The sequence below is a fragment of the Pseudomonas sp. genome (genome assembly GCF_049653025.1).
Lineage (GTDB): Bacteria > Pseudomonadota > Gammaproteobacteria > Pseudomonadales > Pseudomonadaceae > Aquipseudomonas.
In genome coordinates this window covers 1-54,524 of record NZ_JBASFM010000024.1, presented here as the reverse complement: position 1 = coordinate 54,524, position 54,524 = coordinate 1, and the positions used below count along the sequence as shown (strand labels likewise).

Annotated in this window: 59 protein-coding genes and 1 pseudogene (1 of these 60 running past the window's edge); 22 read left to right on the top strand and 38 right to left on the bottom strand. The window is 60.5% G+C overall.

The features are described 5' to 3' along the window. The 6 genes from WBK23_RS19240 to metG all read right to left on the bottom strand — a co-directional run. Nucleotides 1–389, bottom strand: partial view of an Rnf-Nqr domain containing protein gene (locus WBK23_RS19240; protein WP_424485535.1) — the 5' portion only. It extends 187 nt beyond the left edge of the window; only the first 389 of its 576 coding nucleotides appear in the window; its start codon is at nt 387–389; the stop codon falls past the left edge of the window. Then, nucleotides 386–997 carry an RnfABCDGE type electron transport complex subunit G gene (locus WBK23_RS19235; protein WP_424485534.1) on the bottom strand — a complete coding sequence of 204 codons (612 nt, stop codon included), beginning with the start codon at nt 995–997 and terminating at the stop codon, nt 386–388. The genes WBK23_RS19240 and WBK23_RS19235 overlap by 4 nt, the downstream gene beginning before the upstream one ends. Further along, nucleotides 994–2,016 (bottom strand): RnfABCDGE type electron transport complex subunit D, encoded by a 1,023-nt coding sequence (locus WBK23_RS19230; protein WP_424485533.1) that lies wholly within the window; start codon nt 2,014–2,016, stop codon nt 994–996. Before WBK23_RS19230 ends, WBK23_RS19235 begins: the two co-directional genes overlap by 4 nt. After that, complete coding sequence (locus WBK23_RS19225; RefSeq protein WP_424485532.1) at nt 1,997–3,151, bottom strand: RnfABCDGE type electron transport complex subunit B; 1,155 nt, start codon at nt 3,149–3,151, stop codon at nt 1,997–1,999. The genes WBK23_RS19230 and WBK23_RS19225 overlap by 20 nt, the downstream gene beginning before the upstream one ends. Then, nucleotides 3,148–3,702: an Rnf-Nqr domain containing protein gene (locus WBK23_RS19220; protein ID WP_424485531.1), complete on the bottom strand. Its 555-nt coding sequence runs from the start codon at nt 3,700–3,702 to the stop codon at nt 3,148–3,150. Before WBK23_RS19220 ends, WBK23_RS19225 begins: the two co-directional genes overlap by 4 nt. Nucleotides 3,703–3,824: 122 nt before the next feature. Beyond that, nucleotides 3,825–5,867, bottom strand: coding sequence for a methionine--tRNA ligase (metG, locus tag WBK23_RS19215; protein WP_424485530.1), 2,043 nt, complete (start codon nt 5,865–5,867; stop codon nt 3,825–3,827). A gap of 157 nt (nt 5,868–6,024) precedes the next feature. Between metG and apbC the strand changes: the two genes are divergently transcribed. Continuing rightward, entirely contained in the window at nt 6,025–7,116 is a 1,092-nt protein-coding gene (apbC, locus tag WBK23_RS19210; protein ID WP_424485529.1) for an iron-sulfur cluster carrier protein ApbC, read from the top strand. A gap of 109 nt (nt 7,117–7,225) precedes the next feature. Here the strand turns inward: apbC and WBK23_RS19205 are convergent, their stop codons facing one another. Further along, nucleotides 7,226–7,435: a cold-shock protein gene (locus WBK23_RS19205; RefSeq protein ID WP_004423761.1), complete on the bottom strand. Its 210-nt coding sequence runs from the start codon at nt 7,433–7,435 to the stop codon at nt 7,226–7,228. 326 nt (nt 7,436–7,761) lie between these two features. On the opposite strand from WBK23_RS19205, the gene dcd reads away from it, so the two are divergent. Next, entirely contained in the window at nt 7,762–8,328 is a 567-nt protein-coding gene (gene dcd / locus WBK23_RS19200; protein WP_108488079.1) for a dCTP deaminase, read from the top strand. A gap of 114 nt (nt 8,329–8,442) precedes the next feature. Here dcd and WBK23_RS19195 read toward each other — a convergent pair whose 3' ends face one another. From WBK23_RS19195 to WBK23_RS19155, 9 genes are all read right to left on the bottom strand, one after another. Then, entirely contained in the window at nt 8,443–8,886 is a 444-nt protein-coding gene (locus tag WBK23_RS19195; RefSeq protein ID WP_424485528.1) for a potassium channel family protein, read from the bottom strand. Next, complete coding sequence (locus tag WBK23_RS19190) at nt 8,877–9,914, bottom strand: DUF2955 domain-containing protein (RefSeq protein WP_424485527.1); 1,038 nt, start codon at nt 9,912–9,914, stop codon at nt 8,877–8,879. The genes WBK23_RS19195 and WBK23_RS19190 overlap by 10 nt, the downstream gene beginning before the upstream one ends. Continuing rightward, nucleotides 9,914–11,029 (bottom strand): HlyD family secretion protein, encoded by a 1,116-nt coding sequence (locus WBK23_RS19185; protein ID WP_424485526.1) that lies wholly within the window; start codon nt 11,027–11,029, stop codon nt 9,914–9,916. The genes WBK23_RS19190 and WBK23_RS19185 overlap by 1 nt, the downstream gene beginning before the upstream one ends. Next, entirely contained in the window at nt 11,026–12,594 is a 1,569-nt protein-coding gene (locus WBK23_RS19180; protein ID WP_424485525.1) for an efflux transporter outer membrane subunit, read from the bottom strand. The genes WBK23_RS19185 and WBK23_RS19180 overlap by 4 nt, the downstream gene beginning before the upstream one ends. Further along, the gene (locus WBK23_RS19175) at nt 12,584–13,687 is read right to left on the bottom strand and encodes an AI-2E family transporter (protein ID WP_424485524.1); all 1,104 of its coding nucleotides are present in this window, start codon (nt 13,685–13,687) and stop codon (nt 12,584–12,586) included. Before WBK23_RS19175 ends, WBK23_RS19180 begins: the two co-directional genes overlap by 11 nt. A gap of 109 nt (nt 13,688–13,796) precedes the next feature. After that, nucleotides 13,797–14,624 carry an ammonia-dependent NAD(+) synthetase gene (nadE, locus tag WBK23_RS19170; protein WP_424485523.1) on the bottom strand — a complete coding sequence of 276 codons (828 nt, stop codon included), beginning with the start codon at nt 14,622–14,624 and terminating at the stop codon, nt 13,797–13,799. 358 nt (nt 14,625–14,982) lie between these two features. After that, the gene (locus WBK23_RS19165) at nt 14,983–17,520 is read right to left on the bottom strand and encodes a penicillin acylase family protein (protein WP_424485522.1); all 2,538 of its coding nucleotides are present in this window, start codon (nt 17,518–17,520) and stop codon (nt 14,983–14,985) included. A gap of 294 nt (nt 17,521–17,814) precedes the next feature. Continuing rightward, nucleotides 17,815–18,018, bottom strand: coding sequence for an SEC-C metal-binding domain-containing protein (locus tag WBK23_RS19160; protein WP_424485521.1), 204 nt, complete (start codon nt 18,016–18,018; stop codon nt 17,815–17,817). A 6-nt stretch (nt 18,019–18,024) separates the two neighbouring features. Next, on the bottom strand, nt 18,025–18,522 hold the full coding sequence (locus tag WBK23_RS19155; RefSeq protein ID WP_424485569.1) for an LEA type 2 family protein: 498 nt from the start codon (nt 18,520–18,522) through the stop codon (nt 18,025–18,027). Between the two features lie 112 nt (nt 18,523–18,634). Between WBK23_RS19155 and WBK23_RS19150 the strand changes: the two genes are divergently transcribed. Further along, complete coding sequence (locus tag WBK23_RS19150; RefSeq protein WP_424485520.1) at nt 18,635–19,201, top strand: hypothetical protein; 567 nt, start codon at nt 18,635–18,637, stop codon at nt 19,199–19,201. Nucleotides 19,202–19,248: 47 nt separating this feature from the next. On the opposite strand, the gene WBK23_RS19145 is transcribed toward WBK23_RS19150, so the two are convergent. Both WBK23_RS19145 and WBK23_RS19140 read right to left on the bottom strand, forming a co-directional pair. After that, nucleotides 19,249–19,719: a YchJ family protein gene (locus tag WBK23_RS19145; RefSeq protein ID WP_424485519.1), complete on the bottom strand. Its 471-nt coding sequence runs from the start codon at nt 19,717–19,719 to the stop codon at nt 19,249–19,251. Between the two features lie 4 nt (nt 19,720–19,723). Beyond that, a complete protein-coding gene (locus WBK23_RS19140) occupies nt 19,724–20,221 on the bottom strand; it encodes a DUF6231 family protein (protein ID WP_424485518.1) in 498 nt (165 codons plus the stop codon). A 423-nt stretch (nt 20,222–20,644) separates the two neighbouring features. Between WBK23_RS19140 and WBK23_RS19135 the strand changes: the two are divergent. The 4 genes and pseudogenes from WBK23_RS19135 to WBK23_RS19120 all read left to right on the top strand — a co-directional run. Continuing rightward, a pseudogene (locus WBK23_RS19135) lies at nt 20,645–20,998 on the top strand (OmpA family protein); the annotation flags it as partial. 124 nt (nt 20,999–21,122) lie between these two features. Next, nucleotides 21,123–21,863, top strand: coding sequence for an OmpA family protein (locus WBK23_RS19130; RefSeq protein WP_424485517.1), 741 nt, complete (start codon nt 21,123–21,125; stop codon nt 21,861–21,863). Between the two features lie 249 nt (nt 21,864–22,112). After that, nucleotides 22,113–22,436 carry a DUF1145 domain-containing protein gene (locus WBK23_RS19125; RefSeq protein ID WP_424485516.1) on the top strand — a complete coding sequence of 108 codons (324 nt, stop codon included), beginning with the start codon at nt 22,113–22,115 and terminating at the stop codon, nt 22,434–22,436. After that, on the top strand, nt 22,429–23,190 hold the full coding sequence (locus WBK23_RS19120; protein WP_424485515.1) for a collagen-like protein: 762 nt from the start codon (nt 22,429–22,431) through the stop codon (nt 23,188–23,190). Before WBK23_RS19125 ends, WBK23_RS19120 begins: the two co-directional genes overlap by 8 nt. Nucleotides 23,191–23,240: 50 nt before the next feature. Here the strand turns inward: WBK23_RS19120 and WBK23_RS19115 are convergent, their stop codons facing one another. After that, a complete protein-coding gene (locus tag WBK23_RS19115; protein WP_424485514.1) occupies nt 23,241–23,705 on the bottom strand; it encodes a CopD family protein in 465 nt (154 codons plus the stop codon). Nucleotides 23,706–23,866: 161 nt separating this feature from the next. Here WBK23_RS19115 and dinG point away from each other — a divergent pair, with 161 nt between their 5' ends. The 15 genes from dinG to WBK23_RS19040 all read left to right on the top strand — a co-directional run bounded on the left by dinG (nt 23,867) and on the right by WBK23_RS19040 (nt 41,125). Further along, entirely contained in the window at nt 23,867–26,011 is a 2,145-nt protein-coding gene (dinG, locus tag WBK23_RS19110) for an ATP-dependent DNA helicase DinG (RefSeq protein ID WP_424485513.1), read from the top strand. Nucleotides 26,012–26,223: 212 nt separating this feature from the next. Further along, entirely contained in the window at nt 26,224–28,401 is a 2,178-nt protein-coding gene (locus WBK23_RS19105) for a beta-agarase (protein ID WP_424485568.1), read from the top strand. Between the two features lie 107 nt (nt 28,402–28,508). Beyond that, the gene (locus WBK23_RS19100) at nt 28,509–29,654 is read left to right on the top strand and encodes a serine hydrolase domain-containing protein (protein ID WP_424485512.1); all 1,146 of its coding nucleotides are present in this window, start codon (nt 28,509–28,511) and stop codon (nt 29,652–29,654) included. Between the two features lie 94 nt (nt 29,655–29,748). Then, nucleotides 29,749–30,513, top strand: a complete 765-nt coding sequence (locus WBK23_RS19095; RefSeq protein WP_424485511.1) for an OmpA family protein — start codon at nt 29,749–29,751, stop codon at nt 30,511–30,513. 89 nt (nt 30,514–30,602) lie between these two features. Continuing rightward, nucleotides 30,603–31,250: a pyridoxamine 5'-phosphate oxidase gene (gene pdxH, locus WBK23_RS19090; RefSeq protein ID WP_424485510.1), complete on the top strand. Its 648-nt coding sequence runs from the start codon at nt 30,603–30,605 to the stop codon at nt 31,248–31,250. Between the two features lie 132 nt (nt 31,251–31,382). Then, nucleotides 31,383–31,844 carry a glycine zipper 2TM domain-containing protein gene (locus WBK23_RS19085; protein ID WP_424485509.1) on the top strand — a complete coding sequence of 154 codons (462 nt, stop codon included), beginning with the start codon at nt 31,383–31,385 and terminating at the stop codon, nt 31,842–31,844. A gap of 321 nt (nt 31,845–32,165) precedes the next feature. Beyond that, a complete protein-coding gene (locus WBK23_RS19080; RefSeq protein WP_424485508.1) occupies nt 32,166–34,958 on the top strand; it encodes a monovalent cation/H+ antiporter subunit A in 2,793 nt (930 codons plus the stop codon). Between the two features lies 1 nt (nt 34,959). After that, nucleotides 34,960–35,289 (top strand): Na+/H+ antiporter subunit C, encoded by a 330-nt coding sequence (locus WBK23_RS19075; RefSeq protein WP_424485507.1) that lies wholly within the window; start codon nt 34,960–34,962, stop codon nt 35,287–35,289. After that, nucleotides 35,286–36,791, top strand: coding sequence for a monovalent cation/H+ antiporter subunit D (locus WBK23_RS19070; protein ID WP_424485506.1), 1,506 nt, complete (start codon nt 35,286–35,288; stop codon nt 36,789–36,791). Before WBK23_RS19075 ends, WBK23_RS19070 begins: the two co-directional genes overlap by 4 nt. Then, nucleotides 36,788–37,291: a Na+/H+ antiporter subunit E gene (locus WBK23_RS19065; RefSeq protein WP_424485505.1), complete on the top strand. Its 504-nt coding sequence runs from the start codon at nt 36,788–36,790 to the stop codon at nt 37,289–37,291. The genes WBK23_RS19070 and WBK23_RS19065 overlap by 4 nt, the downstream gene beginning before the upstream one ends. Then, complete coding sequence (locus WBK23_RS19060) at nt 37,276–37,545, top strand: K+/H+ antiporter subunit F (protein WP_424485504.1); 270 nt, start codon at nt 37,276–37,278, stop codon at nt 37,543–37,545. The genes WBK23_RS19065 and WBK23_RS19060 overlap by 16 nt, the downstream gene beginning before the upstream one ends. A gap of 10 nt (nt 37,546–37,555) precedes the next feature. Continuing rightward, nucleotides 37,556–37,888, top strand: a complete 333-nt coding sequence (locus WBK23_RS19055; RefSeq protein WP_424485503.1) for a Na+/H+ antiporter subunit G — start codon at nt 37,556–37,558, stop codon at nt 37,886–37,888. A 284-nt stretch (nt 37,889–38,172) separates the two neighbouring features. Continuing rightward, a complete protein-coding gene (locus WBK23_RS19050) occupies nt 38,173–39,078 on the top strand; it encodes a DMT family transporter (RefSeq protein ID WP_424485502.1) in 906 nt (301 codons plus the stop codon). Between the two features lie 10 nt (nt 39,079–39,088). Then, entirely contained in the window at nt 39,089–40,183 is a 1,095-nt protein-coding gene (locus WBK23_RS19045; protein WP_424485501.1) for a PLP-dependent cysteine synthase family protein, read from the top strand. An 81-nt stretch (nt 40,184–40,264) separates the two neighbouring features. Next, nucleotides 40,265–41,125 (top strand): OmpA family protein, encoded by an 861-nt coding sequence (locus tag WBK23_RS19040; protein ID WP_424485500.1) that lies wholly within the window; start codon nt 40,265–40,267, stop codon nt 41,123–41,125. A 49-nt stretch (nt 41,126–41,174) separates the two neighbouring features. Here the strand turns inward: WBK23_RS19040 and WBK23_RS19035 are convergent, their stop codons facing one another. The 19 genes from WBK23_RS19035 to WBK23_RS18945 form a co-directional block, all read right to left on the bottom strand. Beyond that, nucleotides 41,175–42,794 carry an NAD(P)/FAD-dependent oxidoreductase gene (locus WBK23_RS19035; protein WP_424485499.1) on the bottom strand — a complete coding sequence of 540 codons (1,620 nt, stop codon included), beginning with the start codon at nt 42,792–42,794 and terminating at the stop codon, nt 41,175–41,177. A gap of 117 nt (nt 42,795–42,911) precedes the next feature. After that, nucleotides 42,912–43,919 carry a type I glyceraldehyde-3-phosphate dehydrogenase gene (gene gap, locus WBK23_RS19030; RefSeq protein WP_424485498.1) on the bottom strand — a complete coding sequence of 336 codons (1,008 nt, stop codon included), beginning with the start codon at nt 43,917–43,919 and terminating at the stop codon, nt 42,912–42,914. Between the two features lie 108 nt (nt 43,920–44,027). Then, complete coding sequence (locus WBK23_RS19025) at nt 44,028–44,699, bottom strand: COG3650 family protein (RefSeq protein WP_424485497.1); 672 nt, start codon at nt 44,697–44,699, stop codon at nt 44,028–44,030. 134 nt (nt 44,700–44,833) lie between these two features. Then, nucleotides 44,834–45,166 (bottom strand): YegP family protein, encoded by a 333-nt coding sequence (locus WBK23_RS19020; RefSeq protein WP_424485496.1) that lies wholly within the window; start codon nt 45,164–45,166, stop codon nt 44,834–44,836. Nucleotides 45,167–45,334: 168 nt separating this feature from the next. Next, complete coding sequence (locus WBK23_RS19015) at nt 45,335–45,937, bottom strand: DUF6151 family protein (RefSeq protein ID WP_424485495.1); 603 nt, start codon at nt 45,935–45,937, stop codon at nt 45,335–45,337. Nucleotides 45,938–46,015: 78 nt separating this feature from the next. Beyond that, complete coding sequence (locus WBK23_RS19010; protein WP_424485494.1) at nt 46,016–46,321, bottom strand: NIPSNAP family protein; 306 nt, start codon at nt 46,319–46,321, stop codon at nt 46,016–46,018. Nucleotides 46,322–46,364: 43 nt separating this feature from the next. Further along, nucleotides 46,365–47,132 (bottom strand): alpha/beta fold hydrolase, encoded by a 768-nt coding sequence (locus WBK23_RS19005; protein ID WP_424485493.1) that lies wholly within the window; start codon nt 47,130–47,132, stop codon nt 46,365–46,367. A gap of 86 nt (nt 47,133–47,218) precedes the next feature. After that, nucleotides 47,219–47,746, bottom strand: a complete 528-nt coding sequence (locus WBK23_RS19000) for an RBBP9/YdeN family alpha/beta hydrolase (protein ID WP_424485492.1) — start codon at nt 47,744–47,746, stop codon at nt 47,219–47,221. A gap of 73 nt (nt 47,747–47,819) precedes the next feature. Further along, nucleotides 47,820–48,050: a DUF6500 family protein gene (locus WBK23_RS18995; protein ID WP_424485491.1), complete on the bottom strand. Its 231-nt coding sequence runs from the start codon at nt 48,048–48,050 to the stop codon at nt 47,820–47,822. Between the two features lie 97 nt (nt 48,051–48,147). Next, a complete protein-coding gene (locus tag WBK23_RS18990) occupies nt 48,148–48,522 on the bottom strand; it encodes a DUF6713 family protein (protein ID WP_424485490.1) in 375 nt (124 codons plus the stop codon). A 457-nt stretch (nt 48,523–48,979) separates the two neighbouring features. Continuing rightward, entirely contained in the window at nt 48,980–49,384 is a 405-nt protein-coding gene (locus tag WBK23_RS18985) for an acyl-CoA thioesterase (RefSeq protein ID WP_424485489.1), read from the bottom strand. Between the two features lie 87 nt (nt 49,385–49,471). After that, complete coding sequence (locus tag WBK23_RS18980) at nt 49,472–49,819, bottom strand: hypothetical protein (protein WP_424485488.1); 348 nt, start codon at nt 49,817–49,819, stop codon at nt 49,472–49,474. A 77-nt stretch (nt 49,820–49,896) separates the two neighbouring features. Beyond that, nucleotides 49,897–50,361 (bottom strand): hypothetical protein, encoded by a 465-nt coding sequence (locus WBK23_RS18975; RefSeq protein WP_424485487.1) that lies wholly within the window; start codon nt 50,359–50,361, stop codon nt 49,897–49,899. Between the two features lie 76 nt (nt 50,362–50,437). Next, complete coding sequence (locus WBK23_RS18970) at nt 50,438–50,854, bottom strand: hypothetical protein (RefSeq protein WP_424485486.1); 417 nt, start codon at nt 50,852–50,854, stop codon at nt 50,438–50,440. Nucleotides 50,855–51,329: 475 nt separating this feature from the next. Beyond that, nucleotides 51,330–51,620, bottom strand: coding sequence for a type II toxin-antitoxin system RelE/ParE family toxin (locus tag WBK23_RS18965; protein ID WP_173204299.1), 291 nt, complete (start codon nt 51,618–51,620; stop codon nt 51,330–51,332). After that, on the bottom strand, nt 51,617–51,889 hold the full coding sequence (locus WBK23_RS18960; RefSeq protein WP_424485485.1) for a CopG family ribbon-helix-helix protein: 273 nt from the start codon (nt 51,887–51,889) through the stop codon (nt 51,617–51,619). The genes WBK23_RS18965 and WBK23_RS18960 overlap by 4 nt, the downstream gene beginning before the upstream one ends. Nucleotides 51,890–52,542: 653 nt before the next feature. After that, on the bottom strand, nt 52,543–53,154 hold the full coding sequence (locus tag WBK23_RS18955) for a hypothetical protein (protein WP_424485484.1): 612 nt from the start codon (nt 53,152–53,154) through the stop codon (nt 52,543–52,545). A 94-nt stretch (nt 53,155–53,248) separates the two neighbouring features. Further along, entirely contained in the window at nt 53,249–53,557 is a 309-nt protein-coding gene (locus WBK23_RS18950; protein WP_424485483.1) for a hypothetical protein, read from the bottom strand. 753 nt (nt 53,558–54,310) lie between these two features. Further along, nucleotides 54,311–54,524 (bottom strand): hypothetical protein (locus WBK23_RS18945; protein ID WP_424485482.1); only part of this gene is annotated, 214 nt, incomplete at its 5' end.

Here is a 54,524-nt window from a genome sequence, read left to right as displayed (position 1 = left end):
TCGCGCAGCAGGCCGAGCAGCAACGCCAGAGCGGCGAAGATCAGCCCGGGTTTCAGGCCGCCAAGCGCTGTAGCGCGTGGGTCCAGAGCCAGCACCAGGCATGGTAGGAGCAAGAGCGGGAGGCACAGGGCGAGGCTGGCGTACAGCTCGGCGCTGAGTAGTTGCAGCAGCACTGCGGCGACGCTTACCAGTACACCGCCGATAAGTAGGGCGGCGAGCAGCAAGGCGTTGCTTTGCAGTACGCGCCGCAGCGGGGCGAGTAGCAAACCGCACAGGATGAGAAGGATGAGGCCGAGCAGGCCGACACTGATGGCTTTGATCAGCAGATCGGTGCCACCCAGCAGCGCTACCAGGCCGCTCAGGGCAATCACACTGTGCGACTTGTTCATGGTTGCTGCGCCTTGAGCAGGTAATCACGCTGCTGGTCGAAGAAGCGCAGGGCGCGTTGCAACGCATCTGCCGCCGCCCGGGAGGTCACCGTGGCCCCTGCGATCTGGTCAACCTCGCCAGCCTCGGAGCGCAGCGTCCAGCTGGCGGCATCATCGCTCAGGGATTTGCCATCGAAGCCTTGCAGCCAAGGGCTGCGCTGGCGCTCAAGCTTATCCCCCAGTCCCGGCGTTTCCTGTTGCTGCAACACCTTGCTGCTGAGCAGGCGACCGTCTGCCGAGATGGCCACCAGCAGCTTGATCGGCCCGACATAGCCGCGGGCCGTAACCGGCAGCAGTACCGCGCTGAGCTGTCCATTGAGGCGAGCTTGGTAGGCGTGTTCGGCTGTAGGGTTGCCGAGCAGGCCGCCGACTGGCAAGGCAATCGGCTGATTCAGCGGATGGTTGTCATAGCTGCCAGCGGGCAGCAGGTCGAGCAACCGGCGCTCGGCTGCGGCCTGGTGTTGTTGCTCGATACGTGGTGCGGCCAATTGCTGCACGGCAACCAGCAGGCCGCCGCCGAGCAGGGCGAGCAGGATCAGTGTCGATACCTCGCGCTGGCGCAGGGTCATTGCGTTGCCCCGCGGCCGCGCAGGGCGGCAAGACGCTCGAGGCTGGGTACGCAGAGATTTATCAGCAGCACGGCGAAGGCTACACCGTCCGGATAACCGCCCCAGGTGCGTATCACATAAGTAAGCAGGCCGACGCCGATGCCAAAGTACAGGCGGCTGCGATCACTGCCAGCGCCGCTGACCGGCTCGGTGATGATAAAGAAGGCCGCCAGCATGCTCGCGCCACTGAACAGGTGCAGCAACGGTGAGCCGTTGGAGTCCGAGCCGGAACCGTTCCAGCACAGCAGGCTGATCACAAACAGCGCGCCGAGCATGCCCACGGGCGCGTGCCAGCGAATCACCTTCTGTTGCAGGAGGTACAGGCCGCCGGCGAGAAAGGCCAGATTGACCCATTCCGTACCGCGCCCGCCGACAGCGCCGAAGGCCGCGTGCTGGGCGAACAGCTCGTCAATGGTCAGGCGGTCGTTGTGCTTGAGGCTGTCGAGTGCGGTGGCCTGGCTCCAGCCGTCGGCCAGGCCGCTGCCAGCCCCGAAAATCTGCTGCAACCCAGCCAGCAGTCCGTGGCTGCCGCCCGGTGTGGGCCAATTCACCATCTGTGTGGGAAAGGCGACTAGGGCGAAGGCATAGCCGAGCATCGCCGGGTTGAACGGGTTGCGGCCGAAACCGCCAAACAGCGATTTGCCGAACAGGCTGGCGAAGGCTGCCGCGCTGACGGTTAACCACCAGGGCGCATAGCTGGGTAGCGCCAGGGCCAGCAACACCGCCGTGACCAGGCCACTGCCTTCGGCCAGGGGCGAGAGGGCGAACAGGCTGTTTTCTGTCTGTGGCGCGGGCTGGCGGCGTAGGGCGCGGGTCAGCCACTCACAGGCGCAGCAACTGGCGCTGGCCAGCAGCAGTTGCACCAGTAGGCCGCCGCCGTTGAACCAGAGTAACGCCAGTGCGCCAGGCAGGCAGGCGAGCAACACCCGCTGCAGGCTCGGGCGTGGGTCGAAGGTGGGTTCAGCGGGACTGATAGTCATGCAGGCGCTGCTCGATATCCGCCAGGCGCTGGCGAGCCTGCTGCAGGGCCGCTGCATCGGCCGTCTGTCGGCGTTCCAAGCGCAGCAGGTCGGCGCGGGCGTAGGCCTGTTCGGTTTTCAGCTCGCGTAATTGCAAATCCACCGGCGCTTTATCGGTACGTACCAGGTTTGGCAGCGGTTTGCCGCAGGCTTCCTCAGCGTTGTGCAGCGCCTGTTCGGCGCTCGCCAGGGCTTGGCGCAGTGGCAGTAACTGGTTTTCGTCCAGTTGCAGGCGCTCGGCCTTGCCCAGTTCGGCGCGGCGCATGGCCAGGGCGATCTTGGCCTGTTTAAGCGCGGCTTCACCGGCACTGGGGGTTGCGATCTGGGGCGGCTGCGCGGCATCCAGCGCGCGCTGGGCCTGCTCGGTGGCCTGGCGCAGGCTTTCGACCTGGCGCTGCAGCTCGGCGGTGCCATGGCTGGCCAGCTGCTTTTCGGCCTTGCTCAGCGCCACCTTGGCCATGGCGGCTTCGATCTTCAGGCGCTTGTAGCGTTCCTGGGGTTCTTGATCAGGCACTGGCTGGGCCTTGACCCGCTGCAGTGCCGCTTGCACGGCAGTGCTTGGCGGCGGCGCAAGCTGTGCGCGTGCCGTGCGTTCGGCTAACCGGCGTGCCTCGTCGCTGGCCAGACGTGCCAGATGGGCCTGGTGACGGCCGCGGAACTGATCGGCGCGTTGGCGTTGCGCCTCAGCAGCTTGGCCTGTCAGTGGCAGGATATCGATGCAGTCCACCGGGCAGGGCGCTACGCACAGCTCACAGCCGGTGCATTCGTCGGTAATTACCGAGTGCATCAGCTTGGCCGCGCCGACGATGGCGTCCACCGGGCAAGCCTGGATGCACTTGGTGCAGCCGATGCACTCGGCTTCTCGGATCAGGGCGATCTGCGGCGGTACGGCGGGCAGCTCCAGTGGCAGCTCGGGTAGCTGTAGCAACTTGGAGAGTGCGTGAATGGTGGCGCTGCCGCCAGGCGGACATTTGTTGATCGCCTCGCCTTGGGCAATGCCCTCAGCGTAAGGCTTACAGCCCGGATGGCCGCACTTGCCGCACTGGGTTTGTGGCAGCAGGGCGTCGATGGCCTGGATGCTGATCAGCGCGCTCATATCGGCCCCAGGCCGTTAAGACCAAGGGAGGCCAGGCTCAGCAAGCCGGCGCAGATCAACAGCATTGGTGTGCCCCTGAAAGGCATTGGCACATCGCATTGTCCAACGCGTTCGAGCAGGTCAGCGAACAGCTGCAGCAACAGCCAGAAGCCCAGACCGGCAGCGAGCCCGACGGCCAGGGCGAGGTCAAAGCTCTCTAGCGCCTGGCTGATCAGCATGGCGCTCAGGCTCGCGCCATTGATCAGCAGCAGTGGCCATAGCCCGGCGGGTTGCACCAGGCTCGGGCGCAGCCGCGCGAGCAATAGCAGGCTGAGCCAGGACAGGCCGGCGAGCAGGGGCAACAACAGCATCAGTGACAGATAGCCCAAATCGGCTGGCAGCAGCCTGTGCAGCAACCAGGCCAGTGGTGCTGCGAACAGGATCAGCAATGCGCCGGCCGGGCCTAGCGCCTGCATGCGCGCATGGCGCGGCATGTCGGCCGCGGCGGGCAGGCCGAGGAGCAGGTGGTTGACCAGTACAGCGCCGATCAGGGCGGAAAGAAGTTCGCTCATGCGCGTGGGTTAAGGCCGAGTCGCTGAAAATGTGGCCGCGTACTGCAGCCAAGCCGTTACACCAGACGTCGCCAAGGTTGTCAGGCCTTGGCGGTTCCTTGCTAAGAGGCTAGCCCAGCGCCTTACTTGACGCGCTGGCCTGGCTTGGCACCGCTGTCCGGGCTGAGCAGGTAAATCTCTTCACCGCCAGGGCCGGCGGCCAGGACCATGCCTTCGCTGACACCGAACTTCATCTTGCGCGCCGCCAAGTTGGCCACGTACAGGGTCAAGCGACCTTCCAGTTTGCTTGGGTCTGGGTAGGCGCTCTTGATGCCGCTGAACACGTTGCGCTTGGCATCGCCGATATCCAGGGTCAGGCGCAGCAGCTTGTCGGCACCTTCGACGAACTCGCACTTCTCGATCAGGGCGATACGTAGGTCGACCGCGGCAAAGGCGTCGAAGGCGATTTCGGCGGCCAGTGGGTCTTTAGTCAGCTCGCCGTTGCCTGGAGTAGCAGGTAGGGCTTCGCTGGCGGCCAGGTCTTCTTTGGAGGCTTCGATCATGGCGTCGATTTTCGCAGGCTCGATACGGGTCAGCAGGGCGCTGAACGGGTTCAACTGGTGGTTGGCCAGCAGTGTTTGGTGATCGTTCCAGGTCAGCGGTGCGACGTTGAGGAAGGTTTCGGCGTCGCTGGCCAGTTGCGGCAGCACCGGCTTGAGGAAGATCACCAGTTGGCGGAACAGGTTGACGCCCAGGGCGCAGATGGCCTGCACTTCGTCCTGCTTGCCGTCCTGTTTGGCCAGGGACCAGGGTGCCTTGTCGGCGATCCAGGCGTTGGCGCGGTCGGCCAGAGCCATGATTTCACGCATGGCGCGGGCAAAGTCGCGGGCCTCGTAGGCTTCGGCAATGCTTGGTGCGGCGGCCTGGAAGGCTTCAGTCAGCTCGGGTGCGGCATTGCCAGCTACCAGCAGGCCGTTGTTGCCCTTGTGGATAAAGCCGGCGCAACGGCTGGCGATATTCACCACCTTGCCGACCAGGTCCGAGTTGACCTTTTGTACGAAGTCCTCGAGGTTGAGGTCCAGGTCATCGACGCCACGGCCGAGCTTGGCCGCGTAGTAGTAGCGCAGATATTCCGGGTTCAGATGATCCAGATAGGTGCGCGCCTTGATAAAGGTGCCGCGCGACTTGGACATCTTCTGCCCGTTGACGGTCAGGTAGCCGTGCACGGCCACCGCGGTCGGCTTGCGCAGGCCCGCGCCTTCGAGCATGGCTGGCCAGAACAGGGCGTGGAAGTTGACGATGTCCTTGCCGATAAAGTGGTATAGCTCGGCGGTCGAATCCTTGTTCCAGAACGCGTCGAAGTCCAGCTCAGGGCGCTTGGAACAGAGGTTCTTGAAGCTGGCCATATAGCCGATCGGCGCGTCCAGCCAGACGTAGAAGTACTTGCCCGGCTCATCGGGGATTTCGAAGCCGAAGTAGGGCGCATCGCGGCTGATATCCCATTCCTGCAGGCCGGAATCCAGCCATTCGGCGATCTTGTTGGCCACCGCGTCCTGCAATGCGCCGCCACGGGTCCAGCTTTTCAGCATGGCCTCGAAGTCCGGCAGCTTGAAGAAGAAGTGCTTGGAGTCGCGCAGCTCTGGCACGGCACCGGAGATCGCCGAGCGTGGATTCTTCAGCTCGGTGGGCTCGTAGGTGGCGCCGCACTTTTCGCAGTTGTCGCCGTACTGGTCTTCGGTCGCGCACTTGGGGCAGGTGCCCTTGATAAAGCGGTCGGCGAGGAACATGCCCTTTTCGGGGTCAAAGTACTGGGTCACCGAGCGGGTGGCGATATGCCCGGCGTCGCGCAGCTTCAGGTAGATGGCCGCCGACAGCTCTCGGTTTTCATCCGAGTGAGTCGAGTGGTAATTGTCGAAATTCACCCCGAAGTCGGCGAAGTCGGCGGTGTGTTCGGCCTGCACATTGGCGATCAGTTGTTCCGGGGTGATGCCTTCTTTCTCGGCGCGCAGCATGATCGCCGAGCCATGGGCGTCGTCGGCGCAGACGTAGATGGCCTGGTTACCGCGCAGCTTCTGGAAGCGCACCCACATGTCGGTCTGGATGTACTCGAGCATATGGCCAAGGTGAATCGAACCGTTGGCATAGGGCAGGGCGCTGGTAACGAGAATCTGGCGGGTTTGGCTCATGGGAATCGGCTGCACTGGTAACTCAGGGAAGCCGGCAACTATATAGGGGCGGCGGATATTTTTCATCCTCGCGCGGGCAATGCCTGCCGGTGTGCGCCTGTGAGGTTTGCCTGGGGTAAGATGCCTGCCTGCTTTACTCAGCCTTTCGGAGCCTTCCATGAGTGTCGTTACCCGCGCAGCGGTCGAAGCCGCCTTGTCCCAATACACCGATCCGCACCTGAATCAGGACCCGGTTAGCGCCGGTTGCCTGCGTGAGGTGGATATCCAGGGTGGGCAGGTCAAGGTGCGTCTGCAGTTGGGCTATGCGGCTGGGCTGTTCAAGAGTGGCTGGGCGCAGATGCTGCAGATGGCCCTGGAAGGGCTCGACGGTGTTGAGCGTGCGCAGGTGCAGGTCGACTGCGTGATCGAAGCGCACAAGGCGCAGGATCAGGTGCCGGCGCTGGCCAATGTGAAGAACGTGATCGCCGTGGCGTCCGGCAAAGGCGGGGTGGGCAAATCCACCACGGCGGCCAACCTGGCGCTGGCGCTGGCCCGCGAAGGCGCCAAGGTCGGTATCCTCGATGCGGATATCTATGGGCCGAGCCAGGGCATCATGTTCGGTATCCCTGAGGGCACGCGGCCGCAGGTGAAGGAGCAGAAGTGGTTTGTGCCGCTCAAGGCTCATGGCGTGGAAGTGATGTCCATGGCCTTTCTCACCGACGAGAACACTCCGGTGGTGTGGCGTGGGCCGATGGTTTCTGGCGCGCTGTTACAGCTGATCACCCAGACCGCCTGGGATGACCTGGATTACCTGGTGGTCGATATGCCGCCAGGCACCGGCGATATCCAGCTGACCCTGGCGCAGAAGGTGCCGGTGGCCGGCGCGGTGATCGTCACCACGCCGCAGGATCTGGCCCTGCTGGACGCCAAGAAGGGCGTGGAGATGTTCCGCAAGGTGAATATCCCGGTGCTCGGCGTGGTGGAAAACATGGCCGTACACATCTGTTCGAACTGTGGGCATGCCGAGCATCTGTTCGGTGAGGGTGGCGGCGAGAAGCTCGCGGCGCAGTTTGGTGTCGACCTGCTGGCATCTTTGCCGCTGTCGATGGCCATTCGCATGCAGTCCGATGGTGGCAAGCCGACCACCGTGGCCGATCCGGAAAGCCAGATCGCGATGATCTACCAGGAAACTGCACGTAATGTCGGTGCGCGTATCGCCCAGGGTGGTGCGCAACAGGCGATGCCGACCATCGTGATCAGCGAAGACTAACTTGGCCGTGGCGCACGCAAGTGCGCCACATCCTGTGCGCCGATAAATAAGCGCCCATAAAAAAGCCCCGCACTAGGCGGGGCTTTTTATCAAGCGAGGTCAGTGCAGGTTATACAACCTGAACTTCCTCAGCTTGCATGCCTTTCTGACCACGGGTGGCCACGAAAGTCACTTGCTGGCCTTCTTTCAGGCTCTTGAAGCCATCGCTCTGGATAGCTTTGAAGTGTACGAACAGATCGTCACCGGATTGCGGAGTGATGAAGCCGTAGCCTTTCTCATCGTTGAACCACTTAACGGTGCCAGTTTGACGATTGGACATGTGAATGTCTCCTAACAAAAGTAATAACAGCCCTGGAATAGCCCAGGCCGGGACTGAGTGCAACGAGTACTAGGAGTCGGACGATGTTTGGATCGAAATCTAGGCATCTAGTAGCGATTCGCGGTGACACATGCAGCACAGTGGGCCCACCATACCCGCTTTTAGCGCTAAGCGCGAATGCTCTGTGCATCTTTCTGTTATTTAGCGACAGGCTGACGCTTTCTTGTTTTGCGCGCTGCGCTCGCTCAAGAGCCTTTGAACCCGGCGGTCTGGCCCGGTAAGATGCGTTCACTTTTTCATCATCTAGCCCATTCAGGACGCCCGCCATGAGCATCAAATCGGATAAGTGGATTCGCCGCATGGCCCAAGAGCACGGCATGATCGAGCCTTTCGTCGAGCGCCAGGTGCGCAACGAAGGGGCCGAGCGCCTGATCTCCTATGGTGTTTCCAGCTACGGCTACGACGTGCGCTGTGCCGACGAGTTCAAGGTGTTCACCAATATCAACTCGGCCACCGTCGACCCGAAGAATTTCGATGAGAAAAGCTTTGTCGATGTGAAAAGCGATGTCTGCATCATTCCGCCGAACTCCTTCGCCCTGGCGCGCACCGTGGAGTTCTTCCGCATTCCCCGCGATGTGCTGACCATCTGTCTGGGCAAGAGCACTTATGCGCGCTGCGGCATCATCGTCAATGTCACCCCGCTGGAACCCGAGTGGGAAGGTCACGTGACCCTGGAGTTTTCCAACACCACCACCTTGCCGGCGAAGATCTACGCCAATGAAGGTGTGGCGCAGATGCTGTTCTTGCAGTCCGATGAGGCCTGTGAGGTGTCCTACAAGGATCGCGGTGGCAAGTACCAGGGGCAGCTCGGTGTGACCCTGCCCAGGGCTTGAGTCACTTCAGTCAATGAAAAAGCCGGGCATTGCCCGGCTTTTTCATGTTTCACCTGCGGCAAAGCAGCCGAGGGCAGCCACTGCCGCACTTCCTTTGCGGTGGCTTTGTGCGGTTTATCCCCGGGAGTCTTTCTGTTGCTGGGTGTAGTGCTTGACCACGTCGTTGAGTGCGGTGGTCATCACCGCAGTGGATACGCCGAACATGAGGATGCCATTGGCCGCCTCTATGGGGCTCAGCAGCTGCCGCGGTGGCGAGAGGACGAAGTCGCCGTAGCCCACGGTGGCAAAGGTTACGCCGGAAAAGTACAGAGCCTGGGCAAAGCTCTCGAATTCGCCGAGCACGACGAACAGCACGGCCCAGATGGCCATCTGCAGGAAGTTGCCGACCAGTAGCAGCAACATGACCATGCCCAGTACCAGGATGGTGCTGCCTGGTGATGGCTGGTTGAGGCTGTGCCGGTACTCGACATAGCGGCGCAGGCTGAGGGCGACCATCACGGCCTGCAGCAGCAGGCACAGCATCATCACCGGCAGGCCGATCAATAGATTCAGGAACATGGGCTCTCCTTGGTTGGCGTTTGCGCGCGCTGGTCGATCAGATGGACAGCCGCACAGGCGTAGAGGGTGACCAGGATGAACAGGCCCATGCGAATGGCAAAGGCGGTGTAGACATCCTTGCCGGCCGCGCTGTCCTGCACCGACTGGCCGAGCAGGATGATCAGGGTGGTGCAGGCGTTGAGCCAGAAGCCTGCGCTCAGCCGATTGGCCACCAGTTGGTAGAGCCGTCGCGCCAGCAGCAGGATAAACAGCAGCATCAGCAGAAAAAACATCCACAGCTGCGGCAGGATGCTCAGCAGCGTCCAGAAGAGCATCGCCAGCGCACCGCCGAGCAGGGTCGAGCCGAGCAGTTCGCGGCCGGCGTCGCGGGCGCTGGTGCTGCACACCTGCTGGCCGAGGTTGACCGACTTCATCACCAGCGGCATATAGCTGGCGGGGTCGATCAGGGCCAGCAGCCAGGCCGGCATCACCACCAGCATGGCGCGCAGGGCGATCCAGCTGGAGCGGCCGTTGTCCATGGTCGGGTCTTTGCTCGCGGGCGGCAGGCCGCTGGGTTCGGGGAACAGTAGGTGGCTGAAAGCCACGCACAGGGTGGTTAGCAGCACCGCCTTGACCAGCGCCTCGACCACCGTCTGGCCCAGAGCCAGGGACGCCGTGCCGGCGGCGGAGATCATGGTCAGGCCGACGACCAGCAAGGTCGAGAGCAGGCCGTTGCCGCCACGCAGGGCGAAACGGAAGCTGAAGAACAGGCAGAGCGCCACCAGCAGTACGCCGCTGACCGGTGAATGACGCAACAAGGGGCTGAGCAGCAGGCCGCTGCCGCAGGCCAGGGTGACTACCAGGGCCAGGCCCAGCCCGGCCTTGGCACTCAGTGGCTGATTGCTAGAGGCCAGCAGCACCAGTACCAGCATGGGTGTGAGGAACGGCAGCGGCAGGGCCAGGCCGAAGCCCAGCGCAGTGCCGCAGGCCACACCGCAGGCCAGGCGCAGGGCGCGACGGTGGCGGGGATCGGCGGCCGAGATGTTCATCAGTAGGCGAAAGACAGCCAGCTCATTACGCGCAGGAAGGCGCGGCCGAGCAGGTTCAGCGGGTTGCCATCGCTGGGGAAGGCCATTACTTCGGCCTGGCCGCCAACGCGCAAGCCGCGGTAGTCGCCCAGCTCGTCGGCCTCGAACTCGACGATCACCGGGAAGCGCTGTGCCGCGCGCAGCCAGTCGCGGTTGTTCTCCACGGTCGGCAGGCTGCCGGGTGGCGGTGCCTGGCCGACGCTGATGCCGGAGCCGATGCTGCGCACACGGCCGCGGTAGATATGCCCGGGGCGGGCATCGAGGACGATGGCTACCGGCGTACCAGGCTGCAGGTGGCCAAGGTTGTTCTCGCTCATCTCGGCGCTGATCCACAGGTCGTTGAGGGCGATCAGGGTCATCTGCGGGCTGCCGGCTCCGGCGTACTGGCCCACTTCGATGCGCAGGTCGGTGATCAGTCCGGCGGAGGCGGCTTTTACCTGGGTCTTGCTCAGGTCCAGTTCGGCCTGCTCCACTGCGGCGGTGGCGCTGCGCAGGCGGGCGTTGTCTTCGCCGCTGCCACCTTCGGTTTCGCGGGCCTTCTGCACCTCAGCCTGGGCCGCGGCCACCTGGCTGCTGGACTGTTGCAGGTTGGCCCGGGAGATTTCCAGGCGGCGTAGGGAAATGGTGCCGGGATCCTCGCGGTACAAACGTTCCAGGCGCTCGCGGTCCTGTCGGGCCTCAAGTTCGCCGGCTTCGGCGGCGCGCAGCGACGCCTGGGCGGAGTCGATGGCGGCGGTGCTGGCACCGACCTGGCCGCGCATATTCTGCAGCTCTGCGCGGGCCTTGGCCGCAGCGATCTCGTAGGGTTCAGGGTTGATTTCGAACAGCACCTGGCCGGCCTTGATCATTTGGTTGTTGCCGACCAGCACCCGGCTCACGCGGCCGGCCACTTCCGGGGCCACCGCGACCACATAGGCCTGCACTCGCGCCTGTTGGGTGTAGGGGGTGAAACGGTCGGCCAGCAGGTACCAGACCAGGGTCAGGCCAATCACGGCCAGAACGACCTGTACGCCACGGCGGCTTGGATCCTTGCTCTTGGCGGGTGCGGCTGGGGCATTCTCGGGTTTGTCGGTCATGGTGCATCTGCCTGGGCGGCTGGTGCCGGAGTGTTCGCGGGTTGGTCGGTCATGGTGTGTTTGCCTGGCGGGGCGGGTTGCTCGTCGAGCAGGTCGCCCCAGTCGGTACGTTGGCGCATCTGTTCGCGGGTGTCTGGGTCGAGCAACGGTTGGTTGCTGTACCAGCCGCCACCGAGGGCGCGATAGAGGTCGATCAGGTTGCTCAGCGCGGCGCTGCGTGCCAGCAGGTAGCCATCCTGTTGGGCGAACAGGGCGCGCTGGGCGTCCAGCACCCGCTGGAAGTCGGAATAGCCCTCGCGGTACTGGGCGTTGGCCAGGGTCAGCGAGCGTTTGGCCGAGAATGAGGCCTCGCGCAGGATGCGTTCGCGCTCCAGGGCCTTGGTCAGGCCGGTGGCCGCGTCATCGGCCTCGCGCGCGGCCTGGCGTACGCGGTCGCGGTAGGCCTCGATCAGTTGCTGCAGACGGGCGTCCTGCACGCGCACGTTGTTGCGCAGGCGGCCGTGGTCGAACAGGTTCCAGGTCAGGTTTGGGCCGGCACCGAGGTTGAGCGTCTGCGGGCTGCCATTCAGGCTGCTGGCCGACCAGCCAATGGTGCCGAGTAGGCTGATCGAGGGGTAGAGGTCGGTTTCGGCTACGCCAATCAGGGCGGACTGGGCGGCCACCTGCAGTTCGGCGGCGCGTACATCCGGGCGGCGCAGCAGCAGGCTGGCCGGCACGTCGGCGAGCAGGGCCTGGTCGACCAATGGCACCAGGCCGGTTTCTGCATTCAGCTCGGGCAGGCCGCCGGGCGGCTGGCCGATTAGCATCGCCAGAGCGTTGCGGGTCTGCGCCACCTGGGTTTCCAGTTCGGGCACGCTGCTCAGGGTACCCAGGTACTGGGTCTTGGCTTGTTGCAGGTCGAGTTCGTCGCTGTTGCCGCTGTTGAACAGACGTTCGGTGATGTCCAGGCTGCGCTTCTGCAGCTTGGCGTTGTTGCGCGCGATGCCCAGGCGCGCCTCGGCGGTGCGCAGGGCGAAGTAGCTCTGCGCCACCTGGGTGCGCAGCAGCACCAGGGCATCCTCGTAGTTGGCCTGGGCGGCGAAGTAGCTGGCATCGGCGGACTCGATGGCGCGGCTGTAGCGGCCCCAGAAGTCCAGCTCCCAGCCGATATCGAAACCGCTGCCGTACTGCCAGGCGCTGCTGTCCAGTTCGGGGGCACCGTCGTACTGGTTGCGATCCAGGTAGAAGGCGTCGGCGCTGGCCTGCTGCACCTGCGGGTAGCGCCCGCTGCGGGCGATGCCGAGCTGGGCGCGAGCTTCCAGGATGCGCAGGGCAGCGATGCGCAGGTTAGGGTTCTGTACGTCCGCCTCGGCAATCAGGCGATCAAGCAGTGGGTCGTCGAACTGCGCCCACCATTGTCGCTGCTCCGGTTGGGTCTGTTGCGTGCTGGCCGCTGCCAGGGCGTTGCTGTCCCAGTGGTCGACCCAGTCCTGCCGGGGCGATTGGAAGTCAGGACCCAGGCGTACGCAGCCGCCGAGGGCGGCCGCAGTCAATAGCGCCCAACAGCGCAGGGGCTTATTCACCATCCTGTGGGCTGGCCTGGCCGGTGGCCATAGGGTTGTCGACCCATTGCCAGAACAGCTTGTAGCCCACCGCCAGCAGCACCGGGCCGATAAACAGACCGATGATGCCGCCGGTGACCATGCCGCCCAGGGCACCGATCAGCACCACCGGCATCGGTACATCCACGCCACGCCCCAACAGCAGGGGCTTGAGCACATTATCGGCGAGCCCGGCGACGAGGACGTAGATCGCGAAAACGATGGTGCTGAGCGTGGCACCTTCGGCAAAAAACACATAGCCGATCACCGGCAGGATGATCAGCATGGCGGGTAGCTGCATGATGCCAATGACCAATACCCCTATGGCCAGCAGGCCGGCACCGGGCACGCCCTTGACGATGAAGCCGGAACCGATCAGCAGCATCTGGATAAAGGCAATGCCGATCACCCCTTGAGCCACGGCCCGAATGGTGGCGGTGCACAGGTCGACCAGCATATCGCTGCGGCTAGGGTCGACGATGCGCGCGGAGATGCGCTGGGCGCTGCGGTGGCCAGTCTCGCCATAAGCCATGATGATGCCGGCGATGATCAGCGAGCCGATAAACGCCAGCAGGCCGAGGCCGGCCCCGGCCAGTTTACCCAGCAGCCCGAGCGCGGTGTCTTTGACGTGCGGGGCAACCTGCTGCAACACGCTGCTGATGTCGGAGGCTGCCTGGGACCAGAACGCATGCAGGGGTTTGCCGATCAGGGGCCACTGGGCCACGGTGTCGGGTGGCGCTGGCAGGTGCAGATTGCCTTCCTTGACGACGGCGATGGCGCTCTGCACGGACTCGGTCAGTGAGGCACCGAGCAGGTAGGCGGGTACCAGCAGGATGGCGATGGCAATCACTACCAGCAGCGTCGCGGTACGGCCCTCACCGCCACTGATACGGCGTTTGAGCATGCCATGCAGCGGGTAGAGGGTGACGGCGAGGATCAGCGCCCAGAACATCAGACTGAGGAATGGGCTGAAGACTTCGTAGCAGGCGACCACCAGAGCGGCAATCAGGCCCGCACGTATGAGAGTGTCGAGCAGGGTGCGGGAGAAAACCCGCTCTGGTGTGGCGTTCGGCAACATATGGTCTTCCTTTCCTAGAGTGGCTTAGGCCTGCCCGGGCGGGTGGCCCGGTTGATACTTTGAAAAAAGCGTAGCCTGCTGCGAGCATTTCAGCCTGCTGTCCCTGCATTCAAGGCACTAGGGGAAGCTCGCGCTTGTGCCGGGTGGCATCAAAAGTGCGCACGATGATTGCGTAAGCCTCGTCGCGTACGGGCTGGCCGTGCAGGAAGGCGTCGATTTCGGCGTAGCTGACGCCGTGAGCTTCCTCGTCCGGCTTACCGGGACGCAGCTCTTCCAAATCGGCGGTCGGCACCTTGAACACCAGATTGTCCGGCGCGCCGAGGTGCTTGGCGATGGCCCGCACCTGGCCTTTGACCAGGCCAGACAGCGGAGCCAGGTCGCAGGCACCGTCACCGAACTTGGTGAAGAAACCCATCACCGCTTCCGCCGCGTGGTCGGTGCCGATCACCAGGCCATTGTTGGCATTGGCGATGGCGAACTGGGCGACCATGCGGATGCGTGCCTTGATATTGCCGGTGACGAAGTCGCGACGGGCATCAGTCAGTTGCTGCAGGTGAGTCACCTGCTCGCCGAGGCCCAGCACGCTGCCTTCGATATTCACCGTGTCTTCTTCGTCGGCGCGGATAAATTGCAGCGAGGCCTGGGCGTCATGTTCATCGTGCTGGGTGCCGTGGGGCAGGCGCACGGCAATAAAGCGATAGGCCGAGTCAGCGGTTTCCGCACGCAGCTCTTCCACCGATAACTGTGCCAGGCGGCCGGCGGTCAGCGAGTCGACGCCACCGCTGATGCCCAGTACCAGCACCTTCAGGCCGGAGTTCTGCAGGCACTGTTTGATAAAGGTTTTGCGCTGGTTGATTTGCGCGACCAGCGCCGCTTCGTCGGCGAAGGGCGGCACCACGTCGAGGGCAGCGGCGATTTCGGCTTGGCGGTTGCTCATTTCAAAGTCCTCACTGGGAGCAGAACAGGTGGCTTATGCGCTCGCGCGGCAGCAGTGCCCGGCGGTATGGCATCAAGCGTTATGACAAAGCGCAAAGCTTACGTTGAACAGGCTGCAAAGTGCACGCTAGAGCTGCATGCCTTTGTGAGACGGAAAGCGTTGCCGGCAAAAAATTGCCCGGAGCAATTTTTAACATCGCGAAGCGATGGCCCGGAGGGTGGCTGCCATGGATGGCAGACATAAAAGAAAGGGCGCTAAAAAGCGCCCTAAATGATGATCTATGGAGTAAGTCCACTTTGTCAGAGCGGCCGCCACTGGATTGGTTCAGTGGCGGCCGACGAACGGTCATCGAACGGCCTTACTTGCCGGGCATCAGCAACAGGCGCTTGCTGCCATAGGCCTTGTCGAGATTGCGCGACTGGAAGGGGAAGCTCATGTACTGGCCCTTGAGCCAGGCATCGATGCCGTCGGCGTAGTGCGGGCTTGCCGGGTTGCCGGACTGGCCCGAGCTGTTGAGGCCGATCAGCGGCTCCTCGCGGCCGAAGTCGACGACGATGCGCATGGCCGGGATCAGCCAGGTGTTGAAGTCCTGACCCCAGTGGTAGGCCGCTACGTTGAGGGTGCCGTGGTCGCCGCCGGCCGGGTAGGGGCCGCGGTCCAGATAGCCCTTGATGGCGTTGATGCTGGTGTGCTGGCTGGGGCTCATGTATTGCGCCAGCTGGCTGGTCTCGGTGGTCCAGTTGTAGGTGTGCAGCTTGCCCCACTGCCAGGCGCTGCGATCGGTGCCCAGTGCGGCTTCGCTGAAGGTCACGGCCGCGGCCAGGCTGCGGGCGAGGATCGCTGGCTTGGCTTCTTGCTGCGGGGTACGCCGATCATTCCAGAACGGGCTGTCTTCACGGCCCAGCAAGTGGTCGGCTTGTGCTGAATAGGAGCTGTCGGCGGTGTCCACTAGGGCTTTCCAGGCCGGGTTGGTTTCCGGGCCCAGTTCGTCGAGGAAGGTCTGCCGTGCACTTTCATAGAGGAAGGCGCTGTACAGCGCGGCGTCGCCGGAGGTGGCGGCCATCTTGCCGTTGAATTTCATCAGCCGCTCGTACGCTTCACGGGCTTTGCCACGCTCGGCGGTTGGCAGCGCATCGATGGCCGCCTTCAGCGGGGCGGCCATGCCCGGTGCGCTGAACATGTTCTGCAGCTTGGCGACGAAGGGCGAGGTCTGGTCGTACTGCATGGCAATCATGCTTTGGCTGTCATGCCGGCCGGTAGCGGCCAACTCGGCAATGCGCTCGGCGCGCTCGGGGTAGAACCACGAGTTGGACAGTTGCATGCCATAACCGCGCGGCACGGTGCGGTGGTTGGCGGTGCCCAGCCAGCCTTGCGGCGGGTCCTGGTCGTAGGGGTGCAGCATCGGGTCGGCGAAACCGTCCCACTCATACTGGCTGTCCCAGCCGGGCGATGGCATCAGGCCCAGCCCGGCGCGGCGATTGGGGAAGCGCCCGGTGACTTGCCAGCCAATATGCTGGGCATCGGCGAAGACGATATTCAGCGGCATGGCGCGTACTTCACGAGTGGCCTCGAAGGCCTGTTCGACCGATTGCGCGCGGGACAGGTTGAAGAATGCGTCGAGGGTGGCGTCCGCCTCAAATTGCGTGGTTTTCAGGGCCAGGCCGTAGCCGCTGTTCACTTGCAGCGGTTGCAGCATGTGTTTGCGCTCGCCCAGCACCGAGTTCAGCAGCGGGCCGTGGCGGGTTTCATAGATGGTTTCGCGGATCGGCCGCTGGCCCTTAATAAAGAAGGTTTCCTGGCGCTCTTGCGCCGTCAGCCATTTGCCGTCGGCCAGGTATTGCAGGCGGCCGCCTTGGCGTTTGGTCTTCTCCAGAAACAGGTCCTGGTTATCGCCCATGACCATGGTCATGCCCCAGCCGAGCTTGCCGTTGAAACCGGCGACAATGGCTGGCACACCGGCAATCGACACGCCTGCAGCCTGGTATTTCGGCGAACGGATCTGCACGAAGTTCCACACCGAGGGCATCGACAGCGGCAGATGGGTGTCGTTGGCCAGCAGGCTCTTGCCGCTGCGGCTGCGCTGTGGCGAGAAGGCCCAGTTATTCGATGCCGCGACGCCGAGCATATGCGCATCGGCAAACTGGCTGACGGCGGCGCTCACCGAACTCAAGCCGGCCAGCTGGCCATTAAGGTCGAGCCCCTTGAGTTTGGCAGCCTCCTCAAGCGGCAGTGGCTCGTCAGGGTAGGTTGGCAACAGCCAGGCCAGCTGCTCGCTGCCGACCTTCTGCGCCAACACCAGCGAGGCAATTTCTTCTTGCAGGTTGACCGCCAGGCCGAAGTTCAGCAGGCAGAACACCAGCACCGAGTCTTCGGCCTTCCAGTAGGCCGGGCGATAGCCGGACTCGGCCAGGTCCATCGGCAGCTTGTCTTTGTAGCGGAACAGGTAGGCATTGACCCCGCGCGCATACACCTCGAAGAAGCGTTTCAGGCGCGGTGAGGCATTGCTGTAGAGCACATCGGCGCTTTTTTTCAGGTTGACCGCGCGCATGAAACGGTCCATTTCCAGCACGCCGGGGCCGGCCATTTCGGCCAGGCGGCCTTCGGCCATCAGGCGCAGGCCCACCATCTGGCTCAGGCGGTCACTGGCATGTACATAGCCGAGGGCAAACAGGGCGTCGTGGAAGGTGGTGGTTTCAATCAGCGGCATGCCCATGGGGTTGCGCCGGATCACCACGCTCTGTGCCAGCCCCTGCACGCGGACGATGCCCTGGTCCGGCGGCACGCTGTCGCTGTAGCGGCTGTTGAGGAACGATTGGCAGCCACTCAGCGCGATAAGCGCAGTCAGTACGGCGGCGAGGCTTAGGTAGGCCGTGGGACGAAACGCGCGCGATAGCATGCAGCAGGCTCCTTGCTGGGTGGGAGGTCAGTCGGACGGTGCACGCGCCTTCCTGATGGTGCGTGCAGGGTACAGGTGCGAACGTACTAAGTTAGCCAGCGGCCATGGCCCTGACAAGGCGCGTGAACCGAGCATCAGGTGCCTTTCCGGTAGTCGTGCGAGCGATCGTCTGGTATTGCCGCGCCAGTGGATTGGGTCGCGCTATTGGTGCAGCCCTTTAATGCCTGAGCAGTACCTGGAATCGAGCGCTTCGGCCGCGTCGGGGTGACTGCTCAGCAGGGCCGTGTTAAGCGCTTATGCGCCGTGGCACTTTTTGAATTTTTTCTGGCTGCCGCACGGGCAGGGGTCGTTGCGGCCAACGTCTTTCAGGCTGTTGCGCACCGGCTCCTGGTGCGCGTGGCCGCAATGCGGGCCATGCACATGACCCTGCTCATGGGCGTGGTCGTGATCATGCTCGTGGTTGCAGTCGGGGCCGTGGACGTGTTCTTGCTGGGTCATGTGCAGTTACTCCGGGATAAAATCGCCGGGAATTATCTCGCCATTACGCGACATGTGCACGCTTCGTCCGAACATCAAGCCGGTTTTTACCGAGCCTTGCAGGCGATAGGGGATAGGTTTGTCCGGTTTTTCCAGGGCTTTGACGATTTGCCGCAGGTGCCGCCAGAGGTTGGTGCGCACTGGTACATCGAAGCTGTGGTGGCCGCGGGCGGGCACGGTAAACCAGACGTCTGACTCACCCTCGGCCAGTTTTACCTGGTTAAGGTGAACCACGTACTCCAGCCCGCGCACTGGCAGGCTGATGTTGTTGGGGTTGTCGATACGAAAACGCAGCGTGAAGTGCTGCTCCAGCAGCTTGGCTTTGACCACATCGACTTTGACCAAGCGGACTTCAGGGTCTTTGAAATCACCTGATGACCAAGAGGAGCAACCGCCAAGGCCACAAAGTAGGCCAAAAAACATCAATAGGCTGAGAATTCTTATCGTTTGCGCCTGATAAAACATTGCATACTCCGAATGACGCATCAGTGTAACAAGCAAGTGCTTGGCTGCAACCTGTTGTGACGGTAAAAAAACCTGCGCCATACTGAGCAACGATTAGGACAGGAGTATGACGATGGCTCGCTATGAAATCGCCTTTAGCGCGCAGCTGGTGCCGGGCGCGCAGTTGGAGTTGGTGAAAGCCAATCTGGCCAAGCTGTTCCAGGCCGATGAGCAGCGCCTGGCCTTGCTGTTTTCCGGGCGGCGGATCGTGATCAAGGGCAATCTGGATGCCGCGGGCGCAGAGAAATACCGCTCGACTCTGGAGCGAGCAGGGGCCCTGGTCGAAGTCGCCTGTGTGGAGGAGGAAATCGAGGAAATCGAACTGGCTGCGCCGCCTGTCCCTGTTTCTGCGCCGGTAGCAGCCGCTGCGTCCGTCGCGCCGACCCAGGCGGCACCAACCGGGCGCTTGCAGGTGACTCCGCGTGACGAATATATGGCGGCGTTTGCCGAGGTGGATGCGCCGGATTTCGGCATGGCCCCCTTGGGCGATGACTTGCAGGATGACAAGCCTGATGTACAGGCTCCGCCACTCGACCTGTCACAGTTCAGCCTGGCCCCGGCAGGCAGTGATATGGGCGAGATAAAGAAGGCCCCGGCTGGCCCGCCGCCGGATATTTCGCATTTGAAGTTGCAGGAATAGCCGTCACTCCGCCATGGAGCAATGCTTGAGCAGTGCTCCATGCGCGCTCAAAGATAGCTCGAACAACACTTCTTGAATTTCTGCCCGCTGGCACAGGGGCATGGGTCGTTGCGACCACTCTTCAGGTCGACCGTGGGGTCGATAAAGTACCAGCGACCGGCGTGTGCGACGAACGCCGAGCGTTCCTGATGGCTGTGTTCGCCATCCGCATCACGCCAGCGAGCGGTGAACGTGACGTAGGCGTGCTCGGGTTCACCGCTGATGGCTTGCGCGTTTTCTACTGCAAGGCCCAGCCAGGTGCTGCCCAGGCTCCAGGCGCTGATGGCTTGGCGATCCAGCCCAGCTTGCTGGGCCGGTAGGGTGGTGGTTACTAAATAGTCGATCAGGCCAAGCGCATAGGCGCTATAGCGGGAGCGCATCAGTGCGTCGGCGCTGGGGGCCGGAACACCCGCGTGATAGCGCCCGCAGCATTGGTCCAGCGCCTGGCCACTGGCGCATGGGCAGCTTGCGGTGTTCATCGACTTACCACCAATACTTGCCGAAGTTTTCCGGGTTGGCCCAGAACTTGGCATTCAGCCAGTCCGGCACCTGCTTGTAGTCGAGCAAGTCGTAGGTGAACAGGTTGAGTACCTGCTCGTCCCGCTGAAAACGTTCGCTGGCTTGCAAGGCCAGGGCAAAGAAGTCGGTTTCCTCCCAGGAACAGGCCTGTAAATCCACCAGCACCGCCAGACGGCTGGCATTCAGGTTACGGATGCCGCCCAGCAATTCCAGCCCCACGCGCTTGGGCAAGTGCTCCAGGCAGTCGACAATCAGTGCCAGATCAAAGCGTTGTGCGGCCAGTTCGACTGGCAGTGGGCCGGGGACGGCGTGGGCAACCTGGCATTCGGGGTGGGCTTGCAGGAATGCATCGATCGCTGGCAGCTCACACGCGCCGACCAATAACAGGCGGTTTGGGGTATAGCGCGCCAAGAGCGCAGCAACGGCTTGTTGCGGGGTACGTGGCGGCAGTGCTTCAGGCATGGACAATCCTCACTCAAGTGGCGAAAGACTAACGTGCGGCTGCGCTGTGGCCTAGTACTGATCGTGCTGTCAGAGTCATTGCATATTCTGGGACTGGCGTCTTTACTTCCTCAGTATCGGTTTTAGGCCGATTTACCAATAGGAGACGTATATATGAGCATCACCAGGAACGCATTGCCCCTGATTATCGCGAGTACCTTTTTGACCGGTTGTGCCGGGCTGCAGAAAACGGATTGGCCAACCTGTGCCGCAGTCGGCGGTGTAGGCGGTGCTGCTCTGGGTGCGATTGAGAGCTCCAGCTGGGCCGGCGGCGGTGCCGTGGTCGGTGCAGGTATGGCGGCGGCTTATTGCTGGGTGCATGGGGCCAGTGAAGAGCAGGTCGTGGTCGTTGAAGAAGTTGTTGAAGAAGTTGTAGTCGAAACTGCCGAGCCTGTACGCGTTGAGTTGGATGTGAAGTTCGACTTCGACAAAGCCAAGGTCAAGCCGGAAAGCTATGGCGATATCAAGAATCTGGCTGACTTCCTGACTCAATATCCACAAACCACCACCGTGGTTGAAGGGCACACTGACGCCGTGGGTAGCGATGCCTACAACCAGGGCCTGTCCGAACGCCGTGCCAATGCCGTGCGTGACGTGCTGGTCAATGAGTACGGTGTGGGTGGCGATCGCGTCAATGCCGTGGGTTATGGCGAGGCACGTCCGGTTGCGGATAACGCCAGTGCTGACGGTCGCGCGGTTAACCGTCGCGTAGAAGCCGAAGTAGAAGCTCGTCCTTAACAGCCTGTATCCAGGCTGCTGAAGAAACAAGCCAGACCCAAGCGGGTCTGGCTTGTACAGCCTGAAGGCTAGGTCTTTACTCCTAAGTTACCGGCACTAGCCGGCATTACAGGAGATTTCTACCATGAGAGTTAGATCCGTAATGGGGTTAGCCCCCATTCTCTTGGTCAGCAGTGTTCTTTCAGGTTGCGTCACAACTTCCAGTACGGGAGATGCGCCGCTCAACCAAGGGAACTGGCCCCTGTGTACTGCGCTTGGTGGTCTGGCTGGTGGTGGCCTAGGCGCAATCGAAAGTTCTTCGTGGGCAGCAGGTGGTGCAGTGGCCGGTGCGATTGTCGGCACACTGATTTGCTATGCCCAGGACGGTGATGAAGACGATGACGGCGTTTTTGACCGCCGTGACCGTTGCCCTGGGACTCCCGCCAATATGCCTGTGCACCACAATGGTTGCCCGCTCAAAGTCTACGAGAGCGCACCGGCGGCGGAAGAGCCTGCGGCCGTCGAGGTGGTTGATTCGGTTCGAGTCGAGTTGGATGTGAAGTTTGATTTCAACAAGTCGGACGTCAAAGAAGGCAGCCAGGCAGATATTAAGAGCCTTGCCGACTTCATGAAGCAGTACCCGCAAACCACTACAACGGTTGAAGGGCATACCGACGCGGTTGGCAGTGATGCCTATAACCAGGGGCTGTCCGAGCGGCGTGCGAATGCCGTGCGTGATGTACTGGTCAATCAGCATGGCATCGACAGTGGCAGGGTTTCCTCCGTTGGGCACGGCGAGTCGCAGCCAGTGGCCGATAACGAAAGTGAGGAAGGTCGTGCCATCAACCGCCGGGTTGAGGCGGAAGTCGAGGCACAACCGCAATAAATAATGAAGTTAAGCACTACCAGGCCGTTGAGAATCCAGCGCGCCGAAGCAGGGGCATATGCGTCTCTGTTTGATGCCTGAGGGCGCGCCAAGCCTGTAATTGGTTCTCAACGGCCTGTTAGTGGTTGGACAGTGGCAAACCAGTAAAAGCTGCGAAGGCATCCGGCCTTCCTGGTTTTTACTGGTCTTCTGGTCGCAATCTCCCAAAGCAGTTAAGGTGCTACAAAATAAAATCTGCTGGGGACAGGTATGAAGACATTTCTGAATGTAGGTAAAGTCCTGACGGCCCTGTTCTGGGGCGTAGTACTGGCCAATCTGCTGCAACCCTTCGCTCAACCCTTTGCGCTCTTGCTGTACGTCGCCGGTGCTTCGATTCTGCTGATCCACGGCCTGGAGCTGTGGGTGTTTGGCTCGCGCATTGGTGCTTGCGCAAAACCTGTTCAGGAACGTTTGCAGGTTATGTGCTTCGGTATTTTCCATCTGCTCGGCTTGCCCGCTGAGTTGGTGCATCCGCAACCGCAAGTTGCTGAGTTACCTCAGGACGAGCTGCAGTTGGAGGCCGAGAATGCGTAGTCTGCTGGCACTCGCCGCGCTCTTCAGTCCTCTGGTTTTGGCCGAGGCCATCATTCATGTTGAATCCCATTCCTTTATACGGTTACCCGCCAATACCAGCGTATTGCTGCTGGATCGGCTAGAGATTGCCGATCACGGCACCTTGTTGATTCCAGCCGGTTTGACCGAAATCCGTGTGGCCGAGTTGCGACTGGGGCGTGAGGCGCGTCTCGCGATTGCGCCGGGTGATCAGGCGTTCCGTCTTGAAGTTGCCGGGGGTGAAATTGCCCGTGGCGCGCAGATCAGTGCGCGAGGTTCCCAGGGGAGTGCCGAGCAGCCAGCCTTACCGGGCCGCACCCTGAGCGTAAGGCTGCAGGCGGTGGTGGCGGAAAACCTGCTGCTGGATGCGCGTGGCGGTAAGGGTGCGCCTGGTTACGCAGGCCTGTCGGGTGCCGATGGCGAAGCCGCTGGTTGTGCATGGGGTAAGGCCGGCCGTGGGCATGACGGGCTGGATGGCGGAGATGGCCAACCGGGTACGGCCGGGGCGCGGGTGCGCCTGGAGGTGCCAGCGGACTTTCCGGTACAGCAGTTGCAGGTGCGGCTGGACGGCGGTGCAGGCGGCCAACCAGGCGCGGGCGGCAGCGGTGGTCAGGGCGGTTTGAGCAAGGGCTGCTGGCTCTATAGCACCGCCGGCGCGCGCGATGGCAAGCCAGGGCAGGCAGGTCGTGCAGGCGAAGCGGGGCAGGCGGGCGAACTCAATCTGGTGCAGTTCTAGATGACGACTGGCGCGGTACTTGGTGTTTCAAGCATCGCGCCAGTATGAAATCAGAGTGCCGGTCGAGTGCCGGCAATCACCACCACTAGCAGACCCAGCAGCAGGTTGATCCCCACCAATCGGCGAATGCGTCCCAGCACGGCACCACCGCTCGGCCAGTCTTCTGCCATCACGGCGCGACGCAGCTCCGGCAATTGCAGCGCCTGAATGCGCAGAAACAGCGCCAGCATGGCGATATACAGCCCCATCATGATGTGCACGTAGCGCGGCGCGCTGTCGAACCCGGCGAAGCGCAGATGCAGCATGCCCACCCCGGTAATCGGCAGCACGATGACCGCCGCCCACACCCAGAAGAAGAACCGCGGAAAGACTTCCAGCCATAGCTTCAGGCGTGCCGGGGCTTCCAGTGCGCTGACCGCCGCCGGGCGCAGCACCATCCAGGCGAAGAACATGCCACCGACCCAGACGAGTGCGGCGAGCAGATGCAGGCTGTAGGTCAACGCGTAAGGGGTCATGCAGGTACTCCAGGGTAGTAAGGGGTAGATCGCGGATCTGCTGTGCGGTGCCAAGACTCGCATCGAGTTCTAAGCGGTTCTGCGCCGGATCATTTAGCGCGCTATGATAGCGGCCGTTTGCAAACACTGAAAATTTATCCAGTTTCTTCGCGCCAGATCCCATGCTCAGTACCGAACTCAAGTCCCAGATCCAGGGCGCTTATACCCGCTTTCTCGAAGCCAAGTCGCTCAAGCCGCGCTATGGCCAGCGCTTGATGATTGCCGAAATCGCCAAGGTGCTCGGTGCCATCAAGACTGACGAGGAAGGTCGGCGCGATGGTGACCCGGCCGTGGTGGCGGTCGAGGCGGGTACCGGTACCGGTAAAACGGTGGCCTACAGCCTCGCGGCGATTCCCACCGCCAAGGCTGCGGGCAAGCGTCTGGTAATCGCCACCGCCACCGTGGCTTTGCAGGAGCAGATCGTGCATAAGGATCTGCCGGACTTGATGCGCAACAGCGGGCTGAACTTCAGCTTCGCCCTGGCCAAGGGTCGCGGGCGCTACCTGTGTTTGTCCAAACTCGATCTGTTGCTGCAGGAAGGCCATGCGCAGAGCGCCACCGCGCAGCTGTTCGAGGAAGAAGGCTTCAAGATTGATGTAGATGAGCAGAGCCAGAAGCTGTTTACCGTGATGATCGAGAAGCTGGCCGGCAATAAGTGGGATGGCGACCGCGACAGCTGGCCCGAGGAGCTCGAAGACACGCGCTGGTCGCAACTGACCACCGACCACAGTCAGTGCACCAGTCGGCATTGCCCCAACTTCCAGCAGTGCGCCTTCTACAAGGCCCGCGAAGGCATGGGCAAGGTCGATGTGATCGTCACCAACCACGATATGGTGCTGGCCGACTTGGCCCTGGGCGGCGGCGCGGTACTGCCTGACCCATGCGACACCCTCTATGTATTCGATGAAGGTCATCATTTGCCTGACAAGGCCATCGGCCACTTTGCCCATTTCACCCGTTTGCGTTCGACCGCCGACTGGTTGGAGCAAACCGCCAAGAACCTCACCAAACTGCTGGCCCAGCATCCGCTGCCCGGCGATCTGGGCCGTCTGATCGAGCAGGTGCCGGAGCTGGCCCGCGAGATCAAGACCCAGCAGCAGTTCATGTTCGCCGCTTGCGAGCAGGTTGCCGAGTTCAAGCCCGGTGAGGATATGGAAGGCCGTGAGCGGCCGCGCCATCGTTTTGTCGGCGGTCTGGTGCCGGAGCACTTGATTGAGTTGGGTATTGAGCTGAAGAAAGGTTTCTCCAAACTGACCGAGCTGTTTACCGGGGTCACCGAGCAGCTCAAGGAGGCCATGGATGGCGAGGCCACTGTCGGCATCGCCAGTCATCAGGCGGAAGAGTGGTACCCGCTGTTCGGCAGCCTGCTGGCACGCGCGCAGGGCAGCTGGGAGTTGTGGCTGGCCTTTACCGCTGAAGACCCGCAGGAAAGCCCGCCGATGGCGCGTTGGCTGACCCTGGCCGACAGCGGTGCGCTGTTTGATATCGAGGTCAATGCCAGCCCGATTCTCGCCGCCGAAACCCTGCGCCGCAATCTGTGGAATGTTGCCTATGGCGCGCTGGTGACCTCCGCGACCTTGACGGCGCTGGGCAGCTTCGACCGCTACCGCATGCGCGCAGGCTTGCCGAAAGCGGCGGTGACCACTGTGGTGCCAAGTCCCTTCCACCACGGCGATGCCGGCGTGTTGCGTGTGCCCAATCTCAACGCCGACCCGCGTGATGCGGTGGCGCATACGGCGGCGATCATTCGCGATCTGCCAGGTCTGGTTGAAGGTTCGCGCGGCACTCTGGTGCTGTTCTCGTCGCGCAAGCAGATGCAGGACGTGTTCGAGGGGCTGGAGCGTGACTGGCGCAAGCGGGTGTTTATCCAAGGCAACCTGTCCAAGCAGGAAACCCTCAACAAGCACAAGGCGCGGGTCGATAGCGGCGAAGAGAGCGTGCTGTTCGGTCTGGCCAGCTTTGCCGAGGGCGTCGACCTGCCGGGAGCCTATTGCGAACACGTGGTGATCGCCAAGATTCCCTTCGCGGTGCCGGATGACCCGGTCGAGGCGGCCCTGGCCGAGTGGATCGAGGCGCGCGGTGGTAATCCATTTATGGAAATCGCCGTGCCGGATGCCTCGCTGAAGTTGGTGCAGGCCTGCGGTCGCTTGCTGCGTACCGAAGAAGATCGCGGCATCATCACGCTGCTGGATCGCCGCGTGGTGACCCAGCGTTACGGCAAGGCGATTCTCAATGCACTGCCGCCGTTTCGTCGTGAAATCAGCTAAATGCTCGCATTGCACGATTGTTTTCACGCAGCAGCCCGGCAGGCTGGATAACATCGAACAAGCATGCGCAGAATGGCTGCGGCACGCGCTGCCGAGGCCGCGCAGGCCGGTCATTTCTACTCCGGGCGAGCTGCCTGTGAGTACCGAATCAACGTGGTAATGGGGGAGAGTGGTTCGTGAAGGTTAACGTCAGGCTGCAAGCGCAGGCTCTATTGGTAGCGCTGCTGGGGAATTGTGCGACGGTCCTCGCTGAGGACAAGCAGGAGTTGTTCAACTTCGTGCGCCCCATGGATGCCGTGCAAGTGGCGACCAAGGATGCCAATTTCCCGAGCCTGATTGCCGAGCCCACCCCGCAAGGTGAAGTGCTGCGGCGGGTGACCTTCAATCCTGCCGAGCAGCCCAGCCTGCGCCTGACCCCGCAAAGCGGAAGTTGGGACTGGTCCAAGCAGGGGCTGCTCAGCTTGCGTCTGCAAAGCGCGATGGATTGGGCACTGACCCTGGATGTACAGATTGAAAGCGCCGACGGCCAGCGCCTGAACAGCCGTATCGCGCTGCCAGCCGGGCCGGCGCAAACCCTGCTGATTCCGCTACAGGCCCGTTCGCCGCGCGACCAGGGCATGCGGGCTGGCGTGCCGATGCCGTGGACGCACAATGGCCAGCGCATCCTGCTGGCTGAAACTGTGACGGGCGCCCTGGATCTGAGCCGGGTGACCGCCGTGACCCTGTCGCTGCCGCAGCCTAAGGCGGCGCAGAGCATTCTGATCAGCCAGTTTGGCGTGCGCAGCGACACCACCACGGATGCGGCTTACCAGGGTGTCGTCGATGCCTACGGCCAGTTCACCCGCACAGATTGGCCCGGCAAGGTGAAAACGGCCGAGCAGTTGGTGCAGGCCGCCGCGCAGGAGCAGAAGCAGCTGCAAGGCTGGCTGGCCGAGCGTGGCCAGCAGGACAAGTTTGGCGGTTGGTTGGGCGCGCAGAGTTTCGACGCCAGTGGCTTCTTCCGCACGGAAAAACGCGACGGTCGCTGGTTCCTGGTCACCCCCGAGGGCAACCCGTTCTATTCGCTGGGCGTCAACGCGGTGACCGCAGGGCAGAGCGCGACCTACGTCGAGGGCCGCGAGTCGATGTTCACCGGCCTGCCCAAGGACGGTGAGGCGCTCGCCGCCTACTTCGGCAAGGCGGACAGCCGCAGCGACACCGGGGCTAACCAGGGGCGGGCCTTTGCCAGTGGCCGCTGGTTCGATTTCTACGCTGCCAACCTTGAGCGCAGCTACGGCAAGGCCGACCCGGCGCGCTGGCGCAACCACAGCCAGGACCGTCTGCAAGCCTGGGGCTTCAATACCCTGGGTAACTGGAGCAGCCAGGCGTTCGGCAAGGATGCGCGCATGCCGTTCAGCATTCCGCTGTCGATTCGCGGCGACTACGCCACCATCAGCACCGGCGTCGACTGGTGGGGCGCGATGCCTGATCCTTTCGATCCACGCTTTGCCATGGCCACCGAACGTGCGGTGGCGATTGCCTCGCGCGATCACCATGACAACCCCTGGCTGCTGGGTTATTTCGCCGATAACGAGCTGGCTTGGGCGGGCCCGGCCGATGACCCGAATGGGCGCTACGCGCTGGCCTACGCCACCTTGAGCCTGACCACTGACGTGCCGGCCAAGCGGGCGTTCCTCAAGCAACTGCGCGACAAGTACCGCAACCACAATGGCCTGTCCAAGGCCTGGGGTATTCAGCTGCAAGCCTGGGAACTGATGGAAGACCCTGGCTTCAAGGCACCGCTGCCGAGCGCCGAGTTCCCGGCGATCGAGCAGGACATGCAGCGTTTTCTGCGCCTGTATGCCGACACCTATTTCAAGACCATCGCCGATTCGCTGGCATGGCACGCGCCCAACCACCTGCTGCTGGGCGGCCGTTTTGCCAGCAGTATCCCGGAGGCGGTGAGCGCCTGCGCCGAGTTCTGCGATGTGCTGAGTTTCAATTTCTACACCCGCGAGCCGCAGCACGGTTATGACTTCGCCGCGCTGCGCCAGCTGGATAAACCGCTGATGGTCACCGAATTCCACTTCGGTTCGCGTGATCGCGGGCCATTCTGGGGCGGCGTCGCCGAGGTTTATAAGGAAGAAGAGCGTGGCCCGGCCTACGCACACTTCCTCAGCAAAGCCTTGGAAGAACCGCAGATTGTCGGCGTGCACTGGTTCCAATACCTCGATCAGCCGGTAACCGGGCGCTTACTCGATGGCGAGAACGGCCACCTGGGCCTGGTGGCCATCACCGACCGCCCTTGGGATGGCTTCGTCAAGGCCGTGCGCAAGGCCAACCTGGAGGTGCCTAAAGTGCTGCTCAAACCACAGGCAGCGGCTGCTGTGACTGCGCCGGCCAAGCCGTGATGGAACATTCGCCGGGTTGATAGTGCGGTTGCCAACCTTGTGCCGGGTTCACTGCGGGCGGCAGAGCTGAAACAATCCGTGCAGCCATTGAACAGAGGAGCGCTGCGGTGCAGATACAGGGTTATTTCGATCTTAAATTCGAAGCGCTGAAGGACGGCTTCGCCGCCTTGTTTGATGATCCACAGGAGCGCGGCATGGCGCTCTGTGTGGAGGTCGGCGGCGAGACCGTGGTCGACCTGTGGGCTGGCGTGGCGGACAAAGACGGCCAGCAGGCCTGGCACAGCGATACCATCCTCAATCTGTTTTCCTGCACCAAGACCTTTACCGCGGTGACTGCCTTGCAGCTGGTGGGCGAGGGCAAGCTCGAACTCGACGCCCCGGTCGCGCGTTATTGGCCGGAGTTCGCCGCCGCCGGCAAAGAGAAAATCACCCTGCGCCATCTGCTCAGCCATCAGGCCGGGCTGCCTGCCTTGCGCCAGATGCTGCCGGCCGAAGCGCTGTATGACTGGCAGGCGATGACCACTGCGTTGGCCGCCGAAGCGCCCTGGTGGGAGTTGGGCAGCGGTCATGGTTATGCGCCAATCACCTACGGCTGGCTGGTGGGTGAAGTGTTGCGCCGCGTCGAAGGGCGTGGACCGGGTGAGTCGATTGTGGCGCGTACTGCCGCGCCGCTGGGCCTGGATTTTCATGTAGGCCTGGCCTATCAAGAGTTCGAGCGCGTGTCGATCATCTCCCGCGGCAAGGGCAATTTTGGTGATGCCGCCGCGCAGCGCCTGCTCAAGACCATGATGAGTGAGCCGGCGGCCATGAGCACGCGGGCCTTTACCAACCCACCGTCGATCATGACCAGCACCAACAAGCCCGAATGGCGGCGCATGCAGCAGCCGGCGGCGAATGGCCACGGCAATGCGCGCAGCCTGGCGGGTTTCTACAGCGGCCTGCTGGATGGCCGTCTGCTGGAAAGCGAGCTGCTGGCCGAGCTGACCCGTGAATACGCGGTGGGCGAAGACAAGACTCTGCTGACCCGCACCCGTTTCGGCCTAGGCTGCATGCTCGACCAGCCGGATGTGGCCAACGCCACCTACGGCATGGGGCCGCGGGCCTTCGGTCACCCTGGGGCCGGCGGTTCCATTGGCTTTGCCGATCCGGAGCGGGATGTGGCATTTGGCTTCGTCACCAACAATTTAGGGCCGTTCGTCTTAATGGACCCCCGCGCGCAGAAACTTGCGCGTCTATTGGCTGATTGTTTGTAGTCAGCTCGGCTAAACTGCTGCGCAACGTGACCTGGCCGGCCGTGAATGCGGGCCAGCGTCCGCTTCTTTTTGCTCATCAGAATGTGGATAGCCGATGCTCGCTAACAAAACCCTCGCCATCGCCCTGTGTGTACTGATCAGCGGTTGCAGTGCCTTCGAAAAAGCCGAAAAGCCCGCACCAAAAGCAGTGGCCATGCCGCCAGTCGCAGTCACCCAGGCCTGGTTGGATGTGTACGAGCCGAAGGTGCGTGAAGCCATCAAGGGCACCCATTTCGAATTTGAGCGTCGCGAGAACCTGTTGGTGGTCACTGCGCCGGTGCAGGGTTCGTTCAACCCCGATCGTCCGCACATGATGCTGCCGACCACCCTTGGCCCGTTGAGCCGCATGGCCAAGCTGCTGGAAAGCGATGAAAGCATCGGTGTGCTGATCCTTGGTCACGCAGACAGCACCGGTGCTGCTGCCGCCAACCGTGAGCTGAGCCACCAGCGCGCCCGCGCCTTTACCTCGATCTTCCGTCTCAGCGGCCTCAAGCAGAGCCGCCTGATGGTCAAAGGGTTGGGTTCGGACATGCCGCGTGCGGCCAACGACAGCCAGCAAGGCCGTGCATTGAACCGTCGGGTGGAAATCCTCCTGACCTCGAAAGACACCCTCAATGCCCTGATCGCCAAGTACAGCCAGCCCGCCGCTGCGCCTGCCACGGCTGTGGCTGTCGCCAAGGCCGCACCGGTTGCCGAGAAAACCAGCAAGGCTGCGGCTAAGACCACGGCTAAAACCAGCACCAAGGCCACCGCTAAAGCGACCACTAAAGCCACCGCCAAAACCGTGGCCAAGGCCGACAAACCGGCCACCAGTCAGTAACCCGCTAGTCGAGCGGTGGTTGCGGCAGATCAAGCCAAATAGAGCGCTCGCAGTTAAGCTAGGCAATATCTGTTCTAGAGGATTTGCCGATGACTCAAACCCTGGCTGACATGCGCCGCGATTACACCCGTGACGGGTTAAGCGAGGCGCAAGCCCCGCTTGAGCCCTTCAGCCTGTTCGAGCAGTGGTTTGCCGATGCGGTGAAGACCGAGCAGTTGCCGGTCGAACCCAATGCCATGACCCTGGCGACCGTCGACGCCGAGGGTCGCCCGCACTGCCGGGTGCTGTTGCTCAAGGGCCTGGATGAGCGCGGTTTTACCTTCTTCAGTAACTACGACAGTGCCAAGGGCCAGCAACTGGCGGCCAAGCCCCATGCGGCGATGACCTTCTTCTGGCCCAGCCTGGAGCGTCAGGTGCGCATCGAAGGGCGAGTCGAGCGAGTGACGGCCGCCGAATGCGATGCCTATTTCCAGGTGCGCCCGCTGGGCAGCCGTTTGGGGGCCTGGGCTTCACCGCAAAGCCGGGTGATTGCCGACCGCGCCGAGCTGGAAGGCCTGCTGGCGCAAACCGAACAACGCTTCCTCGATCGCACGCCGCATTGCCCGCCACATTGGGGCGGCTACCGCCTGCTGCCTGAGCGCATCGAATTCTGGCAGGGGCGGGCCAGCCGCCTGCATGACCGCCTGAATTACCGCCTACAGGCCGGCAACTGGTTGCGCGAGCGCCTGGCACCCTGAGTCACCGAATGGCAGTGCGTACGCTAGACACGCTGGCTGCGTGGCTCGAGTAAAACTTTGCCGTATATCGGCGGGTGACAGTTGCGCCGTACACGCGGTCTAATGTCCACCTGTCAAATTGGAGAATGCATCATGACTAAACCCTTTCTGTTGGCTGCTTCGCTGGCCTCGCTGGTTCTGCTCGGCGGTTGCGCCTCCAGTTTGACCGGTGACACCTACTCGCGTGATGAAGCACGTACCGTGCAGACCGTGCGCATGGGCATCATCGAATCGCTGCGTCCGGTGAAGATCGAAGGCACCAAGACGCCGATTGGCGCCGGTGCCGGTGCGGTTGTCGGTGGTGTAGCAGGGAGCACGGTTGGCGGTGGTCGCGGTTCGGTAGTCGCGGCGGTGATTGGCGCGGTAGCCGGTGGCTTGCTGGGCGCGATGACCGAGGAAGGCCTGACCCGTACCCAAGGCGTGGAAATTACCGTGCGCGAAGATGACGGCAGCATGCGCGCCTATGTGCAGGAAGTTGAAGAGAACCAGATTTTCCGCCTGGGTGATCGCGTGCGCATCTTGAGCGTCAACGGCACCAGCCGCGTTACCCACTAAGGGTTAATGGAGCCGGATCAGTGTTCGCTGGTCCGGCTTTTTATTGCCTGTTTTTCAGCACTGGGCGGGTTTCGCTAGCCGAGCAAACCGGCTTGAGAGTGTTTAGTAATATTTCTATCCATGACGAGTTGGCGATAGATATGGATAATCGTTGGTCTGTAATGTGCCGACCAGGGCTAAGCGGGCCTGTCGCTTGTCTGGCACAGTGGGTTTTCCAGGGTTTGTGCTGCGGGCACAAACCTGTGACCGGGTGGCTAATGCCGCTCGGCCAGCCGTGTGCGCCAAGGGTGTGCGGCTGAGTTCGGATAAAAGGATGTGTGTATGACACTTGCGCTGATTATCGCCTTGCCGTTTCTCGGGGTCTTGCTGCCATTGCTGGCGCAGCGCTTCGGCCGTTCGGCCTGCACCCTGGCCACGGCGGTTGCGCCTTTGCTCGCGCTGGCGTTGTTGCTTGCGCAGCGCACCGAGGTGTTCGCCGGCGAGGTGCTGAAGCTCAAGTTGGCCTGGTTACCGGCGCTGGGGCTGAACCTCAGCCTGCGCCTGGATGGCCTGGGGTTCCTGTTCGCCTTGCTGATCCTCGGCATTGGCTTGCTGGTGATTCTCTACGCCCGTTACTACCTGTCCGACAAGGAGCCGATGGGGCGCTTCTTTGCCTTCCTGCTGCTGTTTATGGGGGCCATGCTGGGCGTGGTCCTCGCGGATAACCTGCTGCTGATGCTGATGTTCTGGGAGCTGACCAGCCTGGCGTCATTCCTGCTGATCGGCTTCTGGGGCGCTCGCTCGGATGCCCGCAAAGGTGCGCGCATGGCGTTGGCGGTGACCGGTGGTGGTGGCTTGGCCTTGTTTGCCGGGATTCTGCTGATCGGGCATATCGTTGGCAGCTTCGAGTTGTCCGTCGTGCTGGCATCTGGCGATCTGATTCGCGCCCACGCCTTGTACCCGCTGACCCTGATTCTGGTGCTGCTGGGAGTGTTTACCAAGTCGGCGCAGTTCCCGTTTCACTTCTGGTTGCCCCATGCCATGGCCGCCCCGACCCCGGTGTCCGCTTATCTGCACTCGGCGACCATGGTCAAGGCCGGGGTGTTTCTGCTGGCGCGGCTGTACCCGGCGCTCGCCGATTCCGACTGGTGGTTCTATTTGGTCAGCCTGACCGGCTTGCTGACGCTGCTGTTCGGGGCCGGGATGGCCTTGTTTCAGCACGACCTCAAGGGTTTGCTGGCCTATTCGACCATCAGCCACCTGGGCCTGATCACCTTGCTGTTCGGCCTGGACACGCGCCTGGCGGCGGTGGCGGCGGTGTTCCACATCATTAACCACGCCACCTTCAAGGCTTCGCTGTTTATGGCGGCGGGGATCATCGACCACGAAACCGGCAGCCGCGATATGCGCCGCATCAACGGCATGTGGAAGTACATGCCGCACACCGCGTTACTGGCGATGGTGGCGGCTTCGGCCATGGCCGGGGTGCCGTTGCTCAACGGCTTCCTGAGCAAGGAGATGTTCTTCGGCGAAACGCTCAACCAGGGGCTGCTCGGCAGCTTCAACTGGGTGATTCCCGCGCTCGCGACCCTGGCCGGGGTGTTCTCCGTGGCCTATTCGCTGCGCTTTATCCATGACGTGTTCTTTAACGGCGAGCCTATCGACCTGCCGAAGTTTCCGCCCCATGAGCCACCGCGCTATATGAAAGTGCCGGTGGAGATCCTGGTGTTTCTCTGTCTGCTGGTCGGCGTTGTCCCGGCGTATACCGTGGCCCCGTTGCTCGCGGTCAGCGCCTCGGCGGCCCTGGGCGGCGACCTGCCGAGCTACAGCCTGGCGATCTGGCATGGCTTCAACCTGCCACTGCTGATGAGCTTTATCGCCTCGGTCGGCGGGATTCTGGTGTACGTGTTCCGTCAGCCGCTGTTTCGCTGGTATGCCGGGCTGCCGAGCGTGGATGCCAAGCTGCTGTTCGAGCAGGGCGTGCAGAGACTGGTCAAGGTGTGTAGTGCACTGACCCACTGGCTGGAGAATGCTTCGCTGCAGCGTTACCTGGCGCTGCTGCTGGCGTCGGCATTGCTGGTGGTGACCCAGGGTCTGAGTGGGTTGCCGCAGATCGGCGGGCCGTTGGCCATGACCCCGATCGACGGCATCACCGCCCTGGGCCTCGGCATCATGGCCCTGGCGGCATTGGTGACGGTGGTCTTCCATCGCCAGCGTCTGGTGTCGCTGCTGATGCTCAGCGTGGTCGGGCTGATGGTAGCCCTGGCTTTCGCCCGTTATTCCGCGCCGGACCTGGCCCTGACCCAGCTGTCGGTGGAGGTGGTGACCATCATCCTGCTGATGCTTGCGCTGTTCTTTTTGCCGGCGCATACCCGTGTCGAGTCGAGCAGCCTGCGCGGCCTGCGCGACTTCAGCCTGGCGGTGGGCAGCGGGGTAATGGTGGCGCTGCTGGTGTTCGCCGTGTTGACGCGGCCGTATGACAGCATTTCCGCGTTCTTCCTGGAGAATAGCGTGCCGGGCGGTGGCGGCACCAACGTGGTCAACGTGATTCTGGTGGACTTCCGCGGCTTCGACACCCTGGGTGAGGTCAGCGTGCTGGCGATTGCCGCCGTGGGTATCTTCGCGCTGCTCGACGGCCTGCGCCTGTTCCAGCCGAAGGTCGATGCCCTGGGGCGCAGCTGGGCGCGTGACCGCCATCCACTGATCCTCGCCACCCTGTCGCGGGTGCTGTTGCCGATGGCGCTGCTGGTCTCGGTGTTTATCTTCCTGCGCGGGCACAACCTGCCGGGTGGTGGCTTTATCGCCGGCCTGGTGACGGCCGTGGCGTTGATCCTGCAATACGTCGCCAGCGGCGTGCAGTGGACGCAGTCGCGTCTGCCGCTGAATTACCAGGGCATGGCCGGTCTCGGCGTGTTGGTTGCCGGGCTGACCGGCCTGGGCAGCTGGCTGTTTGATCGGCCGTTCCTGACCTCGGCCTTCGGGCATTTCCATATCCCGCTGATCGGCGAAATCGAGTTGGCCACCGCCATGCTGTTCGACCTGGGCGTGTACCTGACAGTAGTCGGTGCAACCCTGCTGATTCTCGCCAACCTGGGCAAGCTGACCCAGGACAAAACCGGCCAGGAGGTGCTTTGAGATGGAAGCCATATTCGCCATAACACTCGGCATCCTCACCGCCAGCGGTGTGTACCTGCTGCTGCGCGCGCGGACCTTCCCGGTAGTGCTGGGACTGACGCTGATTTCCTATGCGGTCAACCTGTTCCTGTTTGCCATGGGCCGCCTGCAGAGTGGTGTGGTTACAGTGATCGGCCAGGGCAGCCAATACGCTGACCCGCTGCCGCAGGCGCTGGTGCTGACCGCCATCGTGATCGGTTTTGCCATGACCGCCTTCGTCGTGGTGCTGGCGTTGCGCAGTGTCGGCGAAACCCAGACCGACCATGTTGACGGCCAGGAGCCAGCGCAATGAATCACGGCTTGATCCTGCCAATCCTGCTGCCGATGTTTGCCGGCAGCCTGTTGCTGCTGGGCGCTGGCCTGAGCCTGCGGGTCAAACGCAGCCTGTCGCTGCTGACCACCTTGTTGCTGCTGCCGTTGAGCGGCTACCTGCTCTGGCTGGCCGATCAGGGCGTGCTGCAGGTGTATGCCGCTGGTAACTGGGCGGCCCCGTTCGGCATCATCCTGCTGCTCGATCGCCTGAGCGCCTTGCTGTTGGTGGTCACGGCGGTGCTCGGCAGTTTTGCCTTGCTGTATGCGGTGCGTGGCGACGATCAGCGCGGGCAGAGTTTTCATGCGTTGTTCCAGTTCCAGTTGATGGGCATCAACGGTGCTTTCCTCACTGGCGATTTGTTTAACCTGTTCGTGTTCTTCGAAATCCTGCTGATCGCCTCCTATGCGCTGCTGGTGCATGGCGGCGGGGTAGAGCGGGTGCGTGCGGGGCTGCATTACGTGGTGTTGAACCTGGTGGGTTCGGCGTTCTTCCTGCTCGCCGTGGGCGTGCTGTATGGCATCACCGGCACCCTGAACATGGCCGATATGGCCATTCGGGTAGCGGCCGCCGGGCCAGATGACGCGGCGCTGCTCGGCGCTGCCGGCTTGTTGCTGTTGGTGGTATTCGGCCTCAAGGCGGCGTTTCTGCCGCTGTATTTCTGGCTGCCCAAGGCCTATGCCTCGGCCACTGCACCGGTGGCCGCGCTGTTTGCGATCATGACCAAGGTCGGCCTGTATTCGATCATCCGCGTGTACACGCTGATCTTTGGTGACGAGGCCGGCAGCCTGGCCAATATGGCCAACGACTGGCTCTGGCCGATTGCCCTGCTGACCCTGGCGCTGGGCGTGATCGGCGCGCTGGCGGCGGTCAGCCTGCAAGGGTTGCTGGCGTATCTGGTGGTGGTATCGGTCGGTACCTTGCTCGCCGGTATTGCCATCGGCACCGAACAAGCCCTGGCCGCGGCCCTGTATTACCTGGTGCACAGCACCTGGGTGGCTGGCGGGCTGTTCCTGCTGGCCGATCTGATTGCCCGTCAGCGCGGCGACAAGCAGGCGCTGCTGGTGCAGGGCCCGGCGCTGCAGAACCCGCATCTGCTCGGCGGCCTGTTCTTCTTCGGCGCGATTGCCGTGGCCGGTCTGCCGCCGCTCTCCGGGTTTATCGGCAAGCTGCTGTTGCTGCGCTCGCTGGAGCCTGGCCTGCAGGCGCTAATGCTGTGGCCGATTGTGCTGGGCGGCGGTCTGCTGACCTTGATTGCCCTGAGCCGCGCCGGCAGCATGCTGTTCTGGCGCGTCGGCCTGAGCCAACTGGACAGCGCCGAGCTGGATTACGGCCGGCTGCTGGCCTGCGCCGGTTTGCTGCTGCTCAGCCTGCTGCTGATGGTCGGTGCCGCGCCGCTGCTGGGTTATGTCGAGGCCACGGCCAGCCAGTTGCATGACCTGGCGCTGTACCGGCAAATCATCGAATCGGAAGCTGCACGATGAAAGCACGTCGCTGGTTACCCCATCCGCTGCTGAGCCTATGCCTGCTATTGGTCTGGCTGCTGCTGGTAAATGACCTGAGCCTGGGTCACTGGTTGCTCGGTGCGCTGCTCGGCTGGGCCATCCCGCTGCTGACCCAGGTGTTCTGGATCAACCCGCCTCGGGTCTACAAACCGCTCAAGCTGTGCCTGTTTCTGCTGCGTATCCTCGGCGATATCGTCATGGCCAACCTGCAGGTGGCCAAGCTGATTCTCGGCTCGCCCGCCAAACTGCGCCCGGCCTTCGTGGAAATTCCCATGCTGCTGGAAGATGAACTGGCCCTGACCATGCTCACCAGCATCATCTCCCTGACCCCAGGCACGGTGTCCGCCGACCTTAGCGATGACCGCAAGCTGTTGCTGGTGCACGGCCTGGATGTACCGGATGCCGAAGCCTTGGTGGCAGAAATCAAACAGCGCTACGAAGCACCTTTGCTGGAGGTATTCACATGCTCGCCTACGTGATTCCGCTGTGCCTGCTGATCATCGGCCTGGCCCTGATGCTGACCATGGCGCGCCTGATCATCGGCCCGGATCTGCCCGACCGCATCCTGGCCCTGGATACCCTGTATATCAACGCGATTGCCATGCTGGTGTTGTTCGGCATCTGGCTGGGATCGGACCTGTATTTTGAAGCAGCCCTGCTGATTGCGGTGATGGGCTTTATCGGTACGGTGGCCGTGGCCAAGTATCTGCTGCGCGGCGATATCATCGAGTGAGGAGCATCTGATGGCTTTCTGGATCGAAGCGCTGGTGGCGCTGTTTCTACTGCTCGGCAGCTTGTTTGCCTTGGTCGGCGCGATTGGTTTGTACCGCCTGCCGGACTTTTTTATGCGCCTGCACGGCCCGACCAAGGCCAGCACCCTGGGTGTGGGCGGCATGGTGATTGCCTCGCTGATCTACTTCAGCTTTCGCGGCGAGGGCGTCAGCCTGCATGAGCTGCTGATCGCCCTGTTTCTGTTTATCACCGCACCGGTCAGCGCCCATATGCTGGCCAAAGCTGCGCTGCAGCAGAAGCTGCGGATCAGCGAGCAGACCAGTGGTAAGCCCTGGGAACAATGAGCCTGGCTCGGGTCGGCTGCGCGTCGGCGATACGGCGTTAGAACCGGCCTCGGCAAGCCGCTTGCGGCTAACGCGCTTTAGCGCGGCCCGAAGGGCGAGCAACGAGTACTGCTCATTTACAACACGTAAACTCCGCGTCCTCGGCCGCTTCTGCCTTGTCTCGCTCTAGCTCGCGAGACCCGAAATAGGCTCAGAAATCAGCCCACACAGTTCGCGGCGCTGACTGTATCTGTCAGCGCCGCCTATGCCTCTCTACACTGCAGCCTTTAGTCAGGGGCTTGGGTATGCGTGAGCAGGGAAGGGGCATCGCGGTGATCTGCCTGGTTATTGCCATGGCGCTGTGGGGCAGCTCGTTTATTGCGCTGAAGTTGGCCTTTGCCGAGTTGCCGCCTTTGTGGGTGATCTTCGGCCGTATGGCCCTGGGCAGCCTGGTGTTTCTGCTGGTCTGGCGCTGGCGCGGACAGATGCACTACCGCGCCGGTGACTGGAAGTACCTGCTGGGCCTGGCGGCCTGTGAACCCTGTCTGTATTTCCTCTTCGAAGCCTTGGCGCTGCAGCACACCAGCGCCGCACAGGCTGGCATGGTCACGGCCTTGCTGCCGCTGCTGGTGACGGTCGGCGCGTTCATCTTCCTGCGCGAGCGGATCAGTCGCATCACCCTGGCGGGGTTTCTGATCGCCCTGATCGGTGCTGTATGGCTAAGCCTGGCTGGCAGCGCCGATGAGCATGCCAGCAACCCGATTCTCGGCAACTTCTACGAGCTGCTCGCGATGCTCTGCGCCATGGGTTACACCCTGCTGCTCAAGCATCTGTCATCGCGTTATTCGGCTTTTCTGCTGACGGCCATGGTGGCCTTTGTCGGCACTCTCTTCTTTCTGCCCCTGGCGCTGTTCAGTGCGCCGTTGCCCACCCGCGTCAGCCCCATGGGTCTGGGCGCGGTGGCGTATCTGGGCATTCTGGTCACCGTGGGCGCGTACGGGCTGTACAACTTCGGCGTCAGCCGTTTACCGGCCAGCCAGGCGTCGGGCTTTACCAACCTGATCCCGGTGTTCACCTTGTTGTTCGCCATACTGCTATTGGGCGAAAGCCTGAATGGCATGCAGATATGGGCCGCCGCCTTGGTGTTCGCCGGCGTGTTGTTGAGTCAGTGGCGCGGTACCCGCGTGGTGCCCGCTGGTGTGCTGGATTAAGGAGCAAGGCATGAGCGATACACGAACCTGGGCGCGCGAGTCCATCCGCATTATCGAGGCGGATTTCCAGCGCAGCGCCGACACCCACCTGATTCCCCTGACGCTGCCTGGCCTGCCGGGCGTTGAGCTGTATTTCAAGGACGAATCCAGCCACCCCACCGGCAGCCTCAAGCACCGCCTGGCGCGCTCGCTGTTTCTCTATGCGCTGTGCAACGGTTGGCTCAAGCCCGGCGCGCCGGTGATCGAGGCCTCCAGCGGTTCCACGGCGATTTCCGAGGCTTATTTCGCCCGCCTGCTGGGGCTGCCGTTTATCGCGGTGATGCCGGCCAGTACCTCGAAGGAGAAGATCGCGCAGATCGCCTTCTACGGCGGCCAGAGCCATCTGGTGACGGATCCGACGCAGATCTACGCCGAGTCCGAGCGCCTGGCGCGCGAGACCGGCGGGCATTTTATGGATCAGTTCACCTACGCCGAACGCGCCACCGACTGGCGCGCCAACAACAATATCGCCGAGTCGATCTTCCAGCAGCTGCGCAGCGAACGTTTCCCCGAGCCGAGTTGGCTAGTCTCCAGTCCTGGCACCGGCGGCACATTGGCGACCCTGGGGCGCTATGTGCGCTATCGCCGCCACAGTACCCAGGTGCTGTGCGCCGATGCCGAGCGTTCGGTGTTCTTCGATTACTACCGTACGGGCGATGCCAGCCTGTGCCTGAACCATGGTTCGCGTATCGAAGGGGTCGGCCGGCCACGGGTCGAGGCGTCCTTTCTGCCGTCGGTGATCGATGCCATGTGCAAGGTGCCGGATGCGCTGTCCCTGGCGGCCATGCATTACCTGGCACAGCGTTTGGGGCGGAAAGTCGGTGGCTCCAGCGGGACCAATCTGGTCGGCGCGCTGCTGGTGGCGCAACGTATGGTTGCGGCGGGCGAATCCGGCTCGGTGGTGGCGATTCTCTGCGATGGCGGCGAGCGCTATGCCGACAGCTATTACGATCAAACCTGGCTTAGCGCCCAGGGCTTTGACCTGACTGGGTTAATCGCAGCTGTGGCCGATTGTGCAGAACGCGGCGTCGCCTTGCCGGGTGACTTGCCCACAGCAGGGCTGTAGACGGCTGCTCGGTAGTGGCTGGTCTAGAGTCACTGCTGTGGGTGGCGCACGCCGCGCCCCGAATGCAGCAGGAGAAATGCCATGGGAATTGTGCGCAGCTGCTTGCACATGCTGCTGTGGTCGGTTGTTGGGCTGGGCGGGCTGGCGCTGGCTGCCGATGATACGGCGGGGTCGAAGGACCATCCGCTGCTGTCCCGCTACCCGAACTCACATATCGTCGATTACGAGCAGAACTACAACGCCGCGCAGTTCGCCACCGGTACTCAGGAGGGCGTGCCGCTGCGCCAGACCGTGGAGGGCGATGCCACGCAGATTCGCTATTTCCACAACGCGGTAGACAACCAGCCGAGCCCGCTGCAGCTGCTGCGCAACTACCAGAACGCGATCAAGTCGATCGGCGGTGAAGTGGTTTACGAACGCCTGCCCCAGGACGGCGATGGCGGCGAAACCACCCTGAGGGTTACGACTGGCGGTAAGGAAGTGTGGGTGCGCCTGGAACCGGAAATTTTCAGCGCGCCGACCCAGAGCTACAAGTTGGTGATCGTCGAAGTGGCGGCCATGCAGCAGGTGGTCAGCGCCAATCAGTTGCTGGATGAACTTAACCGCAACGGCTTTATCGCCCTGTATATCAACTTCGACACCGGCAAAGCCGAGCTCAAGGCCGATGCTCAGGCCACGGTCGCGGAGATTGTCAGCATGCTGAAAGTCGCGCCGGATTTGCGTCTGGCCATCGAAGGTCATACCGATAGCCAGGGCCAGGCCGAGGCCAACAAGCTGTTATCCGAACAGCGCGCGCAGAGCGTGATGAATGCCCTGGTCGCCGCCGGTATCGAGGCGCAGCGGTTGAGCTCTGCAGGCTTCGGCCAGGAACGGCCGGTGGCGGACAACCGCAGCGAAGAAGGGCGGGCGAAGAATCGCCGGGTCGAACTGGTCAAGCAGTAACCCACACGCTGCCTGTCAGGATCACAGGCAGCGTGTGGCTCATTACCGCTTAGGCAGGTTCGGCAATCCCCAGCATGTCGCGAATCAGCGCTTCGGCCACGCGAATGCCATCCACCCCGGCGGAGAGGATGCCGCCGGCGTAACCCGCACCTTCACCGGCCGGGTACAGCCCGCGAACGTTCAGGCTCTGCATATCCGCGCCACGGGTGATGCGCAGTGGCGAGGAGGTGCGGGTTTCGATGCCAGTCAGCACTGCGTCATGCAGGTCGAAGCCTTTGATCTGCTTGCCGAAGGCCGGCAGCGCTTCGCGGATGGCTTCGATGGCAAAATCCGGTAGCGCCAGGGCCAGGTCGCCCAGCTTGATCCCTGGTTTGTATGAGGGCTCGACACTGCCTAGCGCAGTGGACGGCTTGCCGGCGATAAAGTCGCCGACCAGTTGCCCTGGGGCTTCGTAGGTGCTGCCGCCGAGCAGATAGGCCTGGGACTCCAGGCGCTCCTGCAATTCCACGCCGGCCAGTGGGCCGCCAGGGTAATCCTGCTCCGGGGTGATGCCGACGACGATGCCGGCGTTGGCGTTGCGCTCGTTGCGCGAGTACTGGCTCATGCCGTTGGTCACCACGCGGTTCGGCTCCGAGGTGGCGGCGACCACGGTGCCGCCAGGGCACATGCAGAAGCTGTAGACCGAGCGGCCGTTCTTGGCGTGGTGCACCAGTTTGTAATCCGCCGCCCCCAGCTTGGGATGGCCGGCGTATTTGCCCAGACGCGCGCGGTCAATCAGGCCTTGCGGGTGTTCGATACGAAAGCCCACCGAGAACGGCTTGGCTTCCATAAACACCTCGCGCTTGTGCAGCATGCGGAAGGTGTCACGCGAGCTATGGCCCAGAGCCAGGATTACCTGGCGGCTGAGAATCTGCTCGCCGCTGTCGAGTACCACGCCCGTGAGCTGGCCGTCTTCGATCAGCACATCACTGACGCGCTGCTGAAAGCGCACTTCGCCGCCCAGGGCTTTGATCTCCTCGCGCATGGTGGCGACCACGCCGGTGAGGCGGAAGGTGCCGATATGCGGCTTGCTGACGTAGAGGATCTCGTCCGGCGCGCCAGCCTTGACGAACTCATGCAGCACCTTGCGGCCAAGATGCTTGGGGTCTTTGATCTGGCTGTACAGCTTGCCATCGGAAAAGGTACCGGCACCGCCCTCGCCAAACTGCACGTTGGACTCGGGGTTGAGCACGTTCTTGCGCCACAGGCCCCAGGTGTCCTTGGTGCGCTGACGCACTTCGGTGCCGCGTTCCAGCACGATCGGGCGTAAACCGGCCTGGGCCAGGATCAGTGCCGCGAAGATCCCGCAAGGGCCGAAGCCGACCACCAGTGGACGCTCTGCGAGGTTCTCGCTGGTGTGGCCGGCAGGTTTGTAGGCGGTATCCGGGGTGACGCTGATATGCCGGTCATCGCTGAACGTGGCCAGCAGCGCCGCTTCATCGCGCAGCTCGCAGTCGATGGTGTAGATGAAGTGCATTTCAGTGGATTTTTTGCGCGCATCGTAGCTGCGCTTGAACAGGCTGAAGTCGAGCAGCTCGCTGTCGGCAATCCCCAGGCGCTGGACGATGGCCGGGCGCAGGGCCTCGTCGGGATGATCGAGGGCCAGCTTGAGTTCGGTGATACGAAGCATGAGGACGATCCACTTTCAGGGCCGGAGGCAACCCGGCAGCTTTTAACAGGCGGCGATTATACCTGTGATCGCTGGGTAAAGGCCGCAGCCGATAGGCGGCTGCGACCGCGGTGTGTACTAGCGCGTCTCAGGTTTAACCCAGGCCAGCATCACATCGAGCATGCGATTGGCAAACGCCCACTCGTTGTCATACCAGGCCAGCACCTTGACCAGATCGCCCTGCACGCGGGTGTGGTTGAGGTCCGCCACGCAGGACACCGGGTAGCCATTGAAGTCGCGCGACACCAGTGGCAGTTCGTTGCACTCCATCACCCCAGGCGGCAGTTGCGCCGCGCCCTGTTGTAGCGCGGCGTTGATTGCCTCACGGGTGGTCGGGCGCTCGCAGGTAAAGGTCAGGTCAACCAGTGACACATTGGGCGTCGGCACGCGCACCGACAGGCCGTCCAGGCGGCCGGCCAGCTCCGGCAAGACCAGGCCGATGGTCTTGGCTGCACCGGTGCTGCTGGGGATCATCGACAGGGCGGCGGCGCGGGCGCGAAAGAGGTCGCTGTGGGTCTTGTCCAGCAGGTTCTGGTCATTGGTGTAGGCGTGGATGGTGTTGACCAGGCCCTGGCGAATGCCCACGGCCTCATGCAGCACTTTGGCCAATGGGGCCAGGCAGTTGGTGGTGCAGGACGCGTTGGAGACGATCTGCTGGTCGCCTAATAGCTGATGGTTGACGCCGTAGACCACGGTCAGGTCGACGCTGTCCAGTGGGTGCGAGAGCAGCACCCTAGGGCTGCCGGCGCTGATGTGCTGTTCGACCTGGACGCGTTTTTTCAGCTTGCCGGTGCATTCGAGCACCAGATCGACCGCGTGCTGACGCCAGGGCAGATTGGCCACTTCGCGCTCGCGCAGCAGCTGGATCGGGTGGCCATTCACCAGCAGTACGTCACCGTCCAGGCTGATCTGCCCAGGGAAGCGGCCGAAGGTGGAGTCGAAGTGGGTCAGGTGGGCGAGGGTGCTTTGCTCGCCCAGGTCATTGATCGCGGTGAGGTGAATCTGCTGCTCCAGTTTGCGCTCGAACAGCGCGCGCACCAGGCAGCGACCGATACGTCCATAGCCATTGATAGCAATACGCAGCATAACGATATCCCTTTGGCTGACTTCCCTTTCAGCTTAGGTCAACCGGCTGATCTATCTCAGCTCTCTGCGCATTGCTAGCTTACTCGCAGGTAGTTTTTCAACGGCCTGCTAGTCGTTACGCGCGCCACCGAGGTAAGCACAGCCGCGCAGCACTTTGCCATTGAGGCGCAGTTCGGCGCTCAGGTGTTGTACCGCGCCGCTCATGCTGTCGACGCAGCGCTGCCTGGCCACCCACAGTTCAAGGTGCTCGCCGTTGGCCTCGCTGCTGAGGTTCAGGCGGCCTTCGGGCAGTTGTTCTTCCAGGTAAGGCAGGGCCAGTGGTTCCTGGCCCGGACGGTTGAGAATCAGGCCCTGGCTGCTGACCGCGATACTCCAATCCGGCTCATGGCCACTGGCGCGCAGCAGCGTGCGAGCAAAGTTGATGTCGCCACAGCCCTGGCCCTCGGCCTGCACGCGGTATACCTGACTGGGGACGAACTGACCGTCGACGCCACTCGCCGAGTTGGCCGACAACTGGCCGCGCATGTCCACGTACAAGCTGCTGTGGCCGGCGCTGAACAGGCTGCTGGCGTCACGGCTCAAACCGCTGGCCTGGTCGTCCTTGAGGACAAATTTGCGCTGCTCCTGGCACGGCCGAAACAGCAACTGGCCGGCATTCAGGCTGAGTTCACCCTGCAGGCGCGTTTGCGCGATAACGGGGTCGGTGGGTTTGTCGTTGAACACCTGGCAACTGGCAAGCAAGGGCAGCAAGGCCAGGGAGAAAGGACGGCTGAAACGCATCGTGGCACTCCTGATAAGTGCCGCACACGTTACCGAGGCCGCCAGGCGACCACAAGGGAGCTGTAGATACGCTGAGGTTACGCCCGGCGAGCAGGCCGCGAGCTATGCTGATCGGCCTGCCCGCAAGGCGTGGGTTACATCTCGGTCTTGATGGTGGTGGTCGGTCCGTTGTTCTTGACCGATTCGATGCCACCGTCGCGGCTGGCTGCAGCCTTGTACATCTGGCTGGTGCCAATCACCTGGTGGTTGGCCGCCTTGAGGTTGAAGTAGAAGCGTCCGTCGGACGCATCCTTACGCTCGTAACGTTCATCTGCCGTGGCGTTCTTTTGCACTGAGGCGATGCCGTTCTGCGCCGCCGCCAGGCTTTCGTACTGTTCGCTTTGCAAAATGGTTTCCGCATTGGCCGCTTTCAGCACGAAATGGAACTGACCTTTGCCATTTTTAGTGAGCTCATACCAACCAGCCATAAGACCTCCATGGAGTAATAGGGTAGGGGTAGCACATCGATCACTGGCCGCTTGAGCGGTTGCTCAACAGCCCTTCGCCAGATCGACCGACACAAGCATAGCAACAGCTGGTGAACGCACTGTGGCAAGACCGTTGCGCTGCCCGGGGCGAACAGCCGAAGCGGGCCGCTATAGATTTTTGAGCGGCGCGAGTTCGCTGGCCAACAGGATTCTAGGCAGCACAATGGGCGCGCCACGTTCGGAGAAAAAGGGTGTGTGCTTGTACCCGCCAGAGAGACGCTTGGGCAGGACGATCGCGACTATCCGCGCGATGGTGGCGATCATCCCGTGTGCGCGTGGTTTGGGCTCACCCACGGCTTCCGCACAGTTCAGGTGGGCCTTGAGCGCGCCGAAAGAGGGCTCCAACGCCTGGTCATCCAGGCAGTTGCGAATCAAGCCGACAAAGCAGAATTTGTAGCTGGGCAGGGTGTTGCCGAGCGGCGTGTTACAGCAGCTCGCATACCAGCGCAGCATGCCCTGGTCGGTCAGGCGGATCGCGGCGATATGCTCCGCGCCGTTGTTCAGGCTGACCCGAGACGCTGCAAGCTGGATGATTTCGGTGCCGCCATGCGGGTCAAGCACCTCATGTGGCGTACCCAGAAACTTGGCGAACGCCTGGCAACTGGTGCAATAGCAGATAATCCGATTGGCGGTGCCTTTAACCTCGACCTGGCCCTGCACCAGGCCGCATTTGCAGCGCAGTTTGTGGGTGGTGTGCATATCCGTCTGCATGGCGTGGTGTTCCTGAGTGAGGTGAGTGGCCCGGGACAGTAAAGCGCAGTGTCGAAGTGGGCGGCTTGTTATCGTTGGTCAGCCGAATACCGGGCGAAAGAAGTTGCGCTCATAGCTGATGATGCAGCGCGTCTCTTCGGCATAGCCGAATGCGGCTTGGCACTCAGGGTCCTGCTGCGACTTGATTCGGTATTCCTCGTACTGCGCCAGGCTGGCAAAGCTGAACATGGCCAGTGCGACATTGTTCGAACCTTCCGATGGCAGGAAATAACCGTGATGTTGGCCGCCGAATTTCTCCACAAGCGGAATCCATAACCGGCCGTAATGCTCAAATTCTTTCAGCTTGTATGGGTCGATGATGTAGCGCAGGTAGCAGGTGACCATGCTGGTTTCTCTCTAGGCTGGTGATGGTGATTGGGCCCGTTGCTTAGGTGTCCATCATACGGGCCGATTCAGTGGCAGCTTCTTTGATTGCTGCGACCACCAACTCAGGCTCAGAAAACTGCGGGAAGTGCCCGCTGCGGGTCGCCATGATCTGCTTGGCCATGGGCGACAAATCCAGCAGCGCGCGTTGATGGGCGGAGCGGGCTGCAAGTGCCGGCGCGGCAGTGGCCCACTGCATGGCGGGTTTGCCACCGGTGACAATGCTCAGCGGGATGGCGGGAAAGGACGGCGCTGCTTGCACCTGCGAGACGGTTGCCGCCATGTGCTGGCTCTCGGCGTTGGGGTTTGCAGGCACAAGCCATTCCAGGCCCTTCTTGAGCAAGGTTTGCAGCGCGCTCTCATGCGTGGCCAGAACGGCGACATCGTCTGGCGCTGTCGCCTCGAGCATGACAACCGCCTCCACCTCGGCAGGGTGGAGACGGGCAAACAGATTCACGATAAGCCCGCCCAGGGAGTGGCCGACTAGAATGTACGGCGGAGGTAAACCGGCCGCCAGCAGAGTGGCGCGCAAGGACGCGACCATGTGCGAGCCAAGTTGTGGCGCGGATGGCTTCGAGCTATTGCCAATGCCAGGCCGGTTGTACGCGAACACCCGGGCAAAGGTGGCAAGTGGGCCAAACACCTTGTGCCAACCCTCGATAGGCCCGCCCGAGCCATTGACCAGAACGACAACCGCAGGCCCGCGGCCCGCGCAGACGTACTCGATGGCTTCGCCGGTAACGGCAATTTGCTTGGAGGGAAAGCGGAACACGTGCGCGGACTCCAGAGACAGGTAGGGGGTGGCTTAACGAGAGGGTTCTAGCCCGGTCCAGCTGCGTGGTTGCAATGGCCTGTTAGTCATTTAGTTTGAATGCTCTGCAGCAACTCATGGCCTGCATGCCACGCACCTAAACCGCTGGCGCTATTGATATGGCCCGCCTCACCGATGTTAACCAGCGTACTACCCCAATATGACGCGCATTCTTCCGCGTACGCGATGCCGCCATAAGGATCATTGGTGCTTGCGATCAAGGTGCTTCTGAATGGCAGTGGCTGCGTTGGTACGGGGCTAAATCCAACGGCCTGCACTGGAAATATGGCGCTTGCAGGGTTGGGCACCGCCACGAGTAATGCCGCTTTGATCTGAAGCGTTGTTCTAGCCGCCCACTGTGCAACAAGCAGACATGCCAAGCTGTGAGCGACGAGAACAGTGTTTGGGCCAGCGCTGTTTACCCCTTCTTCAAGGGCAATGAGCCAGTCAGAACAGTTCGGGTTATCCCAATCTAATTGATTAACCCGAACATAGTGTGTGTTCAGTTGTTGCCAGTGTGATTGCCAGTGATCTGGCCCGGAGTTTCCGATGCCTGGCAAAATAAGTACGTTCATGTCGACGAATCTCCTTTTCGTTGAAAAATGATTAACCAGTCGGCCCCGTATAAGCGATTTACTGTATGTTGGTTTATATATCAGATAATCGTGTGGTCTCAATCATTTTTTTGATCTTCACGGCCTTCTCAAAATGATCAAGTTTATGGGTTTTGATCCACCACTGCGCGGCTTCCATGAGTAGCTCTGGATTATCGTTTTTATTGGCGAAGAAAGCATAAAAGGAAAGGCCTACGTCCTGTCCTTTGGCGGTTATCTTTTTATCGCATACTTCGATAGTTTTCCTTCTTAAGCTTTCTCTCATGTTATTGAATTGTCATCGCTGGTGGTTTTTTTCGATTTAATTAAGATGCGCGCTGCACGCGGCTCCAGTGAGCGAGGCGAACGGTTTGAACCACTTGCTAGACTGTACTATGGCGCAGGGGAAACTTTCTTATCTCGGTAAGTTGCCAGGTAGAGGTTAACAGGCAGAGTAAAATTATGGCCATTGATAGTGGTAGATGGAACTGCTCAAAACCAGCCAAAGCAAATCCTGAGTGAATTAGAAACGTAAGTACACCAAGGGTCGCGCAGGCTGTAGCGAAAATAATAGCCTTATCGCTAGATTGGACCACGTGTTTATAACCCAATAGCACGAGCGGGATGACTAGGCTGTTAAAAACCAGATAGCCTTGAACACCGCCTGGTAAATAGAACATCTCCCACTCTCGCCAAAACGCAGCGTCAATCTGGTGCAGAATTAGTAGGCACATTGTTATAAAATAACTTCTTTCCATTTTGGCTATTCCTTGTTTGTGCAGTCTAACGATTAAGCTAAGGGGTCGGCTTTAGCCGGTCCCAGTGAGCGAAGCGAACGATTTGAGCCAATTGTTAGGCCTTGCCACGGTGTGCCGCCGGATACAGGACGTGATTGTTCGGTGCTGCTGAAACTGTGGCTTGGAGCATACGCGTGCAGACCTTCAGACAGAAGAGCTTGAAGATGGAGGCAGGCGCGTGCCGTTTGGCCTGCAGCTGATGTGAGTATTTGGGTTCGCGAATGCGAGTGTTTTGGGCCGGATTTGTATGGCCGCTGCGAGCTTGCAGATGGAATCCGTAAATTGTTATTTGAATGCATAACTTCCTTGTTTCCCGATCTTTGCTTTGCCGCCTAACGTTTGGTTAAGGGGCGGGCTTTAGCCCGTCCAAGTGAGCGCAGCGAACGATTTGAACCAGTTGTTAGGCCGCAGCGCAAGCTCAAGTCGAGCATAGTGCCTCCTTGAGGCGCTGAGGAATTGGGACAGGTTTTTTGCTTTCGGAAGATACGGAAACCTGGGTTAATGTTGATCGAAATACTAGTTCGTTAGAGCTGTTTCGAGCCTCAACCAAAAATGTAAAGGATGTAGTTGTGATTTCCTTACTACAGACTTCAATTTTTATTATCTCATCCCAGGCCATTGGAGCTAGGAATTCAATAGAAAGTGCTCGTGCCGGCGGAAGAATACCCATGCCGAATATTTCACGAATTCCTGGGGCTCCTAGTTTATAGGTAAGGAAATCGTGGATCGCTTCTATGACGAAATACGTTATACGAGGTGTATAGACAATTCCTGCAGGATCGCAGTCCCCAAATAAAATTGTTCGACTTATTACAAAGCTCATGGGGTTAACTCTCTGAGGCTGCCTAACGTTTGGTTAAGGGGCGGGCTTTAGTCCGTTCCGAGTGAGCGCAGCGAACGGTTTGAACCACTAGTTAGGGGCCCGTTCACCATTTTTTGTTTTTAATGCTCTGGCTAGGAAGTAAACGCCGCCAGCAAGACTTAGTTTTGAAATGCCACCAGTTATTCCAAGTACAACTGCGCCCGTTGCTGGCCATGGCTTGCCTAATTCAAAGTTTGTCTCTAAAAATATTTGCGCTAAAAACCCAAGCCCTAAAGCGCCATTAAATGCAAATTGCATTATTAGTGAGTAAGTGGCGTAGATGCCTATTAAAATTCCTGCTGTTTTATTTATTGATACAAGAATTAGCAGCGCCAACCCAACCAAAAGCAACCCTGCAGAGTAGTGGATTGCTATTTCGATATTTTGAAGAAGCAATGTAGGGCTCCTAACGTTTGGTTAAGGGGCCGGCTTCGCCGGTCCCAGTGAGCGAAGCGAACGATTTGAACCAGTTGTTAGGGGGGAAACTCCTCGAAACCATTATCTGCAACCCTAAATGCTTTGGTTTGCGGGACGGTTGGGCAGCACAGTCCATCTTCACTGCCAACAGTGACACCGGATATTTTAATTTCGTTTCCAGTAGACATGATTTCATGATCGGTAAAATTTCCCTTTCCGCCTATTAAAACTGGGGCGATAAGCCTGCCGCTGTACTCGCCGATCATGTACCTGGCCCAGTTGTTCGAGCAACTGCCTGGTGGCTGTTCTGTGTTTTCGTTGCACTCGCCTTCAGCGGTATATATTACGATTGTTCTGTTGTGGCTAGACTCAATTAATCGAGCATCGCAATATTCATAAGCACGGATTTTATTAATGTGTTTAAAGATGGCCGTTTCAATGCTCTGGGGAAGCTCTGGGCAATTCTCTCCAGCTGCTTGCAGGCTAATGAAAAAGATTGAGGCGACCAAAAGTCTTAGCATTTTTACCCTAACGATTGGTTAAGGGGCCGGCTTTAGCCGGTCCCGAGTGAGCGGAGCGAGCGACTTGAACCAATTGTTATGTGTGAAGCTTTGAGGTGGGACGCTCTACCAGCGCTGGATTGCCTGCCGGTAAATTCTTTCTTTTGAAGAGACCTTTTTTCTCATACCGTTGCGACAAGATAACGCCTTGTTCTGTACCAAGCTCGCCAGCCTCTACAAAAATGGAGTCCCATTTCTTGCCTTCAATAGTGACAAAGCCATCCCAAGCTATTGCGTAGGTCTTAAGGTTTTCTTTCTCATTCTGGATATGTGCTTGCGCGGCTTCTAGACCTTGCTCAAGCATCTCTAATACGAAGCGCGTTAGTTTATTATCTCCTGCCTTGCTAATAGTCATTGTAAATGGGACTAGAGGCCCAGCATTTTCAATGCTTGCAATCGCATGATCTAGCGCTGCAAACATAAGATCATTCATTTCTACTGAGGTTTCAGACACTGCAGAGTCCTTCACACATAACGATTAAGCTAAGGGGCCGGCTTCGCCGGTCCCAGCGAACGAAGTGAGCGCTTTGAGCGCATTGTTAGGCATTTGCCTGACTTAACCATTAACCCTCTCACTTTCGAAGGACTGCGACCGAAGCTGCTCATATGTATACGTGTTGGCTAGGTAAAGATCCCACTGGGTCTCGACGTCCGTAAGAATTGGGAGGAGCTTCTCGATTTCTGGAGGCGCATCTATATCGAGGTACTGACACCAGAAACGATCACACCACTCCGCGATTTGCTTGTGTGAGTATGGTGAGGCGTCGGGATTTGCTCCCCACTCCAGCATTTGGATTGCAGATTCTGGAGTGAACGGCAAATCTGCTTCTTGAGATTGGCGCAAATTTTTCTCCAAATGCCTAACGTTTGGTTAAGGGGCCGGCTTTAGCCGGTCCCGAGTGAGCGCAGCGAACGGCTTGAACCAGTAGTTAGGTGCTTTGCATGCGGTCTTCATAGTGGTGCCATATACGAAGAATCACGACAGTTTCGGTATGAGTTGCATACCGAATTACGTATTTCCCGAAAATTGCGTCGCGAATAGCTTTTGGGTCTGGGGCTAATTCGACTGCGCGGCCCATTGTTGGGAATAGGCGAAGATTTTCGATGCGTGCAATGAGTTCTGTTGCTACACGTGCGGCGGCAAGGGGATCTTTCTCAGCAATGAATTCCCGGAGACGAACCAAATCTGCCACGGATTCTTCTGAGTAGACCAGCTTCATTGGCCTGCCTTCGGTGGTGGCAGTTCATTGGAGCTGCCCCAGCTTTGGAGCCAAGTGTTTACGGCCTCGCCGGACACGACCTTGCCCTGTGCTACGGACTCCATAGCTTGTAGCGTTTCCTGCCAGCGGTTCTGCTCTAATGTCTGGCGTTCAAAAAATTCTCTAAGTGCCTGATTAATAAGCCAGCTTTTGCTCCTATGAAGCTTTTCGGCCATGGCTCCAAGGTTTTCTTCTAGCTCAGGTTGAAGCCGGACGGTTGTGACGCTCATTGGGGTGCCCTCCATACTGTTGAATGCAATGTATTACATGGTATTCAGTGGGGCAAGCGGGCGTTGACGGATGGCGGGCCAAAGCCTCTAACGTTTGGTTAAGGGGCGGGCTTTAGCCCGTCCAAGTGAGCGAAGCGAACGATTTGAACCAGTTGTTAGGTGCTCGTTATCGCACGGAGCGCTTCGTTGAGCGCAGAAACTACTAAGGGTCGCATTTTTGGTGATTTCAATTTTGCCGGAAGACGACTTAGCCAATGCCTATTCGGACCGAGAGTCGTTCCGCGGAGCGTTGATAAGCGACGAGTTGTTGGCAGAGGATTCAATGACAAGATTCTGATGCACTCAGAAAGCTGCTCAAAAGAAGAGAAGTACAACACCGTACCTTGAATCTCAACGCATATGATTACAAAGCCCTTGTGAGGTATTGCCTTGGGTGCCTCAGGTAAAAATTTATTAGATTTAAACCATGGCTCGCCGTCTTGCTCAATGTGTACTCAAAACGCGAGTGGAGCATCTCGCCACGAATCGGCGTACTCAATCCAATACTCAGCAGCTGCCATAAGAGTACCTAACGTTTGGTTAAGGGGCGGGCTTTAGCCCGTCCCAGTGAGCGAAGCGAACGGTTTGAACCAGTTGTTAGATGCAAGGCATGATTAGTTTCTTGGAGAGACAATGCCTCTTAATCTGTTTAATTTAAACGGCAAGAGGTCTATTAAGTACACAATGTAAGCTCTGATGTAGGCTGCCATGGATGAAATCTTACTTTCCCTGGATATCATGAAGTCAGGGCTAAATATTTCTGGAGCAGTACTGAAGAATTTCACTTTCTTGCAATTTGTTGATAAATGCCCGTGGGTGGTGTCGAGCATAAAGATTAGTGACTTTGTTGGTGGGGCGTTTGTTGTTACGTTTACCTCTATACGATTTTCGCCTAACTCTGGAATCAGTATTTCATTTTGGATCGTGAAAAGCCTATCGCGGCTATCAAGGACGGTCATGGTCTTTGGCCGCTCATTGATTTTTTTCTCGACTCTGTGAGTTTCTTTTTTGTAACAGACAAGGCTTTTTACAGTTACGGGATAAGGTTTCGTGTTCTTGATTTTAACGAAAAGTCGAAATGTGTCACTGCCAGACCTTGTAGAAATAATCTCAGATATTGAGATTGGATGTTTTCTGTTTGCGTGCCACGAATATAATACGGTTAAAATTGCAATGAGCGAGGCGATGGAGCTGAGTATTTCTACTGCTAATTTGAACTCTTCCAAGATTGTGCTCCTTGCATCTAACGTTTGGTTAAGGGGCCGGCTTTAGCCGGTCCCAGCGAGCGCAGCGAGCGATTTGAACCAATTGTTATATGCTTTACCGCTCGAACTGAAATTTCCATTTACTTTCCTCGGAAAGCCAAACCCTTAGCGTTGCTTTTTTGTACATTTTGTTATGGGTTTCTAGTTCTTTTATAATCTGGCAAGATGCCTCAATTATTTCGTCAGTGCACATTACTATGTCTGAATGTCCTTCATCAGATTCAATGTAGTGAGACACTCCATTCTCTTCTGTTTTCATGTGAAGAATAGCCGAATTCCAATGCTCAGGAGTTGCCTCAATTAGGCTAGATCCGAGGTTTGAATATAACTTGCTCAGAGAGTGCTCGATGTCAACGTTGTCCATGCCTGACTCCTGTGCATATAACGATTAAGCTAAGGGGCCGGCTTTAGCCGGTCCCAGTGAGCGAAGCGAGCGATTTGAGCGCATTGTTATGCGCCGCCATTTATATTGAATTGGCCGGTTAAATATAAGCCAACAAGCACGACGAAGGTGAAACCTACGAAGCTACACAAAAGCCCTTGTCGAGTATCGGTGTGTAGATAGTCATTCGTGACTTTTTTGGGATAGGTTCCAAGTGACAATATCTTGCATATTGGCCATCCAATGTAATAAAAGACGAAGTTGAAAATAACTTCGACAAGGAAAAAGCCAATTGCTCTCAAGAAGCCTTTCCCTATTTCACTGACTATGTCTTCCATTGGCGACTCAGATGCTCAAAGAGGTGCATAACGTTTGGTTAAGGGGCGGGCTTTAGCCCGTCCTAGTGAGCGAAGCGAACGGTTTGAACCAGTTGTTAGGCCTTGCCACGGTGCAACGCCGGGAACAGAACGTGATTGTTCGGTGCTGTTGGAACTGTGGCTTGGAGCATACGCGTGCGGGCCTTCAGGTAGAAGAGCTTGAAGATGGAGGCGGGCGCGTGCTGATTGGCCTGCTGCTGATGTGAATATTTGGGTTATCGGATGCGAGAGTTTCTGGCCGGATTTGCACGGCCGCTGCGAACTTGCAGATGAAATCCGTAAATTGTTATTTGTGCGCATAACTTCCATGTTTCCCGGCCTTTGCTTTGCCGCCTAACGATTGGTTAAGGGGCCGGCTTTAGCCGGTCCCGAGCGAGCGAAGCGAGTGGCTTGAACCACTTGTTAGGCCGCGCCGCGGATTTGTGACGAGCACTGAACCTGAGTGCTCGACGTTGTTGGACATTTGGCTTGAAGCATACGCGTGCGGACTGTCAGGAAAAAGAGCTTGAAGATGCGACAGCCGCGTGCCGCTTTGGCAGGTGGTGATGTGAATAATGTGGTTAACGAATGCG

Excerpts from the sequence above, each read along its gene's own strand:
- WBK23_RS18995 (WP_424485491.1), bottom strand. The coding sequence starts at position 48,050 with ATGAGAGAAAGCTTAAGAAGGAAAACTATCGAAGTATGCGATAAAAAG.
- WBK23_RS19035 (WP_424485499.1), bottom strand. The coding sequence starts at position 42,794 with ATGCTTCGTATCACCGAACTCAAGCTGGCCCTCGATCATCCCGACGAG.
- WBK23_RS19040 (WP_424485500.1), top strand. The coding sequence starts at position 40,265 with ATGGGAATTGTGCGCAGCTGCTTGCACATGCTGCTGTGGTCGGTTGTT.
- WBK23_RS19175 (WP_424485524.1), bottom strand. The coding sequence starts at position 13,687 with ATGTTGCCGAACGCCACACCAGAGCGGGTTTTCTCCCGCACCCTGCTC.
- WBK23_RS18975 (WP_424485487.1), bottom strand. The coding sequence starts at position 50,361 with ATGCTAAGACTTTTGGTCGCCTCAATCTTTTTCATTAGCCTGCAAGCA.
- gap (WP_424485498.1), bottom strand. The coding sequence starts at position 43,919 with ATGCTGCGTATTGCTATCAATGGCTATGGACGTATCGGTCGCTGCCTG.
- WBK23_RS18960 (WP_424485485.1), bottom strand. The coding sequence starts at position 51,889 with ATGAGCGTCACAACCGTCCGGCTTCAACCTGAGCTAGAAGAAAACCTT.
- WBK23_RS19185 (WP_424485526.1), bottom strand. The coding sequence starts at position 11,029 with ATGACCGACAAACCCGAGAATGCCCCAGCCGCACCCGCCAAGAGCAAG.
- WBK23_RS19235 (WP_424485534.1), bottom strand. The coding sequence starts at position 997 with ATGACCCTGCGCCAGCGCGAGGTATCGACACTGATCCTGCTCGCCCTG.
- WBK23_RS19140 (WP_424485518.1), bottom strand. The coding sequence starts at position 20,221 with ATGCCTGAAGCACTGCCGCCACGTACCCCGCAACAAGCCGTTGCTGCG.
- dinG (WP_424485513.1), top strand. The coding sequence starts at position 23,867 with ATGCTCAGTACCGAACTCAAGTCCCAGATCCAGGGCGCTTATACCCGC.
- WBK23_RS19025 (WP_424485497.1), bottom strand. The coding sequence starts at position 44,699 with ATGCGTTTCAGCCGTCCTTTCTCCCTGGCCTTGCTGCCCTTGCTTGCC.
- WBK23_RS19150 (WP_424485520.1), top strand. The coding sequence starts at position 18,635 with ATGGCTCGCTATGAAATCGCCTTTAGCGCGCAGCTGGTGCCGGGCGCG.
- WBK23_RS19230 (WP_424485533.1), bottom strand. The coding sequence starts at position 2,016 with ATGACTATCAGTCCCGCTGAACCCACCTTCGACCCACGCCCGAGCCTG.
- WBK23_RS19160 (WP_424485521.1), bottom strand. The coding sequence starts at position 18,018 with ATGACCCAGCAAGAACACGTCCACGGCCCCGACTGCAACCACGAGCAT.
- WBK23_RS19045 (WP_424485501.1), top strand. The coding sequence starts at position 39,089 with ATGAGCGATACACGAACCTGGGCGCGCGAGTCCATCCGCATTATCGAG.
- WBK23_RS19085 (WP_424485509.1), top strand. The coding sequence starts at position 31,383 with ATGACTAAACCCTTTCTGTTGGCTGCTTCGCTGGCCTCGCTGGTTCTG.
- WBK23_RS19125 (WP_424485516.1), top strand. The coding sequence starts at position 22,113 with ATGAAGACATTTCTGAATGTAGGTAAAGTCCTGACGGCCCTGTTCTGG.
- dcd (WP_108488079.1), top strand. The coding sequence starts at position 7,762 with ATGAGCATCAAATCGGATAAGTGGATTCGCCGCATGGCCCAAGAGCAC.
- WBK23_RS19120 (WP_424485515.1), top strand. The coding sequence starts at position 22,429 with ATGCGTAGTCTGCTGGCACTCGCCGCGCTCTTCAGTCCTCTGGTTTTG.
- WBK23_RS19115 (WP_424485514.1), bottom strand. The coding sequence starts at position 23,705 with ATGACCCCTTACGCGTTGACCTACAGCCTGCATCTGCTCGCCGCACTC.
- metG (WP_424485530.1), bottom strand. The coding sequence starts at position 5,867 with ATGAGCCAAACCCGCCAGATTCTCGTTACCAGCGCCCTGCCCTATGCC.
- WBK23_RS19065 (WP_424485505.1), top strand. The coding sequence starts at position 36,788 with ATGAAAGCACGTCGCTGGTTACCCCATCCGCTGCTGAGCCTATGCCTG.
- WBK23_RS19195 (WP_424485528.1), bottom strand. The coding sequence starts at position 8,886 with ATGTTCCTGAATCTATTGATCGGCCTGCCGGTGATGATGCTGTGCCTG.
- WBK23_RS18985 (WP_424485489.1), bottom strand. The coding sequence starts at position 49,384 with ATGAGCTTTGTAATAAGTCGAACAATTTTATTTGGGGACTGCGATCCT.
- apbC (WP_424485529.1), top strand. The coding sequence starts at position 6,025 with ATGAGTGTCGTTACCCGCGCAGCGGTCGAAGCCGCCTTGTCCCAATAC.
- WBK23_RS19020 (WP_424485496.1), bottom strand. The coding sequence starts at position 45,166 with ATGGCTGGTTGGTATGAGCTCACTAAAAATGGCAAAGGTCAGTTCCAT.
- WBK23_RS19070 (WP_424485506.1), top strand. The coding sequence starts at position 35,286 with ATGAATCACGGCTTGATCCTGCCAATCCTGCTGCCGATGTTTGCCGGC.
- WBK23_RS19010 (WP_424485494.1), bottom strand. The coding sequence starts at position 46,321 with ATGGTCACCTGCTACCTGCGCTACATCATCGACCCATACAAGCTGAAA.
- WBK23_RS19225 (WP_424485532.1), bottom strand. The coding sequence starts at position 3,151 with ATGAGCGCGCTGATCAGCATCCAGGCCATCGACGCCCTGCTGCCACAA.
- WBK23_RS19000 (WP_424485492.1), bottom strand. The coding sequence starts at position 47,746 with ATGAACGTACTTATTTTGCCAGGCATCGGAAACTCCGGGCCAGATCAC.
- WBK23_RS19055 (WP_424485503.1), top strand. The coding sequence starts at position 37,556 with ATGGCTTTCTGGATCGAAGCGCTGGTGGCGCTGTTTCTACTGCTCGGC.
- WBK23_RS19060 (WP_424485504.1), top strand. The coding sequence starts at position 37,276 with ATGCTCGCCTACGTGATTCCGCTGTGCCTGCTGATCATCGGCCTGGCC.
- pdxH (WP_424485510.1), top strand. The coding sequence starts at position 30,603 with ATGACTCAAACCCTGGCTGACATGCGCCGCGATTACACCCGTGACGGG.
- WBK23_RS19155 (WP_424485569.1), bottom strand. The coding sequence starts at position 18,522 with ATGTTTTATCAGGCGCAAACGATAAGAATTCTCAGCCTATTGATGTTT.
- WBK23_RS19165 (WP_424485522.1), bottom strand. The coding sequence starts at position 17,520 with ATGCTATCGCGCGCGTTTCGTCCCACGGCCTACCTAAGCCTCGCCGCC.
- WBK23_RS19145 (WP_424485519.1), bottom strand. The coding sequence starts at position 19,719 with ATGAACACCGCAAGCTGCCCATGCGCCAGTGGCCAGGCGCTGGACCAA.
- WBK23_RS18950 (WP_424485483.1), bottom strand. The coding sequence starts at position 53,557 with ATGGACAACGTTGACATCGAGCACTCTCTGAGCAAGTTATATTCAAAC.
- WBK23_RS19130 (WP_424485517.1), top strand. The coding sequence starts at position 21,123 with ATGAGAGTTAGATCCGTAATGGGGTTAGCCCCCATTCTCTTGGTCAGC.
- WBK23_RS19220 (WP_424485531.1), bottom strand. The coding sequence starts at position 3,702 with ATGAGCGAACTTCTTTCCGCCCTGATCGGCGCTGTACTGGTCAACCAC.
- WBK23_RS19190 (WP_424485527.1), bottom strand. The coding sequence starts at position 9,914 with ATGAACATCTCGGCCGCCGATCCCCGCCACCGTCGCGCCCTGCGCCTG.
- WBK23_RS19015 (WP_424485495.1), bottom strand. The coding sequence starts at position 45,937 with ATGCAGACGGATATGCACACCACCCACAAACTGCGCTGCAAATGCGGC.
- WBK23_RS19180 (WP_424485525.1), bottom strand. The coding sequence starts at position 12,594 with ATGGTGAATAAGCCCCTGCGCTGTTGGGCGCTATTGACTGCGGCCGCC.
- WBK23_RS19050 (WP_424485502.1), top strand. The coding sequence starts at position 38,173 with ATGCGTGAGCAGGGAAGGGGCATCGCGGTGATCTGCCTGGTTATTGCC.
- WBK23_RS18965 (WP_173204299.1), bottom strand. The coding sequence starts at position 51,620 with ATGAAGCTGGTCTACTCAGAAGAATCCGTGGCAGATTTGGTTCGTCTC.
- nadE (WP_424485523.1), bottom strand. The coding sequence starts at position 14,624 with ATGAGCAACCGCCAAGCCGAAATCGCCGCTGCCCTCGACGTGGTGCCG.
- WBK23_RS19080 (WP_424485508.1), top strand. The coding sequence starts at position 32,166 with ATGACACTTGCGCTGATTATCGCCTTGCCGTTTCTCGGGGTCTTGCTG.
- WBK23_RS18990 (WP_424485490.1), bottom strand. The coding sequence starts at position 48,522 with ATGGAAAGAAGTTATTTTATAACAATGTGCCTACTAATTCTGCACCAG.
- WBK23_RS19205 (WP_004423761.1), bottom strand. The coding sequence starts at position 7,435 with ATGTCCAATCGTCAAACTGGCACCGTTAAGTGGTTCAACGATGAGAAA.
- WBK23_RS19095 (WP_424485511.1), top strand. The coding sequence starts at position 29,749 with ATGCTCGCTAACAAAACCCTCGCCATCGCCCTGTGTGTACTGATCAGC.
- WBK23_RS19075 (WP_424485507.1), top strand. The coding sequence starts at position 34,960 with ATGGAAGCCATATTCGCCATAACACTCGGCATCCTCACCGCCAGCGGT.